This window comes from Pseudomonas sp. P1.8 (assembly GCF_001269805.1).
GTDB lineage: Bacteria > Pseudomonadota > Gammaproteobacteria > Pseudomonadales > Pseudomonadaceae > Aquipseudomonas.
Genome location: NZ_LHVM01000019.1, coordinates 56,534 through 114,204, shown reverse-complemented (window position 1 = coordinate 114,204; position 57,671 = coordinate 56,534). Strand labels below are relative to the sequence as shown.

Annotated in this window: 47 protein-coding genes (1 of these 47 cut by a window edge); 35 read left to right on the top strand and 12 right to left on the bottom strand. The window is 57.4% G+C overall.

What is annotated here, in order from left to right; translation table 11 throughout:
• The first annotated feature begins 184 nt into the window (after positions 1–184).
• The 5 genes from AD668_RS21100 (at position 185) to AD668_RS21080 (ending at position 5,725) form a co-directional block, all read left to right on the top strand.
• Positions 185–1,624: a PLP-dependent aminotransferase family protein gene (locus AD668_RS21100; RefSeq protein ID WP_053161835.1), complete on the top strand. Its 1,440-nt coding sequence runs from the start codon at positions 185–187 to the stop codon at positions 1,622–1,624.
• Between the two features lie 87 nt (positions 1,625–1,711).
• Complete coding sequence (locus tag AD668_RS21095; protein WP_053161834.1) at positions 1,712–2,188, top strand: hypothetical protein; 477 nt, start codon at positions 1,712–1,714, stop codon at positions 2,186–2,188.
• A 165-nt stretch (positions 2,189–2,353) separates the two neighbouring features.
• Positions 2,354–2,608 (top strand): YkgJ family cysteine cluster protein, encoded by a 255-nt coding sequence (locus tag AD668_RS21090; RefSeq protein WP_053161832.1) that lies wholly within the window; start codon positions 2,354–2,356, stop codon positions 2,606–2,608.
• A 41-nt stretch (positions 2,609–2,649) separates the two neighbouring features.
• Positions 2,650–3,255 carry an START domain-containing protein gene (locus tag AD668_RS21085; RefSeq protein ID WP_053161829.1) on the top strand — a complete coding sequence of 202 codons (606 nt, stop codon included), beginning with the start codon at positions 2,650–2,652 and terminating at the stop codon, positions 3,253–3,255.
• A 376-nt stretch (positions 3,256–3,631) separates the two neighbouring features.
• Positions 3,632–5,725 carry an LTA synthase family protein gene (locus AD668_RS21080; protein WP_053161827.1) on the top strand — a complete coding sequence of 698 codons (2,094 nt, stop codon included), beginning with the start codon at positions 3,632–3,634 and terminating at the stop codon, positions 5,723–5,725.
• Between the two features lie 59 nt (positions 5,726–5,784).
• On the opposite strand, the gene AD668_RS29105 is transcribed toward AD668_RS21080, so the two are convergent.
• Positions 5,785–5,937 carry a DUF3309 family protein gene (locus AD668_RS29105; RefSeq protein ID WP_018606531.1) on the bottom strand — a complete coding sequence of 51 codons (153 nt, stop codon included), beginning with the start codon at positions 5,935–5,937 and terminating at the stop codon, positions 5,785–5,787.
• Positions 5,938–6,224: 287 nt separating this feature from the next.
• On the opposite strand from AD668_RS29105, the gene AD668_RS21075 reads away from it, so the two are divergent.
• From AD668_RS21075 to csrA, 3 genes are all read left to right on the top strand, one after another.
• A complete protein-coding gene (locus tag AD668_RS21075) occupies positions 6,225–7,040 on the top strand; it encodes an SDR family oxidoreductase (RefSeq protein WP_053161824.1) in 816 nt (271 codons plus the stop codon).
• Positions 7,041–7,104: 64 nt separating this feature from the next.
• A complete protein-coding gene (locus AD668_RS21070) occupies positions 7,105–7,437 on the top strand; it encodes a YnfA family protein (RefSeq protein ID WP_053161822.1) in 333 nt (110 codons plus the stop codon).
• Positions 7,438–7,591: 154 nt separating this feature from the next.
• Positions 7,592–7,777, top strand: a complete 186-nt coding sequence (gene csrA, locus AD668_RS21065; RefSeq protein WP_053161821.1) for a carbon storage regulator CsrA — start codon at positions 7,592–7,594, stop codon at positions 7,775–7,777.
• 5 nt (positions 7,778–7,782) lie between these two features.
• Here the strand turns inward: csrA and AD668_RS21060 are convergent, their stop codons facing one another.
• The 4 genes from AD668_RS21060 to AD668_RS21045 all read right to left on the bottom strand — a co-directional run bounded on the left by AD668_RS21060 (position 7,783) and on the right by AD668_RS21045 (position 13,042).
• The gene (locus AD668_RS21060; protein WP_053161819.1) at positions 7,783–8,010 is read right to left on the bottom strand and encodes a YheU family protein; all 228 of its coding nucleotides are present in this window, start codon (positions 8,008–8,010) and stop codon (positions 7,783–7,785) included.
• Between the two features lie 160 nt (positions 8,011–8,170).
• On the bottom strand, positions 8,171–9,361 hold the full coding sequence (locus AD668_RS21055; protein ID WP_053161817.1) for an osmoprotectant NAGGN system M42 family peptidase: 1,191 nt from the start codon (positions 9,359–9,361) through the stop codon (positions 8,171–8,173).
• A gap of 156 nt (positions 9,362–9,517) precedes the next feature.
• Positions 9,518–11,266, bottom strand: coding sequence for an N-acetylglutaminylglutamine synthetase (ngg, locus tag AD668_RS21050; RefSeq protein WP_053161816.1), 1,749 nt, complete (start codon positions 11,264–11,266; stop codon positions 9,518–9,520).
• Between the two features lie 3 nt (positions 11,267–11,269).
• Positions 11,270–13,042 (bottom strand): N-acetylglutaminylglutamine amidotransferase, encoded by a 1,773-nt coding sequence (locus AD668_RS21045; protein ID WP_053161814.1) that lies wholly within the window; start codon positions 13,040–13,042, stop codon positions 11,270–11,272.
• 296 nt (positions 13,043–13,338) lie between these two features.
• Between AD668_RS21045 and AD668_RS21040 the strand changes: the two genes are divergently transcribed.
• The gene (locus AD668_RS21040; RefSeq protein ID WP_082344541.1) at positions 13,339–18,183 is read left to right on the top strand and encodes an NEL-type E3 ubiquitin ligase domain-containing protein; all 4,845 of its coding nucleotides are present in this window, start codon (positions 13,339–13,341) and stop codon (positions 18,181–18,183) included.
• Between the two features lie 5 nt (positions 18,184–18,188).
• On the opposite strand, the gene mnmC is transcribed toward AD668_RS21040, so the two are convergent.
• Positions 18,189–20,168, bottom strand: a complete 1,980-nt coding sequence (gene mnmC, locus AD668_RS21035) for a bifunctional tRNA (5-methylaminomethyl-2-thiouridine)(34)-methyltransferase MnmD/FAD-dependent 5-carboxymethylaminomethyl-2-thiouridine(34) oxidoreductase MnmC (RefSeq protein WP_053161810.1) — start codon at positions 20,166–20,168, stop codon at positions 18,189–18,191.
• 160 nt (positions 20,169–20,328) lie between these two features.
• Here mnmC and pap point away from each other — a divergent pair, with 160 nt between their 5' ends.
• The 3 genes from pap (at position 20,329) to AD668_RS21020 (ending at position 24,355) form a co-directional block, all read left to right on the top strand.
• Positions 20,329–21,843: a polyphosphate:AMP phosphotransferase gene (gene pap / locus AD668_RS21030; protein ID WP_053161808.1), complete on the top strand. Its 1,515-nt coding sequence runs from the start codon at positions 20,329–20,331 to the stop codon at positions 21,841–21,843.
• A gap of 111 nt (positions 21,844–21,954) precedes the next feature.
• Positions 21,955–23,139 carry a thiolase family protein gene (locus AD668_RS21025; RefSeq protein ID WP_053161806.1) on the top strand — a complete coding sequence of 395 codons (1,185 nt, stop codon included), beginning with the start codon at positions 21,955–21,957 and terminating at the stop codon, positions 23,137–23,139.
• A 262-nt stretch (positions 23,140–23,401) separates the two neighbouring features.
• Complete coding sequence (locus AD668_RS21020) at positions 23,402–24,355, top strand: DMT family transporter (RefSeq protein WP_053161805.1); 954 nt, start codon at positions 23,402–23,404, stop codon at positions 24,353–24,355.
• A gap of 94 nt (positions 24,356–24,449) precedes the next feature.
• On the opposite strand, the gene AD668_RS21015 is transcribed toward AD668_RS21020, so the two are convergent.
• Positions 24,450–25,844 (bottom strand): class II fumarate hydratase, encoded by a 1,395-nt coding sequence (locus AD668_RS21015; protein ID WP_053161803.1) that lies wholly within the window; start codon positions 25,842–25,844, stop codon positions 24,450–24,452.
• Positions 25,845–26,037: 193 nt separating this feature from the next.
• On the opposite strand from AD668_RS21015, the gene AD668_RS21010 reads away from it, so the two are divergent.
• From AD668_RS21010 to AD668_RS20980, 7 genes are all read left to right on the top strand, one after another.
• Positions 26,038–26,562 carry a DUF2059 domain-containing protein gene (locus AD668_RS21010; protein WP_053161801.1) on the top strand — a complete coding sequence of 175 codons (525 nt, stop codon included), beginning with the start codon at positions 26,038–26,040 and terminating at the stop codon, positions 26,560–26,562.
• A 12-nt stretch (positions 26,563–26,574) separates the two neighbouring features.
• Positions 26,575–26,874, top strand: coding sequence for a BolA family transcriptional regulator (locus AD668_RS21005; RefSeq protein WP_053161799.1), 300 nt, complete (start codon positions 26,575–26,577; stop codon positions 26,872–26,874).
• A gap of 178 nt (positions 26,875–27,052) precedes the next feature.
• Positions 27,053–27,994, top strand: coding sequence for a rhodanese-related sulfurtransferase (locus AD668_RS21000; RefSeq protein WP_053161798.1), 942 nt, complete (start codon positions 27,053–27,055; stop codon positions 27,992–27,994).
• A gap of 3 nt (positions 27,995–27,997) precedes the next feature.
• Positions 27,998–28,633: a DsbA family protein gene (locus AD668_RS20995; RefSeq protein ID WP_053161796.1), complete on the top strand. Its 636-nt coding sequence runs from the start codon at positions 27,998–28,000 to the stop codon at positions 28,631–28,633.
• Complete coding sequence (locus AD668_RS20990; protein WP_053161794.1) at positions 28,626–30,443, top strand: ABC transporter ATP-binding protein; 1,818 nt, start codon at positions 28,626–28,628, stop codon at positions 30,441–30,443. The genes AD668_RS20995 and AD668_RS20990 overlap by 8 nt, the downstream gene beginning before the upstream one ends.
• Before the next feature lie 164 nt (positions 30,444–30,607).
• Positions 30,608–33,067, top strand: a complete 2,460-nt coding sequence (locus AD668_RS20985) for an EAL domain-containing protein (protein ID WP_053161792.1) — start codon at positions 30,608–30,610, stop codon at positions 33,065–33,067.
• A gap of 78 nt (positions 33,068–33,145) precedes the next feature.
• Positions 33,146–33,907 carry a TenA family transcriptional regulator gene (locus AD668_RS20980; RefSeq protein ID WP_371259830.1) on the top strand — a complete coding sequence of 254 codons (762 nt, stop codon included), beginning with the start codon at positions 33,146–33,148 and terminating at the stop codon, positions 33,905–33,907.
• Positions 33,908–34,040: 133 nt separating this feature from the next.
• Here the strand turns inward: AD668_RS20980 and AD668_RS20975 are convergent, their stop codons facing one another.
• The 5 genes from AD668_RS20975 to AD668_RS20955 form a co-directional block, all read right to left on the bottom strand.
• Complete coding sequence (locus AD668_RS20975) at positions 34,041–34,967, bottom strand: GGDEF domain-containing protein (protein WP_053161788.1); 927 nt, start codon at positions 34,965–34,967, stop codon at positions 34,041–34,043.
• A gap of 371 nt (positions 34,968–35,338) precedes the next feature.
• Entirely contained in the window at positions 35,339–36,079 is a 741-nt protein-coding gene (locus tag AD668_RS20970) for a YciK family oxidoreductase (protein WP_053161787.1), read from the bottom strand.
• A gap of 105 nt (positions 36,080–36,184) precedes the next feature.
• Positions 36,185–36,856: an N-acetylmuramic acid 6-phosphate phosphatase MupP gene (mupP, locus tag AD668_RS20965; RefSeq protein WP_053161785.1), complete on the bottom strand. Its 672-nt coding sequence runs from the start codon at positions 36,854–36,856 to the stop codon at positions 36,185–36,187.
• Between the two features lie 4 nt (positions 36,857–36,860).
• Entirely contained in the window at positions 36,861–37,559 is a 699-nt protein-coding gene (gene ubiG / locus AD668_RS20960) for a bifunctional 2-polyprenyl-6-hydroxyphenol methylase/3-demethylubiquinol 3-O-methyltransferase UbiG (protein ID WP_053161783.1), read from the bottom strand.
• Positions 37,560–37,618: 59 nt separating this feature from the next.
• Complete coding sequence (locus tag AD668_RS20955; protein ID WP_053161781.1) at positions 37,619–38,953, bottom strand: TRZ/ATZ family hydrolase; 1,335 nt, start codon at positions 38,951–38,953, stop codon at positions 37,619–37,621.
• Positions 38,954–39,060: 107 nt separating this feature from the next.
• Between AD668_RS20955 and mtnA the strand changes: the two genes are divergently transcribed.
• The 16 genes from mtnA to AD668_RS20880 all read left to right on the top strand — a co-directional run.
• Positions 39,061–40,137 carry an S-methyl-5-thioribose-1-phosphate isomerase gene (gene mtnA, locus AD668_RS20950; RefSeq protein ID WP_053161779.1) on the top strand — a complete coding sequence of 359 codons (1,077 nt, stop codon included), beginning with the start codon at positions 39,061–39,063 and terminating at the stop codon, positions 40,135–40,137.
• Positions 40,138–40,510: 373 nt separating this feature from the next.
• Entirely contained in the window at positions 40,511–43,165 is a 2,655-nt protein-coding gene (gyrA, locus tag AD668_RS20945) for a DNA gyrase subunit A (RefSeq protein ID WP_053161777.1), read from the top strand.
• Between the two features lie 247 nt (positions 43,166–43,412).
• A complete protein-coding gene (gene serC / locus AD668_RS20940; RefSeq protein WP_053161775.1) occupies positions 43,413–44,498 on the top strand; it encodes a 3-phosphoserine/phosphohydroxythreonine transaminase in 1,086 nt (361 codons plus the stop codon).
• Positions 44,498–45,592: a prephenate dehydratase gene (gene pheA / locus AD668_RS20935; protein ID WP_027620100.1), complete on the top strand. Its 1,095-nt coding sequence runs from the start codon at positions 44,498–44,500 to the stop codon at positions 45,590–45,592. Before serC ends, pheA begins: the two co-directional genes overlap by 1 nt.
• A 12-nt stretch (positions 45,593–45,604) precedes the next feature.
• A complete protein-coding gene (gene hisC / locus AD668_RS20930; RefSeq protein WP_053161773.1) occupies positions 45,605–46,717 on the top strand; it encodes a histidinol-phosphate transaminase in 1,113 nt (370 codons plus the stop codon).
• Positions 46,718–46,745: 28 nt separating this feature from the next.
• A complete protein-coding gene (locus AD668_RS20925) occupies positions 46,746–48,953 on the top strand; it encodes a bifunctional prephenate dehydrogenase/3-phosphoshikimate 1-carboxyvinyltransferase (RefSeq protein WP_053162105.1) in 2,208 nt (735 codons plus the stop codon).
• A complete protein-coding gene (gene cmk, locus AD668_RS20920) occupies positions 48,950–49,639 on the top strand; it encodes a (d)CMP kinase (protein ID WP_053161771.1) in 690 nt (229 codons plus the stop codon). Before AD668_RS20925 ends, cmk begins: the two co-directional genes overlap by 4 nt.
• 120 nt (positions 49,640–49,759) lie before the next feature.
• Positions 49,760–51,454 carry a 30S ribosomal protein S1 gene (rpsA, locus tag AD668_RS20915; RefSeq protein WP_047527094.1) on the top strand — a complete coding sequence of 565 codons (1,695 nt, stop codon included), beginning with the start codon at positions 49,760–49,762 and terminating at the stop codon, positions 51,452–51,454.
• A 212-nt stretch (positions 51,455–51,666) separates the two neighbouring features.
• Positions 51,667–51,945: a hypothetical protein gene (locus AD668_RS29100; protein ID WP_082344540.1), complete on the top strand. Its 279-nt coding sequence runs from the start codon at positions 51,667–51,669 to the stop codon at positions 51,943–51,945.
• 149 nt (positions 51,946–52,094) lie between these two features.
• Positions 52,095–52,391 carry an integration host factor subunit beta gene (gene ihfB / locus AD668_RS20910; RefSeq protein WP_003369729.1) on the top strand — a complete coding sequence of 99 codons (297 nt, stop codon included), beginning with the start codon at positions 52,095–52,097 and terminating at the stop codon, positions 52,389–52,391.
• 27 nt (positions 52,392–52,418) lie between these two features.
• Positions 52,419–52,658 (top strand): lipopolysaccharide assembly protein LapA domain-containing protein, encoded by a 240-nt coding sequence (locus AD668_RS20905; RefSeq protein WP_053161769.1) that lies wholly within the window; start codon positions 52,419–52,421, stop codon positions 52,656–52,658.
• 225 nt (positions 52,659–52,883) lie between these two features.
• Positions 52,884–53,960 carry a dTDP-glucose 4,6-dehydratase gene (gene rfbB / locus AD668_RS20900; protein ID WP_053162104.1) on the top strand — a complete coding sequence of 359 codons (1,077 nt, stop codon included), beginning with the start codon at positions 52,884–52,886 and terminating at the stop codon, positions 53,958–53,960.
• Positions 53,957–54,850 carry a dTDP-4-dehydrorhamnose reductase gene (gene rfbD, locus AD668_RS20895; protein ID WP_053161767.1) on the top strand — a complete coding sequence of 298 codons (894 nt, stop codon included), beginning with the start codon at positions 53,957–53,959 and terminating at the stop codon, positions 54,848–54,850. Before rfbB ends, rfbD begins: the two co-directional genes overlap by 4 nt.
• Entirely contained in the window at positions 54,850–55,740 is an 891-nt protein-coding gene (gene rfbA, locus AD668_RS20890) for a glucose-1-phosphate thymidylyltransferase RfbA (RefSeq protein WP_053162102.1), read from the top strand. Before rfbD ends, rfbA begins: the two co-directional genes overlap by 1 nt.
• A gap of 115 nt (positions 55,741–55,855) precedes the next feature.
• A complete protein-coding gene (locus tag AD668_RS20885; RefSeq protein ID WP_053161765.1) occupies positions 55,856–56,920 on the top strand; it encodes a Wzz/FepE/Etk N-terminal domain-containing protein in 1,065 nt (354 codons plus the stop codon).
• A 269-nt stretch (positions 56,921–57,189) separates the two neighbouring features.
• A protein-coding gene (locus tag AD668_RS20880; RefSeq protein ID WP_172681852.1) for a transcription termination/antitermination NusG family protein crosses the window boundary here: on the top strand, positions 57,190–57,671 show its 5' portion. 7 nt of this gene lie beyond the right edge of the window; the window shows 482 of its 489 coding nt (coding positions 1–482); it begins with the start codon at positions 57,190–57,192; its stop codon lies beyond the right edge, outside the window.

Below are 57,671 nucleotides of genomic sequence, written 5' to 3'. Positions count from 1 at the left end.
AACCCGGCCTGTCATGCAGTGCCGGGTTTTTTTACGCCTGCCAATTCGCTCACACAACAGTACAGTTTTTGCTGACAATGCACTGTACGGTCGACTATTGTGACAACTGTCCCAGTACACTTCTAAACTGTTCCGGTATTGTTTCACACAAGAATAAAATGCCCGTGAAATCGAGTGCTGCGTCATGACCAATCTTTTGCTCTACCAACGTATTGCCCAGCAACTGGCCGAAGACATCCGCCGTGGGGTCTATCAACCGGGAGAGCGCGTGCCGTCGGTACGCAAGATGAGCTCGCAGCTCAATGTCAGCCATGCAACAGTGTTGCAGGCGTACGCCAATCTTGAAGATCAGGGGCTGATCCGTGCACGGCCGCAGTCCGGGTACTACGTGCACCAGACGCCGGCCCTGACGGCACCTACACCGGACATCGCCCGGGTCGAACGACCGGGGCTTGTCACTCGCAGTAGTATTATTCAGCAAGTCTTGGTCGAATCCCGTCGTGAAGGTGTTTTTCCGCTGGGTGCGGCGGTGCCGAGTGTCGACTATTTGCCGGTGCGGGCACTGCATCAGCAGTTGGCCAAGGTCACCCGATTCCACAGCCCTCGTGCGTTCAGCTACATGTTCAGCCCCGGGTTCGAACCCTTGCGTCGACAAGTGGCAATCCGCATGCGAGATGCCGGCGTGGTGGTCGACCCGTCGGAAGTGGTGATCACCCACGGTTGCGTGGATGCCCTGCAGATGTCCTTGCGTGTCTTGACTCGTCCGGGTGACCTGATCGCCGCTGAGTCGCCAACCTATTATGGTTTGCTGCAACTGGCGGATCTGCTGGGCTTGAAAGTTATCGAAATCCCTAGCGATCCATCCACTGGCATGAGTCTCGAAGCCCTGCAGCTGGCGGCCAACCAGTGGTCGATCAAGGCGCTGGTGCTGACCACGCGTCTGAGCAATCCATTGGGAGGCACCATGCCCGAGGAGCGGCAGAAACAACTGCTGCGCCTGGCATCGGACTTCGATATCCAGATTGTCGAGGACGATATCTACGGCGAACTGATGTTCGAGCAAGGCCGCACCAAGTCACTCAAGGCCTATGATCGCCTGGATCGGGTGATTTATTGCTCGAGTTTCTCCAAAACCCTTTCGCCGGGCGTACGGATCGGCTGGATGATCGCCGGCAAATATCAGCAGGAAATCCAGCGGTTGCAGACGTTCAGCACGCATTCTGCGTGCAGTGTCACGCAAATGGGTATTGCGGCGTATCTGGAAAATGGCGGGTACGATCGACATCTGCGCTTCATCCGCCAGGAATACCGGAAAAACCTCAGCGCCTTCCAACTGGCCGTGCAGCAGTATTTTCCGGAAGGTACCCAAATGACACGGCCGACCGGCGGATTCATTCTTTGGGTCAGTTTGCCGGGAAGGGTCAATACCCAGGAACTGCACGTCCGGGCATTGCAGCAGGGCATCAGTATTGCGCCGGGGCTGATTTTCAGTAATACCGAGCAGTTCAATCATTGTATCCGTCTGAACTGTGGCATCCCGTGGAACCGTGAAGCGGAGCGCGCATTGATGACGCTGGGCATGCTGGCTACCCAACTCTGCCAGGAGACGGCTGGCGGTCTGTGACATGTAACGCGCGGTTACCGACTGCGCTTGTCTTGTCCGTTGCAACAGGGGAGCATAGGCTTCTCTGCCGTTTGCACCGTTGGGTCCATGAAACCGATTTTTCCTGCCGCCTGGCTGTTGATCTGCTTGTCAGCGAGCATTCAGCCAGCATCCGCCGTTGCTGCTTCCTTGCAGGACGTACCGTCCAGCGGCAATTTGCAGGTTAAAGAGAATACCGATACGCCCGACAAAACAGCCGAACCCGTCAAAAAGCGCGCTGAGGTTGTGAAAAAGCGCCCACCGATTGCCTCCAAATCGAAGCCGGCCAGTGAAGTTGTGAAAACTCAGCTTCCACCTGCTCAACTGGATTTGAGGCTGCCCCGGGACATGGTTCAAGAGTTGAAGCCGGTCGGTACCGTACCGCTGCCCAAGCGAGAACCGTTGCTGCCACAAATGTTCGGCGACAAAAATAGCCCGTTTCAACTCAACGGTCGGTTGCTGAGCAACGAAATGCAGTTGCAACTACGCAATGAAGAACGCCATGAAGTCGAAGGCGCAGCACTGGAATTCGAGTTCAAGCAGTAACACGTCCCAATCCGTGAGCCGCAGATCAGACGCTTTGTCGGAGACTGTCCGGTCACGTCCGTTTCAGCTGAAAAACTCGCCTGCGGGTAATTTTAAACAAGTGTTTTAGCAGGTACTCTGTGGCACGTCCTTTAACACATTGCTCGTCGCGAGGAGCTTGCCGTCATGAAATGCCGTGAGGGCTGTGGTGCCTGTTGCATTGCCCCTTCCATCAGTTCACCGATTCCCGGAATGCCCAATGGCAAAGCCGCGGGTGAACGCTGCCTGCAATTGTCCGACGAAAACCTGTGCAAGATTTTCGGGCAACCGGAACGACCAGCGGTGTGCTCGGCGTTTGAAGCCGACCCCGAGGTGTGTGGCAACAGCAGCGACGAAGCCATCAGGCTGATCGGCTGGTGGGAGCAAATGACGGCCGCTTGATGTGTTGAACCAACGGAAACTCAACAATAAGGAATAAGACTATGGGTTCGCTGCATCGTATTGCTGTTTTGTGTGGTTTGACGGCCGTGCTGGCCACGTCGGTTGCACAGGCCGAGGACTGGAAAGTCGCCAAGAGCGAAGACGGCATCAAGGTGTCCCTGAGCGAAGTGGCTGGCTCCGATTACAAGGCTTACCAGGGGGTGGCGCTGATGAAGACCACCGTGGCCAAACTGCGTGCGTTGCAGGAAGACGTACCGGGCGCTTGCGCCTGGATTCACGAATGCAAAATCCAGAAATTGCTCAAACACGAAGGCGATCAGACCTGGACCTACACTCAGTTCAATACGCCGTGGCCAGTCACTGCCCGTGATTCGGTGCTGCATGTCACGACCATCGAAGGCGCCGATGGCAGCCTGACCCGCAAGCTTGAAGGCGTGCCGAAGTACATTCCCGAAGAAAAAGGTTTCGTCCGTGTGGACAAGGTCGAGGGTTTCTGGAAGTTCGTGCCCAAGGGCGATCAGGTCGAAGTGACCTATCAGGTGCACACCGAACCTGGTGGCAGCGTACCGTCGATGGTGGCCAACAAGTTCGTGGTGGATGCTCCTTTCAATACCTTGAAAGCCTTGAAGGAACGTGCCGAGAAGTAACGGTACGTTGAGCAGGCTTGTAAACGCCCCGACCGGTTCGGGGCGTTTCTGTTTTTCAGAGTTGGACAGCGCTTTATTTTGTATCCGAATATTCGTTGCACGAATTTTTCACAAACCCTCCAAGACAATCCGCCCCGCGTTCTTGCGGATGCTGAACACATCCCTGCAGGAGCTTCCGCAGACTGCGATCCTTTGACCTTGCGGTTGGCTCAGCGCCTATGCAGCGTTTGAGTGAGCGTAGTTATCAATGGCAATGCTGCCGTTGATCGTGCAACATTTGCGCACCGCGCAAACCCCGGGGCCAGGTACTGGCCATAAGAGGGTAAGGCGCCGCTGTTTTTTTGAAACTTCAACTTCCAATGGGTCCTAAAACGACATGGCAATCCCGGACGCCCTGAATCAGCAGCGAGCTTCTAGTCGCCTGCTGCAACCGACCGTCAAATCGCATCTGGCCTACACGCTGTTGTGTGCCCTGGTCATGATGGTCATGTTCAGCCTGCTGCGCGTCGCGCTGCTGGTCTACAACCGCGAGATGATCCTCGACACCCCGGCCTCGACCTTTTTCGAAGCATTCACCAATGGCCTGCGTTTCGACCTGCGCCTGGTGGTCTACCTCAGCATTCCGTTGTTGCTGGCGCTGTTCAGCGTCCGGGCCATGGCGGCGCGCGGGTTCTTTCGCTTCTGGCTGACCCTTGTCTCCAGCATCGCGTTGTTCCTGGGCCTGATGGAGATGGATTTCTACCGTGAATTCCACCAGCGCCTGAACGGGCTGGTCTTCCAGTACGTCAAGGAAGATCCGAAAACCGTGGCCAGCATGCTTTGGTACGGTTTCCCGGTGGTCCGCTACCTCCTGGCATGGGCCGTGGGCACCGTGATCCTGAGCATGGCGTTCAAGGGCGCCGACCGTGCGACCCGACCTCGTGGTCCTTTCAGTGGTGGCAGTATCGGCACGCGCCAGATAGCACCGTGGTACGCGCGCGTTGGTGTGTTTGTGGTTTGCTTGCTGATCTGCGTGGTCGCGGCCCGTGGCACTTTACGTCAAGGTCCGCCAATGCGCTGGGGTGACGTCTACACCACGGACTCCAACTTCGCCAATCAACTGGGTCTCAATGGTACGCTTTCGCTGGTTGCCGCCGCCAAGAGCCGCATGTCCGAAGATCGCGACAATATCTGGAAAGCCACGCTGCCACAGCCGCAAGCTCAACAAGTCGTGCGTGACATGCTGGTGATGGCGGATGACAAGCTGGTGGATGGCGAGACCGCAGCGGTCCGTCGCGATTACACGCCGCCGGCGGACAAGACCCTGCCGATCAAGAACGTCGTCGTGATCCTGATGGAAAGCATGGCGGGGCACTCGGTGGGTGCGCTTGGCGCACCGGGCAACATCACGCCGTACCTCGACAAACTGTCGAAGGAAGGGTTGATGTTCGACCGTTTCTTCTCCAACGGTACCCATACCCACCAGGGCATGTTCGCCACCATGGCCTGCTTCCCGAACCTGCCGGGCTTCGAATACCTGATGCAGACTCCGGAAGGCAGTCACAAGCTGTCGGGCTTGCCGCAGTTGCTCAGCGTGCGTGACTTCGACGATGTGTATGTCTACAACGGCGATTTCGCGTGGGACAACCAGTCGGGTTTCTTCAGCAACCAGGGCATGACCAATTTCATCGGCCGTAACGATTTCGTTAACCCGGTGTTCTCGGATCCGACCTGGGGTGTGTCCGACCAGGACATGTTCGACCGTGGTCTGGTGGAGCTCAAGGCGCGGGAAAACGGCAAGCCGTTCTATGCCTTGCTGCAAACCCTGTCCAACCACACGCCATACGCGTTGCCGACGCCATTGCCGGTCGAGCGCGTCACTGATCGTGGCAGCCTGAACGAACACCTGACCGCCATGCGCTACTCGGACTGGGCTTTGGGCCAGTTCTTTGAAAAGGCCCGCAAGGAGCCGTACTTCAAGGAAACGTTGTTTGTCATCGTCGGTGACCACGGTTTCGGCAACGAGCGCCAGATCACCGAAATGGACCTGGGGCGCTTCAATGTGCCGATGCTGATGATTGCACCGGGCATCCAGGAAAAATTCGGCCAGCGCGACCACACCGTGGGCACTCAGATCGACATCGTGCCGACCATCATGGGTCGCATCGGTGGTGAAGTGCGCCATCAGTGCTGGGGTCGAGATCTGCTCAACCTGCCGGAAGGCGACCCGGGTTTTGGCGTGATCAAGCCTTCGGGCAGCGAGCAGACCACGGCCATTATTACCGCCGACCAGATTCTGGTGCTGCCGCGGGACAAGGACATGGCGCCGAAGATGTACCAGTACGAACTGGGTGCTAATCCACGTGCCGAGGTTATCTCGGACGCGCCGCGCACCGCGGAGTTGAAAACCAAACTCGAGGCGTTCTTGCAAACGGCGACCAAGAGCCTGCTGGACAACACCGCCGGTGTGGTCGACGGGACGCCGGACTAAGTTGTGACGCAATAAAAAAGAGGCTCTTGCAGAGCCTCTTTTTTTTGCCTGTCAGATCGTCATATTTTGCCGAGCAAGAGCAGGATCAACAGCACCACCAATACCACGCCGATGATACCGGACGGACCATAACCCCAACTTCTGGAGTGCGGGAAGACCGGCAAACCACCGATCAGTAACAGGATCAGAATGATGATAAGTATTGTGCCCATGTCTGTTTCCTTGTTGATTAGGGTTTGGATTGACCATGCCAATTACAGTCAGCGGGAATGACAGATATTCGAGCTGCTTAAAAAATCCGACTGCTGTCAGGGTGAGAAAATTCCAAGTTTTTTAAAGTATTTCGGACATGTCCTTATTTCGGTTCTTGTTGTGCTAGTTGGCCCGGGCGCTTCCAGGGTTTGCCTGGGCCATTCAGCAATCTGATGGAGCGTGGGTCGGGGCATATCCTTCGCTACACTCGGTGCATCTTCCCCTGACACAACTAAGGCTGTTTGCTATGCAAAATCGCATGATGATTACTGGCGCGGGCTCTGGCCTGGGTCGCGAAATCGCGCTGCGCTGGGCGCGTGAAGGCTGGCAACTGGCATTGTCGGACGTCAGTGAGCCCGGCTTGCAGGAAACATTGACGTTGGTGCGCGAAGCCGGCGGCGACGGGTTTATCCAGCGCTGCGATGTGCGCGACTATAGCCAGCTGACCGCGTTCGCCCAGGCTTGCGAAGTCAAATTCGGCGGTATCGATGTCATCGTCAACAATGCGGGCGTGGCGTCAGGTGGATTTTTCAATGAGCTGTCCCTTGAAGATTGGGACTGGCAGATCGCGATCAACCTGATGGGTGTGGTCAAGGGCTGCAAGGCTTTCCTGCCATTGCTGGAAAAGAGTAAAGGCAAAATCATCAACATCGCGTCGATGGCTGCGCTGATGCAAGGCCCGGCGATGAGCAATTACAACGTGGCCAAGGCAGGCGTAGTTGCGTTGTCGGAAAGCCTGCTGATCGAACTGGCGCACCAGGAAGTCGGCGTGCATGTGGTATGTCCGTCGTTCTTCCAGACCAACCTGCTGGACTCCTTCCGAGGCCCGACCCCGGCCATGAAAGCTCAAGTCGGCAAGTTGCTTGAGAGCTCACCGATCACGGCTGCCGACATCGCCGATTACATCTATCAGCAGGTCGCCGCTGGCGAGTTCATGATCCTGCCACACGAACAGGGCCGCATGGCCTGGGCGATCAAGCAGAAGAACCCGCAGTTGCTCTACAACGAAATGACCGTCATGGCCGATAAAATGCGCGCCAAGTCCAAACAAACCGCAAGCTGATCTTGCTCCTGTGCATTGCGCTGGTTAGGGTGGCCGCCATCGGCCATCCTCGCGAGTTACGTGCATGCTCAATTACCTGTGGTTTTTCCTCGCCGCGCTGTTCGAAATTGCCGGGTGCTTTGCCTTCTGGATATGGCTGCGTCAGGGCAAAAGTGCCTGGTGGGTGGTGCCGGCCCTCATCAGCCTCACGCTCTTCGCGCTGCTGCTGACCCGTGTCGAAGCGACCTACGCGGGTCGCGCCTATGCCGCTTACGGTGGCATCTACATCATTGCCTCGATCGGCTGGCTGGCGGTGGTCGAGCGGATTCGCCCGCTGGGATCGGACTGGATTGGCGTAGCGCTGTGTGTGATTGGCGCGAGCATTATCCTGTTTGGCCCACGATTCTCCGCTTCCTGACAGAGATTTCCTGCACCTAAACGAACCTGTCAGACCTTTCTGTCAGCGGAGCAGGCCGGCGTTGTAGGGCGAGACTGATTTACTGCCAATGCATTGAAGGCGTGCGGCGAGCCGGGCATCTTCAGGGGCCGGTAACCTTTGAAGGACATACCTGATGCTCGTACTCAGCCGCGTTGTGGGCGAAATCATTTCCATTGGTGACAACATTTCCGTGCGCGTACTTGCGATCAACGGAAACAACATTCGTTTTGGCGTTGAAGCTCCACAGGACGTTGCGGTGCATCGATCCGAGGTGTATGAACGTATTCGGACCAAAGTGGCAAAAAAGAAGGGCAACTGAAGGGGTCAGTCAAACAGGTGTTTGGGTACGTCGTGCTTGAGCATCAATTGGCATTGTTCGCTCTCAGGGTCGAACACAATCAGTGCCTGGCCTTTGGTCAAAGCCTGACGCACGCGCAGGACGCGGGTTTGCAGTGGGGTGTCGTCGCCATTGTCGGTACCGTCGCGGGTCACGAAATCTTCGATAAGGCGGGTCAGGGTATCGACTTCAAGTTGGTCGTGGGGGATCAGCATAGGCACCTCGGTTCAATCAATCGCGCGATGCTACGGCGGTTATCAATACATCACCAGTAGGAGCTGCCGAAGGCTGCGATCTTTTGATCTTGTACGGCGCCATTGAAGCCAAACATCAAAAGATCGCAGCCTTCGGCAGCTCCTACGGTTTTTACACCTGTTAACCGTCCGACCGCTGCCCCACCAGACTGTCCACCGACGGCACCCGCGTATCGCTTTCCATCTGGGTCTCGTGTTCGATCTGGTGACTGAAGCGGTCCAGTGAACCCTTGGCCGGTTGCGCGTCGCTGGCGAACACTGGCGGGCTGAGGATGTAGGCACCGAGCAATCGGCTCAGCGCGGCGAGGCTGTCGATGTGGGTGCGTTCGTAGCCGTGAGTGGCGTCGCAGCCGAAGGCGAGCAGAGCGGTGCGAATGTCATGGCCGGCGGTGACCGCCGAATGGGCATCGCTGAAGTAATACCGGAACAGGTCGCGCCGGGCCGGTAATTCGTTGTCACTGGCCAGGCGTAATAAATGCCGGGACAGGTGATAGTCATAAGGTCCACCGGAATCCTGCATGGCCACGCTCACGGCATGCTCGCTGGAGTGTTGGCCGGGGGCGACCGGTGCAATGTCGATGCCGACGAATTCGCTGACGTCCCAAGGCAATGCCGCTGCCGCGCCACTGCCGGTTTCCTCGGTGATGGTGAACAGTGGATGACAGTCGATCATCAGCTCTTCGCCGCTGTCGACGATGGCCTTGAGCGCCGCCAGCAATGCGGCCACGCCGGCCTTGTCGTCGAGGTGACGGGCACTGATATGGCCGCTTTCGGTGAACTCCGGCAGCGGGTCGAAGGCGACAAAGTCACCCACACTGATACCCAGGGATTCGCAATCGGCGCGGGTGGTGCAATAGGCATCCAGACGCAATTCGATGTGATCCCAACTGATCGGCATTTCATCCACGGCGGTATTGAACGCATGCCCGGAGGCCATCAGTGGCAACACGCTGCCACGGATCACGCCGTTGTCGGTGAACAGGCTGACGCGGCTGCCTTCGGCAAACCGGCTGGACCAGCAGCCGACCGGCGCCAGGGTCAGGCGACCGTTGTCCTTCACAGCACGCACAGCCGCGCCGATGGTGTCCAGGTGCGCGGAGACGGCGCGGTCCGGGCTGTTTTTCCTGCCTTTGAGCGTGGCGCGGATCGTGCCACGCCGAGTCATTTCGAAGGGAATGCCGAGTTCTTCAAGGCGTTCTGCGACGTAGCGCACGATGGTGTCGGTGAAGCCGGTCGGGCTGGGAATGGCGAGCATTTCCAGCAGGACTTTTTGCAGGTAACCGAGATCGGGTTCTGGGATTTTGCTAGTCATGGAAACTCCTGATGAATTGAGCGCATCGATGGTTTCGATGAGGGGATGTTTTTTGCCTGTCAGGCCGCTTTCGCTGGCAAGCCAGCTCCTAGAGGAGTGCGCATGCCAATGTAGGAGCTGGCTTGCCAGCGAAGGGGCCAGTCCAGGCACACAAAACTAAGAGACCACCGGCTGGCTGTGCGGAAACAACAAATCGACAAACCGCTCCGCCGTCGGTTGCGGTTCATGATTGGCCAATCCGGCCCGCTCGTTGGCCTCGATAAACACATACTCCGGTTGATCGGCAGCCGGCACCATCAGGTCGAGGCCAACCATCGGAATGTCCAGTGCCCGCGCTGCCCGCACAGCGGCGTCCACCAACGCCGGGTGCAGGATTGCGGTGACGTCCTCAAGAATACCGCCGGTATGCAGGTTCGCCGTGCGCCGCACGAACAAATGCTCGCCCGCCGGCAAAACACTGGCGTAGTCATATCCGGCGGCCTGCACAGTGCGCTGGGTTTCGTGATCCAGCGGGATCCTGCTCTCACCGCCGGTGGCCGTTTGTCGACGCCGACTCTGCGCTTCGATCAGCGCACCGATGGAATGCTGACCATCACCCACTACTTCGGCCGGCCGACGAATCGCGGCGGCCACCACTTCGAATCCGATCACCAGAATGCGCAGGTCGAGGCCCTCGTGAAAGCTTTCCAGTAATACGCGACTGTCGAAACGGCGGGCGGACTCGATGGCTTGCTGCACCTCTTCAATGGTTTGTAAATCCACCGCCACACCTTGGCCCTGTTCGCCATCCAGCGGCTTGACCACCACCCTCTGGTGCTCGTCGAGAAAGGCCAGATTGTCATCGGCGTTACCAGCCAATTGCTGGGAGGGCAGGTTCAGTCCTGCAGCCTTTAGCACTCTGTGGGTCAGGCTTTTGTCCTGACACAGGGTCATGCTGATGGCGCTGGTCAGATCGCTGAGAGATTCACGGCAACGCACCCGGCGCCCCCCATGACTGAGGGTGAACATCCCGGCGTCGGCGTCGTCGACTTGTACATCGATACCGCGTCGGTGCGCTTCCTCGACGATAATCCGGGCGTAGGGATTGAATTGCGCTTCGGGGCCAGGCCCGAGGAACAATGGTTGATTGATCCCGTTCTTGCGCTTGATGGCAAAAGTCGAGAGGTTGCGAAAGCCCAATTTACTGTAGAGGTTTTTCGCCTGGCGATTGTCATGCAGAACCGAAAGGTCGAGGTACGCGAGACCGCGACTCATGAAGTGCTCGATCAGATGCCGCACCAGCACTTCACCGACACCTGGTCGGGAGCATTGCGGATCAACAGCCAGGCACCACAGGCTGCTGCCGTGTTCCGGATCGTTGAACGCCTTCTGGTGATTGAGCCCCATGACACTGCCGATAATCTGACCACTGTCTTCATCTTCTGCCAACCAGTACACCGGGCCGCCCAAGTGGCGCGGGGTAAGCAATGTGGCATCGATCGGCAGCATGCCGCGCGCCTGATACAGCTGATTGACCGTCTGCCAGTCTGCCTCGCTTTGTGCGCGACGAATACGAAATCCGCGAAACACACGTGTGGCCTGGCGGTAGTCACTGAACCAAAGGCGCAAGGTATCGGACGGGTCGAGAAACAACTGGGCGGGTTCCAGTCCCAATACTTGCTGAGGCGCGGCGACATACAAGGCAATGTCCCGCTCGCCGGGTTGCTCATTGAGCAACTCTGCGGCGAGGCTTGCGGCGTCGGCGAAGGTATGGCCGATCAGTAGTCGGCCCCAACCACAGTGCACGGCGATCGGAGCAGCACCGAGTTCACAGCGATCTTCGGCCAGACGTGCCTGCAAACGCTCGTAAGAGGGTGCCTGACCGCGCAACAAGCGTTGGCTGATGGCCGTAGCGTGAGGTTTCATCGATCAGATTCCTTGTTCGCTGAGCCACAGGTTCAGTGCCGCCAGTTGCCACAGCTTCGAGCCGCGCAATGGCGTCAGTTGACCTTGGGGATCGGTCAGCAGGCGGTCGAGCATAGCGGGGTTGAACAAGCCGCGGTCCTGACTCGGATCAAGCAGTAGCTCGCGTACCCAGTCCAGTGTGTTGCCCTGCAAATGCTTGAGGCCCGGCACCGGGAAGTAACCTTTCTTGCGGTCGATCACTTCGCTCGGGATCACCAGCCGCGCCGCTTCCTTCAACACCTGTTTGCCACCGTCCGGCAGTTTGAATTGCCCCGGCACCCGAGCTGACAGTTCCACCAGTCGATAGTCGAGAAACGGCGTGCGCGCCTCCAGGCCCCAGGCCATGGTCATGTTGTCGACGCGCTTGACCGGGTCGTCCACCAGCATCACCGTGCTGTCCAGACGCAACGCCTTGTCCACCGCAGCATCGGCGCCAGGCTGTGCGAAATGCTCCTTCACGAAGTCGCCGGCAGCGTCATTGGCGGTCAGCCATTTCGGCTGCACAGTGGCGGCGTAATCGTCGTAGCTGCGGTCGAAAAATGCTTCGCGGTAAGCGGTGTACGGATCGCCGGCACCGTCCACTTGCGGATACCAGTGGTACCCGGCGAACAGTTCGTCGGCACCCTGGCCGCTCTGCACCACCTTGCAATGCTTGGCCACTTCTCGCGACAGCAAATAGAACGCAATGCAGTCGTGGCTGACCATCGGCTCGCTCATGGCACGGAACGCGGCGGGCAGCTGTTCGATGATTTCTTTCTCATCGATACGCAGCTGATGATGCTGCGTGCCGTAGTGCTGGGCGATCAGGTCCGAATACTGGAATTCGTCACCACGTTCACCACCAGCGTCCTGGAAACCGATAGAAAAGGTCGACAGATTTTCCACGCCGACCTCGCGCAGCAAACCCACGAGCAAACTTGAATCGACACCGCCCGACAACAGCACGCCGACATCGACCGCCGCGCGCTGACGGATGGCAACAGCGTCGCGTGTGCTGTCGAGCACGCGGTCGCGCCAGTCTTCAAGGCTGAGGTTTTTCTCATCCTCATGTGGGCCATAGGGCAGGGTCCACCAGGTTTTCTGTTGGGTGCTGCCATCGGCTTCGATACGCATCCAGGTCGCAGGTGGCAACTTTTCGATGCCCGCCAGCAGGGTACGGGGTGCCGGGACCACGGCATGAAAATTCAGGTAGTGATTGAGCGCCACCGGGTCGAGGATCGGGTTGATGTCGCCGCCCTTGAGCAACGCCGGCAAAGCCGAGGCAAAACGCAGGCGCTGGCCGGTGCGCGACAGGTACAACGGTTTTACGCCAAGACGGTCACGGGCAATGAACAGACGTTGGGCATCCCGTTCCCAGATGGCAAAGGCAAACATGCCGTTGAGCTTGGGCAGCAAGGCTTCGCCCCAGGCGTGATAGCCCTTGAGCAGCACTTCGGTATCACCACCGGAATAGAACGCGTAACCGAGGTCTTCAAGCTCTGCGCGCAGTTCCGGGAAGTTGTAGATCGCACCGTTGAAGGCCAGTGACAAGCCCAATTGCGCATCGATCATCGGCTGCGCCGAGCCGTCCGAGAGGTCCATGATTTTCAGGCGCCGATGGCCCAGGGCAATTGGTCCCTGACTATGAAAGCCCCAGGCGTCGGGCCCCCGAGGGGCCAGGTGGTGGGTAATTCGTTCAACAGCTGCAAGGTCTGCAGGTTGATGATCAAAACGTAACTCGCCAGCTAATCCGCACATAAATTCCTTACCGGTTTTTCCGTTGGGGAGGGTCAATCGATACCGCGCCCAAATGGCGGGTACTCAGAAACTGACCCGGCTGGGTGCTCGTAGTTTTAGATCGATGGGTTATAAGCAGCGAATGTCGAAGATTGGGCGGGCGAGACAGAAATGGACCAGGAGCGTGCGGTAATTATTGCTGTGATACATAGGAGTATCTGCTTGGACAGCGTCCAATCCGACTCGATATTTGAGTTATTTTTTGTCGTTCGCGCCTCGTAGGCTGAAAGCTTCTAATCGCAATAAGGATATTGCTCATGCTACCTGCTGCCCCCACGACACCCCCTGTGGTGCCGCTGACATCAACACAACGTCTCGAGAGTCTGCTGGAACATACGGGTGATCTGGACACGGCCCAAACCTTGCAAGAATCAATGCCTGAATGGTTGACTTCGGCGGAGCTGAGCGTGGCTCAGGCTTTGAATTCGGCCATGCAACAGTCCCAGGTTTCCTACACCAAGGCTGCCGAGGTGCTCGCAAGGCTCAAACCCTTGGACGAATACTGCAAGGAGCAATTGACTCTTCTACTCAAGGAAAAATGGAAGGTCGACGTTGATGTCGAGCGGGACACACTGGATATCATTAAAGCCGTGCTTTCTTCAACAGGAGTGCTGCCGGTTGCCTGGGAGAAGGGGAAGGTAACCAGGTCACGCAGCCTGCTGCACGCCGCTATGGAAAATTTCACCTCCGAGGAAGCCACACCTGGCGGCCTACCAAAAGACTCGGTGATCAAGGTCGACGCAAAACCTCAAAAAGGTGCTGACATGACCCCCGCCAAGTTTGCCGAACTTTGTCGCGAACTCGATCTTGGGGGTAAATACCAGAGTCATGTGAATGACGTTCTGGCACTGCCGGCCAACCCCACAGGCAACCCGGTCAGTACCGCCTCGTCAGCCGCCGATATTCGACAGTTGAAATTGCTGGACATCCAGGTCGCCGCCCATGTAGCTTATCTGAAAAAGCACATCAGCAGTACCGTTTACACGATGTTGCTCAGCGTCATTGAACAGGATCTCCCGGCGGCCAAGGCCAAAGGGACCCTGTTCGATGGTGCACCGGTGATTTGGCAAGGCTTGCAAATTCATGATGCTTGCCTGTGTGGAGTCTTGGTCTTTACCAAGGTTTCCATCGATACAGCCCCCTCGGCCAAGTGCGTTGTCTACATGCCCAACGAGCCCAGACGACCCCTGTATGAATATGCCTCGCTCGATGATTTCAAAGCCTATCTGACCCTTCATCTGCAAAGCAAAGTCTACAAAGACCGCTTTTGCGAACTTTACTTTCCCGGCAATGACAAGACGGTTTTTTTCACCCGCTTCGACAAGAACAAGAACCTGGGCAGTCTCACCGCAATGCCGGCCGATACATGTCCCGGCGATTTTTTCTTTAACGCTTTCGTCCACAAGACCCAACTCGATGCGCAGATCCTCGCTGTGCCGACGGCGGAAGTCGACGAACTCCAACGAGAAAAGACCCTCCAGACATTGCTCGATGGAGGTCTTTTACTGTTGAACGCGGCGTCATTTTTTGTCCCTGTGATTGGTCAATTGATGTTGTCGGTGGCGGTCGTCGAAATTCTCAGTGAAGTTTATGAGGGCGTGGAGGACTGGGCGCACGGGGAGCGAACCGAAGCCCTCACGCATTTGCTGAATGTTGTCGAAAGCCTCGCGCAGATGGCTGTCTTTGCCGCAGGGCAGAAGGTGGTGAGCTCGATTGCCAGCAAAGTGACGCGCGCAAACCCTGACTTCTTCAAGTCTTTCATTCCGATTGAAAAAACGGATGGCACAACACGCCTGTGGAAGTCTGATCTCAAACCCTACGAACGCAGGCTTTCTGCGGATAAAGGGCTGAAGGCCGATGCCGAAGGGTTCTATGAGTTCGACCATCAGAAGTATGTGCAGATCGACGGACACTTTTATGCCGTCGATTTCGACGCGGCTGCAGAGGCCTGGAAGATCAAGCATCCGACACGCCAGGATGCTTACACGCCGATTCTCGAACACAACGGACAGGGAGGCTGGCGCCAACCCGGCGAGCGTACGGAGGAGTGGAGCGACGGTGCTTACGTATTGAAACGGCTCGATTCTCGACTGGCCGCGCAAGATAACAGTCGCTTGGAGAAAATCCGTCAGGTGACCGCAAGCCCTCTGAGTGAGCTACATCGATTGAGTGAGGAAAACTTGCAACTACCTGCACGTTTGCAGGACTCGATCGATCGTTTTCGACTGGAGCAAAGGGTTCGAGATTGCATTGCGATATTGGAGCAGGGTGATCCAGAGATTTTTATCCACACCGACGAGCAGATGAATGAATTGCCATCAATGAAGGGGTGGCCTACCGGACGTTACATTCGAGTACTCAACGACGAAGGCATTACCAAGAAATATTTTCCCAAAGACGCATTTATTGCTAACGAGGAACCTGCGGTCGATGTCACCGAAGAGCAATTGTCTGAAGGCCAGTTGCTCAGAAGGATTGTATCCGGGCTGTATCCCAAGGAAGTGGAGGACCTGCTCGGAGGAACGGTCAGTGATCAGACGGAAAACGATGCGTTGGCCAAGAAGCTCGCTGCATCAATGAAAAATGATCGATTACCGTTGTTTGAGCGTCTGTATGAAGCACATGACACCGGTAATGACAGCGATGCCGAGTTGCTCAGAAAGGCTTTCCCAAAGGTGCCGCACACCATCGCCCGAGAGCTGATAGACCAAATCAGTAGCGTTGAACGATTGCGCCTGCGGACCCTCAAGCGCGTTCCGATGAGGCTTGCACAGCGTGCTCGTGAGGCATTGGCAGAAGTGAAACTCGACAGGGGTATCGGTGGACTTCATCTGCCGGAAATCGCCGATGTCGACACGCGCAATCTGGCTTTCTCCCTGCTCGAACATTTGCCTGGCTGGAACAGTGAACTGTTGCTGGAACTGCGTAACGGCTCGATCACCGGGCCGGTACTTCGCAGCATTGGCAAGCAAGGTAGCGCACTGAAGCGAACGATTGTGGAGTCGGCGGAGGGTTATCGGGTGTTCGACGGCGATGACAAGAATCTGGCGAGCGTTCTTCAAGGACCAGAAGCCTTATACCAGGCTATTGCGCATGCTCTGCCCGAATCACAACTGACCACCATGAGCCTGGGTGCCAACAGACCGGCGCAAGTCCTGGCGTTGCGTAATCGGCTGGCTTCCCGAGCCGTGGAGGATCGCGCGCGCAGCGCTCGTCTGCTGACGGGTAAGCCTCCTGGTGAAAGAGTGGCGCCCGATACCTGTGTACTGGCCGATCCACCGGCAGCTTCTTCTCATGCCTCAGGTCTGGTTCGAAAGGCCAAAAAACTCTATCCCCTCAAGACCGAAGCGCAAATCAGCACCCTGCTCGACAGTCTGGGGACTGACCATTTGAGTCGAGCAACAGCCGTCCAGCAGCGTCAGGGCCAACTTGAAAAACTGCGTCGAGCGCTAAAAAGCTGGCGCAACGACGACACCGAAATGCGTAAGTTGCAAGGTGATTTGAATGAGTATCGACAGAGTCGTCGCCAGGTGTCCGATGCTATCGAAAATGCCTGGAGGCAAATGGGCGTGGTGCGAGACGAGCAGCGGGCGAGCAGTGTATTGGGGCTGAGGCTGGACGGAATGCGGGTCGGCCAGCTCCCGACATTGTCACCGGACATCGACTTCGATCACATTGAACTTCTATCGCTGAAAAACATGAATCAGGGTAATGACCTGGCCTACTTTCTCAAACACTTCAAGTCGGTGCAGTCCTTGGAGCTGGACAGTAACCAGTTGACCCTGTTGCCCGAATCAATCTCCTTGATGACCGGCTTGAGGTATTTGAGCCTTGCCGACAACAAGCTGGTCATGACCGAGCAAACGTTGAAGAAACTGGCGGCCATGCGCACGCTGAAGACATTGAACCTGAGCAAGAACCCTTTGGGCACGCTCCCGGATGTTGGCAAAATGTTCGATTTGCGCTTGTTGATGCTGCGCAACACCCGTGCCACCGAGCTTCCCAAGGGGCTGGCGAAGCTGCCCAATCTTGACCGAGTCGACCTGCGCGATAACGACATCGGAACACTGCCGGACTGGCTGTTTACTGTTCCTCGCCGTTTCAGCCAAAGCATCAATCTGCGTACCAATCCGTTAGTGAACGACAGCCGCGTCAAGCTCAAGGCATACCGTGACCGGGTCGGTATCGGCATGGGATTTCTGGAGGATGACATTGCGCGTCTGGATGAGCAGACCGCCAAGGCGCTTTGGTTACCGGAGGAGGTCAATGTGACCTATTCGCCACGTGGAAAGATCTGGACCGCATTCAAGGATGATCCCGGTTCCGATGGGCTTTTCCGGTTGCTGGCGGAATTGGGGAATACGGCGGACAGCCAGTATGTGCGCGAAGACATGACTCGGCGGGTCTGGTCGGTGCTGGAGGCCGCCGAAGGCAATGCGGCGCTGCGCGAGCAGGTATTTGACCTTGCTGCCAACCCGATCAACTGTACCGACTCGGCGGCGTTCAATTTCAGCAATCTTGAGGTGGCGGTAGAAATTGAAAAAATCACCGGCCCCTTGGGCAGTGCGCAGTCGGCAGCAGCTTCGCTGACGAAACTGGGCAAGGGGCTTTTTCGACTCGATCAACTGGACAAAATTACCCAGACGCACATCAGCAGGCATCCGGAGGTCGATCCACTGGAGGTTGGACTGGCCTATCGCACCGGGCTGATCAAAGATCTGGATTTACCCGGCCAACCTCAACACATGCGCTACAAGTCACTTAGTGGCGTGTCAGAACAGGACCTTGCGTCGGCCAAAACCAGTGTGCAACGCGCGGAGCATTCGCCTGAGCTGAGTAAATTCCTGGTGCAACGTCCTTTTTGGATTGACTACCTCAAACGCAGTTTTGCGGAGGACTTTGCCAAAATGACCGAGCCATTACAGGATCGTCTGCAAAAAGTGTTTGATCAGAGGGACACGATGACGGATGCCGATTACCGCACGCAGATTGATACCATCAAGACTGAGCAGGCCACGGCAGAAAAAACATTGCTGGAGCGCCTCACCGGGGATGTCTTGAAACTGGTCGATACGAGCAGTTGCGCCATCCCCGAGCGCTGAACCGTTCAGCTGCCTCTAATCAGTCGGCGCAAGGCAAACCGGTTGGGGTGGCAAGCCTCGGCCACGCTGCGAGGCAACGGCAATGGTTCGTTCTCCAGCCAGGCCGCCAGCAGTTCGCCAGACAGTGGTGCCGTGATCAGGCCTCGAGAACCGTGGCCGCTGTTGATGTACAGGCCATCAAGCCATGGGCATGGAGCGTCCGGCACTTGCCGGGCGTCCTTGCCTAGTGCGGCATAGGCCTGGTTGAAGGCGGAACCGTCGGCCAAAGGGCCGACGATGGGCAGATAGTCCGGGCTGGTGCAACGAAAGGCTGCGCGGCCTTGCAGATCTTCGGGAGCCAGTTGGTCGACCTGCAAGCGGTCGACCAGATCGCTGGAGATTTCTTCCAGTAACTGCAGATTGCCCAAGTGTTCGGCGGTGGTCGGTGTCAGGTCGTCGCTGTTGAAATCGAAGCTGGCACCCAGGGTGTGTTCACCCAGCCGCGCCGGGGCCACATAACCTTCTGCGCAGACCACCGTGGCCAGGTCCTGGCTCGCGGTGGTTTGCATCAGGCGAGTGATTTGTCCGCGAATGCGCTTGAGTGGCAGATCGGTGCTTTGCTCGAAACGTTTGATCTCTGCTGCACCGGCGAGCACCACGACCGGTGCGCTGGCGAGCAGCTTATCTCCAGAGAAGGCTTGCCACTGGTCGTCGACTTGGCGCAGTTCCAGCACGTCATGGTGACGCAGCAATTGCACATTGGGATGGCTGGCTTGCCATTGACACAGCGCCGGAGGATGAACCCAGCCGCCCTGCGGGTAGAACAAGCCACCGCTCGCCAGATCAACGCCGGCCTGTTCGCAGGCTTGTTGTCGATCCAGCTCATGCAGCAAATCTCGCGGGAACGCGGCGGCCAATTGCGCCTGACGCTCGGCTTCCTTGGGATTGAACGCCAGTTGCAGGACCCCGCAGCCATCCCAATCGACACCGCGGTGCAAGTGTTCCAACAGGCGTCGGGTGTGGCCGAAACCGCTGACAATCAGTTGCGATAACGCCGTGCCATGGGCCGACAGTTTCAGGTACAGCACGCCTTGCGGATTGCCCGAAGCCTCCTGCGCCAGTGCATCGTGACGCTCCAGCAATGTCACTTGCCAGCCCCGCGCCGCCAGGCTTGCCGCACTGGCACAACCGGCCAGACCGGCGCCAATCACGAGGGCGCGGCGCTCGCCAGCCACAGGTGTCGGGCGCGAAAACCACGGTTTTGGTTGGGTGGGCGTGGGGACTGACTCCGGCCAGCCGAGAAACTCACCGCGCAGGATCTCCCATTTGTGGCCGATACCCGGCGTTCGTTTCATCTTGAAGCCCGCGGCATTCAGCAGGCGCCGAACCCATCCGGTGCTGGTGAACGTGCTGATAGTCGAGTCGGGAGCGGCCAGGCGCGCCAGCTCGGCGAACAGTTCGGCGGTCCACATGTCCGGGTTTTTCGCCGGGGCAAATCCATCGAGAAACCAGGCGTCGATCTGTGCATCGAGTTGCGGCAATTGTTCCAGTGCATCGCCGATCAGCAGAGTCAGGGTAACCCGGCCGTTGTCCAGCACCACGCGCTGGAAGCCTTGATGGATCGCCACGTACTGCGCCAGCAGTTGATCGGCAAATACCTTCAGTTCGGGCCACAACGCCAGGGCTCGTTGCAGATCGTCATGGCTCAGCGGGTACTTTTCGACACTGACAAAATGCAATCTCGCATCCGCCACGGCGTGTTGCTCGAACACCTGCCAGGCACACAGAAAATTCAGACCCGTACCAAAACCCGTTTCGCCAATGACCAGACGCCCGCCAGCCCGCAGCGCGGCGAAGCGCTCGGCCAAACGGTTCTGTTCGATAAACACGTAGCGCGTTTCGTCCAGACCCGATTTATCGGAGAAATACACATCATCGAACACCCGCGAATACGGGCGACCCTGGTCATCCCAGTCGAGTTGGGCGTGGGGCAATACTGGTTTCATGGCAGGCTCGGCAACGGCAAGGTGGCCATTCTAGCCGATCGCCAGCGCGGTGCTTGATCCGTGGCAATGTCTGGCGTGGCGTCGGCGATGAAAATGGGATTTCTCCCACGCTGGAGAGGTCAATCCGCTAGTCTTGCTCACATCTGGAAGGGAGCCGTTCATGTTCGAATCTGCCGAAATCGATCACGCCATCGACAAAGAAACGTACGACGCCGAAGAGCCGGCCCTGCGCGAGGCCTTGCTCGAAGCGCAATTTGAGCTGCGCCAGCAGAGCCGCTTTCCGGTGATCATCCTGATTAACGGCATCGAAGGCGCCGGTAAAGGCGAGACGGTCAAGCTGCTCAACGAATGGATGGACCCGCGCCTGATCGAAGTCCGCACCTTCGATCAGCAGACCGACGAAGAACTGGCGCGGCCACCGGCCTGGCGTTACTGGCGAATGCTTCCGGCCAAGGGGCGCATGGGGATTTTCTTCGGTAACTGGTACAGCCAGATGCTGCAGTCGCGAGTTCATGGCCAGATCAAGGACCCACGGCTCGACCAAAGTATCAACGCCGCCGAACGCCTGGAGAAAATGCTCTGCGATGAAGGCGCGCTGATCGTCAAATTCTGGTTCCACCTCTCCAAAAAACAGATGAAGGCGCGGCTCAAGGCGTTGGCCGATGACCCGCTGCATAGCTGGCGCATCAGCCCGCTGGACTGGCAGCAATCGCAAACCTACGACCGGTTCGTCAAGTTCGGTGAGCGGGTCTTGCGACGCACCAGTCGCGACTACGCGCCATGGCATGTGATCGCCGGGATGGATGCACGCTATCGCAGCCTGCTGGTGGGGAAAATTCTGCTCGACAGCCTGCATGGCGCCTTGAAGCGGCCGAAGATCCATCCGGAGAAAGTCAGCGCCGCCCCGGTGTTGCCGAGCGTCGATCAAGTGAACCTGCTCGACGCCCTGGACTTGAACCTGCGCCTGGACAAAGACGATTACGAAGAACAGTTGGTGACCGAGCAGGCGCGGTTTTCCGGGCTGATGCGTGACAAACGCATGCGTCGGCACGCCCTGGTCGCCGTGTTTGAAGGCAATGACGCGGCGGGCAAGGGCGGGGCGATCCGTCGGGTGGCGGCGGCACTCGATCCGCGTCAGTACAACATCGTGCCGATTGCCGCGCCCACAGATGAGGAGCGGGCGCAGCCGTACCTGTGGCGCTTCTGGCGGCACTTGCCGGCGCGAGGCAAGTTCACCGTGTTCGACCGTTCCTGGTATGGCCGGGTGCTGGTGGAGCGCATTGAAGGTTATTGCAGCCCGGCGGACTGGCTGCGTGCCTACAGCGAAATCAACGATTTCGAAGAGCAGGTCACCGAATCCGGGGTCATTGTCGTCAAGTTCTGGCTGGCCATCGATAAACAGACGCAACTGGAGCGTTTCCAGGAGCGCGAGCAGATCCCCTTTAAGCGCTTCAAGATCACTGAAGACGACTGGCGCAATCGCGAGAAGTGGGATGACTACCGGGTTGCGGTCGGCGACATGGTTGACCGTACCAGCACCGAAATCTCGCCCTGGACCCTGATCGAGGCCAACGACAAGCGCTGGGCGCGGGTAAAGGTGTTGCGCACCATCAATCGTGCGATGGAAGAAGCGTTCGAAAGGTCTGACCGCCATGAGCGAAAGAAGCACAAATAAAAGGATTGAAGCGATGGTTGCGCATACGCGGGGTGAATGATTGTCGCGGTCGCTAATGAGGTGGACTTATGCTCGGTCCACTCTCAACCGATAACAACAATGAGGTATGCCATGCGTGAAGTGGTGATCGTCGACAGCGTGCGGACCGGCCTGGCCAAATCCTTTCGCGGCAAATTCAACATGACTCGTCCGGATGACATGGCGGCGCACTGTGTCGACGCACTGTTGGCGCGCACCGGTATCGACCCGGCGAGCGTCGAGGACTGCATCGTCGGTGCCGGTTCCAACGAGGGCGCGCAAGGCTTCAATATCGGGCGCAACGTCGCGGTGTTGTCGCGATTGGGCATCGGCACTGCCGGCATGACCCTCAACCGCTTCTGTTCTTCAGGCCTGCAGGCGATCGCCATTGCCGCGAACCAGATTGCCTCGGGTTGCAGCGATATCATCGTCGCCGGTGGCGTCGAGTCCATCAGCCTGACGATGAAAAGCGTCAACACCGACAACCTGATCAACCCGCTGCTCAAGGAGCAGGTGCCGGGTATCTACTTCCCGATGGGCCAGACGGCTGAAATCGTCGCGCGTCGCTACAACGTCAGCCGCGAGGAGCAGGACCTGTATGCCCTGCAAAGTCAGCAACGGACCGCGCGGGCTCAGGCTGCCGGGTTGTTCGATGATGAGATCGTGCCGATGGCGGTGAAGTATCGCGTTGAAGACAAGGCCTCCGGGCAGGTGCAAGTCCTCGACGGCATCGTCGAGGGTGATGACTGCAACCGCCCCGACACCACGCTGGAAAGCCTCGCCGGTTTGAAACCGGTGTTCGCCGAAGACGGTTCGGTCACGGCGGGCAACTCTTCGCAGCTGTCCGATGGTGCGTCCATGACCCTGGTGATGAGTCTGGAGAAGGCCCTGGAACTGGGGCTCAAGCCGAAAGCGTTCTTCCGTGGTTTTGCGGTGGCCGGTTGCGAGCCTGATGAAATGGGCATCGGCCCGGTGTTCTCGGTGCCGAAACTGCTCAAGGCCAAGGGCTTGCAGATTGCCGATATCGACTTGTGGGAACTCAACGAAGCGTTTGCCTCGCAGTGCCTGTACAGCCGCAACCGGCTGGAAATCGACAATGAAAAGTACAACGTCAACGGCGGCTCGATTTCCATTGGTCACCCGTTTGGCATGACCGGTTCGCGTCAGGTCGGGCATCTGGTGCGCGAGTTGCAGCGACGTAACCTGCGTTACGGCATCGTCACCATGTGCGTGGGCGGCGGGATGGGGGCTACCGGGTTGTTTGAGGCGGTGCGTTAAATACCTCGGATATGTAGCGACTGTTCAATAGTTATCGCTAGCAGGCTAGCTCCCACAGTGAATTGTTGTGATCACAAATATTGTGCACGCCACAGAACCTGTAGGAGCGAGCCTGCTAGCGATGGGGGCGCCACGGTCAAAGCATCCGACGAAGATTACGACCCGCACAGTTTCATCCACGGCCAGTCCCAAACTGTCCCTGTGTGCCACACGCCGCAGCGCCTAGAATGACGCTTCTTGCTATCAGGCTTTTGGGGTTCACATGCACATTTCATCGGGTCGCTGGGTTTACGGTCTGTTTCTGGCCTTGTTGACCGCGTTGTTGTGGGGAATCCTGCCGATCAAACTCAAACAAGTGCTGCTGGTGATGGACCCGGTCACGGTGACCTGGTTTCGTCTGGCGGTATCTGGAGGGTGCCTGTTCATATACCTGGCCGTGACCGGACGTCTGCCCAGCCGCAAAGTGCTCGGCCCGCGCGGAGGCTGGCTGGTGTTGATGGCAGTACTCGGCCTGGTAGGTAACTATGTGCTGTATTTGATGGGCCTGAACCTGCTCAGCCCCGGCACCGCGCAATTGGTGGTGCAGATGGGGCCGATCATGTTGCTGATCGCCAGTGTGTTTGTGTTCAAGGAGCGTTTCAGCCTGGGGCAGGGGATGGGTTTGCTGGTGCTGCTGATCGGTTTCGCGTTGTTTTTCAATCAACGTTTGAGTGAACTGCTGACGTCGCTGACCGACTACACCGCCGGTGTCCTGCTGGTGCTGTTGGCGTCCACGGTCTGGACCTTCTATGCCTTGGGCCAGAAGCAATTGCTGACGGTGTGGAATTCGCTGCAGGTGATGATGGTGATCTACCTGTTTTGCGCGGCGTTGCTGACGCCGTGGGTGCATCCGCTGGAAGCGCTGCAGTTGAGCCCGTTGCAAGGCTGGTTGCTGTTGGCGTGCTGCTTGAACACCCTGATTGCCTATGGCGCATTCGCCGAGGCGCTGGCGCACTGGGAAGCCTCTCGGGTCAGTGCGACGTTGGCGATTACGCCGTTGGTGACCTTCGCAGCGGTCGCCGTGGCGGCCTGGTTATGGCCGGATTATGTGCATGGCGAGACCATCAATGGTCTGGGATATGGCGGGGCGGTGCTGGTAGTGCTGGGTTCGGCGCTGGTGGCGTTGGGGCCTTCTTTGATTGCCGGGTTGAAGGCACGGAAGTTACGGATGGCCTGAAGATCAAAAGATCGCAGCCTGCGGCAGCTCCTACAGGGAACATTTACATGCAGGAGCTGCCGCAGGCTGCGATCTTTTCGCTTCACTGCAAATCTCAGCCCTTGGCGCCAGCCTCCAGCATATTCTCCGGCCGCACCCACGCATCAAACTCTTCATCGGTCAGATACCCTAGCTGCAGCGCCGCTTCCCGCAAGGTCAGCCCTTCGCTGTAAGCCTTCTTGGCAATCTCCGCCGATTTGTCATAACCGATGTGCGGATTGAGCGCCGTCACCAGCATCAGCCCACGTTCCAGGTGTTCAGCCATTTTCTCGGCATCCGGCTCCAGGCCGGCAATGCAATGTTGCTGAAAGTTGCTGCAACCATCGCCCAGCAGACGGATCGATTGCAGCAGGTTGTGGATGATCACCGGTTTGAACACGTTCAATTGCAGGTGACCCTGACTGGCCGCAAAACCAATGGCGACGTCATTTCCCAAGACCTGACAGGCCAGCATCGACAGGGCTTCGCACTGGGTCGGGTTGACCTTTCCCGGCATGATCGAACTGCCAGGCTCGTTGGCCGGCAGCTTCACTTCGGCAAATCCGGCGCGCGGTCCAGAGCCCAGCAGGCGCAAGTCATTGGCGATTTTCATCAGCGTCACGGCGAGGGTTTTCAACGCGCCGGACAGTGTGGTCAGCGGTTCATGGCCGGCCAGTGCGGCAAATTTGTTGGGCGCGGTGACGAATGGAAAGCCGGAGAGGGCGGCCAGTTCGGCGGCAATCGCTTCACCAAAACCGTGGGGGGAGTTGAGTCCGGTGCCGACGGCTGTACCGCCCTGGGCCAATTCGCAGACTGCCGGCAGGGCGCTGCGGATCGCCCGTTCGGCGTAATCCAGTTGTGCGATGAAAGCCGAGATTTCCTGGCCAAAGCTGATGGGGGTCGCATCCATCATGTGGGTCCGGCCGGTCTTGACCAGTTTCATATGACGGGCGGACAACTCGGCCAGCCCGCCCGACAGTTCGCTGATGGCGGGCAACAACTGTTGCTGCACGGCCTGGACAGCTGCGATATGCATAGCAGTGGGGAAGCAGTCGTTGGAGCTCTGGGAGCGATTGACGTGATCGTTAGGGTGCACCGGGGACTTGCCGCCGCGTGGGTTACCGGCCAGTTCATTGGCGCGCCCGGCGATCACTTCGTTGACGTTCATGTTGCTCTGGGTGCCGCTGCCGGTCTGCCAGACCACCAGCGGGAACTGATCGTCGTGTTCTCCGTCGAGTACTTCATCGGCCGCCTGTTCGATCAGCCGGGCGATGTCGGCCGGGATGTCGCCGTTGCGATCGTTGACCCGGGCCGCCGCTTTCTTGATCAGTGCCAGGGCATGCAGCACCGCCAGCGGCATGCGTTCGTTGCCGATGGCGAAGTTGATCAGCGAGCGTTGCGTCTGAGCACCCCAATAGGCTTCATCCGGGACTTCAACCTGGCCGAGGCTGTCGGTTTCGATACGGCTCATCTTGCACACTCCTGTAGGTCCGATTGCGCAGTTTAGGCCGTGATCGTCGGCCGTGGTTCCATCAGTCTGGATTTCACCCATTCAACCCCTCTAAATCAGGTCCGACAAGGCTTGGGGTTGAGCGACACACTTTTTTAGGCGCAGAATGGTCGCCCTTGGGGTCTGACCTCGCCAGCTAAAAAAAGGAAACTCGATGACTCGTCTTCGTGCCATCTGTACCGCCGTTGCTTTGGTCTGCGCCAGCGGCCAGGTTTTTGCCGACACCGCCAGCCATAACGCCAGTGCCGAGGCTTTCCTGACCCTGGCGCACGCTGACAAACTGGGTACTCCGGTGTACATGCAAGTACAGCAGATGTTTGCTCAACGTTTTGCCCAGACCAAAGCCCCGGAGTCGAAGAAAGCCGTGCTGGAAACCTACCAGGCCAAGGCCAACGCCGCCCTGGACCAGGCCATTGGCTGGAACAAGCTGAAACCGGACATGGTCAAGCTCTACACCACCAACTTCACCGAATCGGAGCTCAAGGATCTGGTTGCCTTCTACAAGTCGCCACTGGGCAAGAAAGTCCTGGAAAAAATGCCGCAGCTGACCCAGCAATCGGCCCAGATGACTCAGGCGAAGCTGGAAAGCGCAGTGCCGGTGGTCAACAAGCTGCTGGCGGACATGACGACGGAGCTGGATCCGAAAGGCGCCGCCGCTCCAGCCAAGAAAAAGCCTTAAACGGAGTTCGGTATGACCATGCAACAACGCATCGAATCGACGCTGGCCTTGCTTCAGCCCGAGCATCTGCAAGTGCTGGATGAAAGCCACATGCACAGCCGTGGGTTACAGACTCACTACAAGGCGGTGGTGGTCAGCGCACAGTTCGACGGCCTGAGCCGGGTCAAGCGCCACCAGAAAGTCTACGGCACGCTCGGCGAGTTGATGGGCGAGTTCCATGCGTTGGCGCTGCATACCTACACGCCAGATGAATGGGCACAGATCGACGCGGCTCCGGCCTCGCCGACCTGTGCCGGCGGCAGCAAACACTGACGCTCCCCCCTGTAGGAGCCGGCTTGCTGGCGATGGCGTCTTCGAAATCGCTATCGCCAGCAAGCCGGCTCCTACAGAGAAGGTTATTTTTGTTAGAATGCAGCGCGCCGCTAACCCGGCGCGTTTTTTTTCGCATCCGGTTCACCCCTTACGAGGGTAGCCACCTGGAGATTTACCCATGACACAACAGATTGTCGTGGCGGCACTGTATAAGTTCGTCACCCTGGAAGATTACGTCGCCCTGCGCGAGCCACTGCTGCAAGCGATGGTCGACAACGGCATCAAAGGCACCTTGCTGATTGCCGAAGAAGGCATCAACGGCACCGTGTCCGGCAGCCGTGAAGGCATCGACGGGCTGATGGCCTGGCTCAAGAACGACCCGCGCATGGACGACATCGACCACAAAGAGTCGTACTGCGATGAGCAGCCGTTCTACCGCACCAAAGTCAAACTCAAGAAAGAAATCGTCACCCTCGGCGTGGAAGGCGTGGACCCGAACAAAAAGGTCGGCACTTACGTCGACCCGCAGGACTGGAACGCACTGATCAGCGACCCGCAAGTGTTGTTGATCGACACCCGTAACGACTACGAAGTCTCGATTGGCACCTTCGAAGGCGCCATCGACCCGAAAACCACCAGTTTTCGCGAGTTTCCCGACTACATCAAAGCCAACTTCGACCCGGCCGTGCACAAGAAGGTCGCGATGTTCTGCACCGGCGGTATTCGCTGCGAGAAGGCGTCGAGCTACATGCTCAGCGAAGGCTACGGTGAGGTCTATCACCTCAAGGGCGGCATCCTGAAGTACCTCGAAGAGGTGCCGCAGGAAGAAACCAAATGGCAGGGCGACTGCTTCGTGTTCGATAACCGTGTGACCGTTCGCCACGACCTGAGCGAAGGTGACTACGATCAGTGCCATGCCTGCCGTACGCCGGTCAGCGTTGAAGATCGCGCTTCGGAGCATTACGTGGCGGGTATCAGCTGCCCGCATTGCTGGGACAAATTGAGCGAAAAAACCCGTCGCAGCGCCATCGATCGGCAAAAGCAGATCGAACTGGCCAAGGCCCGTAACCAGCCGCACCCGATCGGCTACAACTATAAACAAGCATCCTCCGAGGCCTGAACCATGTCAGCACGCCTGCTCTATGTGATGGATCCGATGTGTTCCTGGTGTTGGGGGTTTGCCCCGGTCGCCAACGCATTGGTCGAGCAGGCGCAAGCTGCAGGCGTTGAAGTGCATTTGATCGTGGGTGGTTTGCGCACCGGCAGCGGTGCGGCGCTGGAACCGACCACACGGCGCTACATTCTTGAACACTGGCAGGCGGTCACGGAGGCCACCGGCCAACCGTTCAAACTCGAAGGCGCATTGCCTGACGGTTTTGTCTACGACACCGAGCCTGCCTGCCGGGCACTGGTGACGGCGCGCGGCCTGGCACCGGATTGCGCATGGAAACTGCTCCGGCTGATCCAGCACGCGTTTTACGCCGATGGTCGGGATGTCACTCGCGCCAGCGTGCTGGTGGAACTGGCAGAGCAGGCTGGCGTACCGCGCATCGAGTTCGCGGCCGCTTTCGACCGTGCCGACATGCACGCTGCGACCAACGCCGATTTCACCTGGGTGCAAGACTTGGGCATTGCCGGTTTTCCGACCCTGTTGGCCGAACGTAATGGCCAATTGGCGCTGCTGACCAACGGATATCAACCGCTCAGTGTGCTGTCCCCGCTTCTTGGCCGTTGGCTGGAGCGCGCCGCCTGTGCATGATCTGCCTGACGATGTCCCAAGCGCAAAACGTGTCGACCGTCTGAGCTGGGCAGAAATCCGTCGCCTGGCCCTTCATCATAAAAAGTCGCTATGGATCGCCAACGGCGTGGCGGTGCTCGCAACCCTGTGCAGCGTGCCGATCCCGTTACTCCTGCCGCTGCTGGTGGATGAAGTGCTGCTGGGGCATGGTGACGCTGCGCTGAAGGTCATGAATCTTGCACTGCCCCAGGTTTGGCAAAAAGCCGCCGGTTACATTGGCCTGATGCTGGTAGTGACTTTGGCCCTGCGCTGCTCGGCCCTGCTGTTCAACGTGGTGCAGGCACGGTTGTTCGCCGCATTGGCCAAGGACATCGTCTACCGAATTCGCCTGCGCCTGATCGAACGACTCAAACGCATCTCGCTCGGTGAGTATGAAAGTCTGGGCAGTGGCACGGTGACCACTCACTTGGTGACTGACCTCGATACTCTGGACAAATTCGTTGGCGAAACCCTCAGTCGCTTCCTTGTGGCTATGCTGACTCTGTTCGGAACCGCCGGCATCCTGATGTGGATGCACTGGAAGCTGGCGCTGTTGATTCTGTTGTTCAATCCGTTGGTGATCTACGCCACGGTGCAATTGGGCAAGCGGGTCAAGCACCTGAAAAAACTCGAGAACGACAGTACCTCGCGCTTCACTCAGGCATTGACCGAAACACTCGATGCAATCCAGGAAGTTCGCGCCGGCAATCGCCAAGGGTTTTTCCTCGGTCGCCTCGGTCAGCGTGCCAAAGAGGTCCGTGATTATGCGGTGAACTCGCAGTGGAAAACCGATGCGTCAAACCGTGCCAGTGGTTTGCTGTTCCAGTTTGGTATCGATATTTTTCGTGCTGCCGCGATGCTTACCGTGCTGTTTTCCGACCTGTCCATCGGCCAGATGCTCGCGGTGTTCAGCTACCTGTGGTTCATGATTGGTCCGGTGGAACAATTGCTGAACCTGCAATATGCCTACTACGCCGCCGGCGGCGCGCTGTCACGGATCAACGAGTTGCTGTCCCGAGCCGATGAACCGGAGTACCCGGGGGGCGTCGATCCGTTCAGCGGTCGCCAGACGGTCGGACTCGAGGTGCAGGGGTTGAGTTTTGGCTACGGCGACGAACTGGTCCTGAACGAGATGAATTTGTCCATCGCCCCCGGGGAAAAAGTCGCGATTGTCGGTGCCAGCGGCGGTGGCAAGAGTACGTTGGTGCAATTGCTGCTGGGCTTGTACACGCCGCTGGCCGGGACCATTCGCTTTGGCGGCTCGACCCAGCAAGAGATCGGCCTGGAAACCGTGCGGGAAAACGTCGCGGTTGTGCTTCAACACCCGGCGTTGTTCAACGACACGATTCGGGCCAACCTGACCATGGGTCGTGAGCGCAGCGATGAGGCTTGCTGGCAAGCCCTGGAAATCGCGCAACTTCACGGCACGGTCCGCGAGTTGCCCAACGGTCTGGACAGCATCGTCGGGCGTTCCGGCGTGCGTTTGTCCGGTGGCCAGCGCCAGCGCCTGGCGATTGCGCGGATGGTGCTTGCCGAACCCAAAGTGGTGATCCTTGACGAGGCCACCTCTGCACTGGATGCCGCCACCGAATACAACCTGCATCAGGCACTAGCGCGTTTCCTGAGCAATCGCACCACGTTGATCATTGCCCACCGTCTATCTGCCGTGAAGCAGGCAGACCGGGTGTTGGTGTTTGACGGCGGGCAAATCGCCGAGGATGGCGACCACCAGCAGCTGATTGCCGATGGTGGTTTGTATGCCAAGCTTTATGGGCATTTGCAGCAGTTGTAACCAGACGGTCAATACACTGGAAAACACCGTGACGCGCGTGATTTGCAGTCACGCTGCGTCTTTCAGGGAAGGTGTGTCGCTTGCCTGGACTGCAATCGCGACCTAGGCTAGCTGTAGCGATTTCGCCCGGATGGCGAGCAAGCAGTGCTAAAGCAAGGGACCTCATGAATCAAGTGCGGACACTCGGAACGCCACGGCTGCTGGGCATCGTCTGGCCATTTATCGCCGTCGTGATATTTCAGGCCCTGCTGGGTGGCGTCAGCCTTTATGTGCTGTCGGCGGTACGTGGCTATGTTGCCGGGGAAAGCCTGTGGTCCAAAGGCCAGAAAGACGCCATCTATTACCTCAATCTCTACGGCGACAGCCGTGATGAGGCGATTTTCCACAAATACCAGAACGCCATTTCGGTGCCTCAGGGAGGCCACGAGTTGCGGGTGGCCCTGGACCATCAACCACCGGATATCGAAGCAGCGCGCATAGCCATCCTCAAGGGAGGCAATCATCCCGACGATGTCTCCAGCCTGATCTGGCTGTACCTCAATTTCCGGCACTTCAGTTATCTCGAGAAAGCTATTGATCTCTGGACGCTCGGGGACTCGTATCTGGTCCGGCTTGATGATGTAGCCCGGGAGATGCATCAGGGCATTACCGCGAATCGGGCATCGCAAGCCGATATCCAACGCTGGAAGGAACAGATTCTCACCATCAACGAAGGCGTGACTCCAGCCGCAAAAGCCTTCAGCGATGCGCTGGGTGAAGGTTCGCGGATGATACTTCGTCTGCTGCTATGGACGAATCTGGCCACTGCACTGGGTTTGATCGTGCTGGCGCTGATGCGCACCCATAAACTGCTCAAGCAACGTCATGCTTTTGCCGACGCGTTGCAACTGGAGAAGGACCGGGCGCAGATCACACTGCAATCGATTGGCGACGGAGTCATCACCACGGATGTCTCGGGCGCGATTGCCTACATGAACCCGGCCGCTGAGGCGTTGACCCATTGGAAAGCCGAGCAGGCAACGGGATTGCCGCTGGCAGCATTGTTCAACCTGCTGGATGACAATGCCCAGGCCGACGGCTTTACGTTGATCGAGCACATTTTGAGCGGCCAACTCAGTGGAGGTAGCGAGCATTCCAAGTTGATTCAGCGTCTTGATGGCAGCACGGTGTCGGTCACGCTGGTCGGTGCGCCTATCCGCAACGCCGGCAAGGTCAGCGGAGCGGTGCTCGTGTTGCACGACATGACTCAGGAGCGGCAATACATCGCCAATCTGTCCTGGCAGGCAACCCACGATGCCTTGACCGGCCTTGCCAATCGCCGCGAGTTCGAATATCGCCTGGAGCAGGCGCTGCACAATCTGACGCGCTACTCAGGGCGACATGCCTTGATGTTCCTCGATCTGGATCAGTTCAAACTGGTCAACGATACCTGTGGGCATGCGGCGGGTGATGAGTTGTTGCGACACATCTGCGCGTTGTTGCAATCGGGATTGCGCGAAGGCGATACCCTGGCCCGCCTGGGCGGCGACGAATTCGGCATCTTGCTGGAAAACTGTTCGTTGGAGGTCGCTGAAAAAATTGCCGAGAGCCTGCGCCAGACGGTGCAAAACCTGCATTTCGTCTGGAAAGGCCGGCCATTCGTGACCACTGTGAGCATCGGGTTGGTGCACGTCGCGCAGAGTCCGACCACGCTGGAAGCCTCGCTACGTACCGCGGACATGGCCTGTTATATGGCCAAGGAAAAGGGGCGTAACCGGGTTCAGGTCTATCATCCGGACGATTCTGAACTGTCCCTGCGCTTCGGCGAAATGGCCTGGGTGCAGCGCCTGCACATGGCATTGGAAGAGGACCGCTTCTGTCTCTATGCCCAGGAGATCGCGCCCCTGGGTCACATTGACAAGGACGGCGGGCATATAGAGATTTTGCTGCGTTTGCATGACGAAGCGGGGCGCATGATTCTGCCCGACAGTTTCATTCCTGCCGCTGAGCGTTATGGCCTGATGAGTTCGCTTGATCGCTGGGTCGTGCAGAACGTGTTCAAAATCATTGCCCAATGCCAGGCCGAGCAGCGCCCGGGGCCGTTGGCCATGTGTGCGATTAATCTGTCAGGCACGACGATTGGAGACGAGGCGTTTCTCGACTTCCTGCGGGAACAGTTCGTTACTTATTCGATTCCGCCTGAAATGATTTGTTTTGAAATTACTGAAACCAGCGCCATTTCAAATCTTGGCAGCGCAATCAGATTCATCAATGAACTCAAAGGCTTGGGTTGTCATTTTTCTCTGGATGACTTTTGCGCCGGAATGTCCTCATTCGCGTATCTGAAACATTTGCCTGTAGACTTCCTGAAGATCGACGGGAGTTTCGTAAAGGATATGCTGGACGACCCGATTAACCGAGCCATGGTCGAAGTGATCAATCACATCGGCCATGTCATGGGTAAGCGCACGATAGCCGAGTTTGTCGAAACGCCCCAGATTGAGCAGGCCTTGCTTGAGATCGGGGTGGATTATGCTCAAGGGTATGTGATTGAACGCCCGCATCCGTTTACCTGCGACAGTTTACAGAGTCGTCCTGCCAGGCCTCAGCCTTTGCTGCTAAAGGCGCCTGGCACGTTCCGTTGAAATCTCTCGCCGATCCTGACAATCACAATCAAAAGGAGCTCGACAGTGATCGACACATTCAACAGAACCGGACCCCTCATGGAAGCTGCAAGTTATCCCGCCTGGGCCCAGCGCCTGATTCAGGATTGCAGCGAGAGCAAGCGCCGGGTTGTCGAACACGAACTGTATCAACGCATGCGAGATAACAAGCTCAGTGCGAAGACCATGCGTCAGTACCTGATCGGTGGCTGGCCGGTGGTCGAACAGTTCGCGTTGTATATGGCACAAAACCTCACCAAGACCCGTTTTGCCCGTCATCCTGGCGAGGACATGGCGCGCCGCTGGCTGATGCGCAACATTCGCGTGGAATTGAACCATGCCGATTATTGGGTGCACTGGAGCCGCGCTCATGGAGTCAGCCTGGAAGATCTGCAGGCGCAACAGGTTGCACCTGAGCTTCACGCCCTGAGCCATTGGTGCTGGCATACAAGCTCAGCGGATTCGCTGATTGTCGGCATTGCTGCCACCAACTACGCCATTGAAGGGGCGACCGGCGAATGGTCGGCGGTGGTCTGTTCCAATGGCATCTACGCCGCATCGTTTGCCGAGGAAGATCGCAAACGCGCGATGAAGTGGCTGAAGATGCATGCCCAGTATGACGATGCCCATCCATGGGAAGCCCTGGAAATCATCTGCACATTGGCAGGCATGAACCCCAGCAAATCCTTGCAGGTGGAATTACGCCAGGCGGTGTGCAAGAGCTACGACTACATGTACCTGTTTCTTGAGCGCTGCATGCAGTTGGAGCACGCGGAAAAAGCGTTGGTGGTCCGTGAGCGTCCGGAACTGGCCGAAAGCTGATCCGATCGCTTGAAACAACCGTGGGGGCGAGCCTGCTCGCGATGGCGGACTGTCAAACAACATCATTGTTGAATCTCAGATCGCTCTCTCGAGCAGGCTCGCTCCCGCAATGATTAAAGCGTAGGCCAAAGGCTCAGCCTGCCATCGTCAGCCGATTGCGTCCTTCGCGCTTGGCCACATACATCGCGCTGTCGGCACGTCGCAACAAGCTGTCGGCAGATTCACCTGGTAACAAGGTCGAGCAACCAAGGCTGACGGTCAGTTCGATCGGATGTCCATCGACCTGGTAATCCTCAGCTTGCGTTGCAAACCTCAATCGCTCACCAACCATCGCCGCGGCTTCGCGGGTGGTGTTTGACAGCAGAATCAAGAACTCTTCGCCACCATAGCGGAACACCATGTCTACGTTACGCAGTTGGTTCTTGATTGAAGCGGCAACTGCCTTGAGCACTTCATCACCGGCACTGTGCCCGTAGGTGTCGTTGACTCGCTTGAAATGGTCGATGTCCAGCATCAGCAGCGATAACGGTTGCAGGTGGCGCCGGGAAAGCTCGATCTCCCGTTGCAGGGTCTGATCCATGGCGATGCGGTTGCCAGTGTCTGTCAGCGGGTCGCGCAATGCGCTTTGGGTGGCGGCACGATAAAGAAGTGCATTGCGCATCGGGAAGAGCAGCGCGGCCAGCAGCGATTCCAGATGGGCCTGTTCCGGTTCGCTGAATCGCTGATTGCGACGAAAAACCAGCTCACCCAGGTGTTCGCCTTCGTGGCTGAGGCAATAGCTGATGGAGTGATGGCCCCTATGGCCGAAATCCAGGCGCAAGTCGCTGCTTTTGTGTTGATAGCTCAAGGCGTCCAGCGGCACGATGCGCTGAACTTCGCGAAAGAAAATTCCGAGAATGCGTTGTGGCTCAAGACTGGTTTGCAGCTGCACGTTCAGTTGCTGGCGCAATTGCGCGAGGTTGACCGGCCTCTCCAGAAAGGGAGGCTGTTGACCAAAGCCCAGGCGTTGCAATTTGGCGCTATCAAAGTCAATTGCGTTGGTCTGGGAAGGTGGTTTCATAAGGCGTGCGCCCCCTAAGCAGCAAGACTGTCTTACAAGCTGGGTGAGAGCGGCTTTGAGCTGCGCGTCGTACTGGTCCGTCAGTCCCGTAGGACATTTCTTACAAGTCTAATCCGCTTTGCTGAAGATGAGTAACTCATCACCTCAAGCACTGCCCATCTGCTTTCACGTTGCCTGTTGAGCAAACTTAGAGCGAAAGTCGTGCCATTCGGTTCCAGTGAATAAAATTTGAATTAAATCAATTAGATACATGAAGTAGGCAGTGCCGCTTCAGTCAGGCGTGGCATTTCTTTGACAGTAAAAGCCCCGTTTCAGGGGATTTCTCCCCCCGCGACGAAAATTCGCCGCAAGGGGGAAGCGACACACGGCACTTACTGAGCGTTAAAAGCCTGGCCGTTGACGCCGGTACTGTCTGGGCCCATCAGGTACAGGTAGACCGGCATGATCTCTTCGGGCGTCGGATTATTCAGCGGGTTTTCCCCAGGGTAAGCCTGGGCGCGCATGCTGGTTCGGGTTGCGCCGGGGTTGATGCTGTTGGAGCGCACTGGCGCCACGGTGTCGACTTCGTCGGCCAGGGTTTGCATCAGGCCTTCGGTGGCGAATTTCGAAACGCCGTAAGCGCCCCAATACGCCCGACCTTTTCGCCCGACACTGCTGGAGGTGAATATTACCGAGGCATCCCGGGACAGCTTGAGCAGCGGCAACAGTGTACTGGTGAACATGAACATGGCGTTGACGTTGACTTGCATGACACGCATGAAGTTTTCGCCGGAGAGCTGTTCGATTGGCGTGCGCGGGCCGATGATCGACGCGTTGTGAAGCAAGCCGTCGAGATGGCCGAACTCGGTTTCGATCATCGCGGCCAGTTCATCGTACTGATGGGGCAGGGCGGTTTCGAGGTTGAACGGGATCACGGCAGGTTGTGGATGCCCGGCAGCTTCGATTTCGTCGTAGACCTGGGTCAGGTTGGCTTCGGTCTTGCCCAGCAACAGAACGGTAGCACCGTGCGCGGCGTAAGTTTTCGCAGCAGCAGCGCCGATGCCGCGACCGGCGCCAGTCACCAGAATGACCCGGTCCTTGAGCAGCTCGGGGCGGGCGGAATAATCAAACATAAAAACCTCAATCCATTAAAAGCTGGAAAAGATCGCAGCCCGCAGCAGCTCCTACGTGGGCGATCGGTGTAGGAGCTGCCGCAGGCTGCGATCTTTTGACGTTGATCAGCAGCTACAGAGGGCGCTATCGAGCACCTTGCGCAACTCCAGCGGATGATCGACCACCACGTCCGCCCCCCAATGCCGCGGATTATCGTCCGGGTGGATATAGCCGAACGTGACCGCAGCCGTCCTGGTGCCGGCATCGCGCCCGGATTCGATATCGCGCAGATCGTCGCCCACAAACAACACGCTGGCCGGATCGAGGTCGAGCATCTTGCAGGCAAGGATCAGCGGCTCTGGGTCCGGTTTGCTGTTCTTCACATGATCCGGGCAGATCAGCAGCGCCGAGCGCTCGGCCAGCCCTAGTTGTTGCATGATCGGTTCAGCGAAGCGCAGTGGCTTGTTGGTGACCACGCCCCAGATCAGGTTGGCTTTCTCGATATCCGCCAGCAGTTCGCCCATGCCGTCGAATAACTTGCTGTGAACGGCGCAACCCACGAGATAACGTTCCAGGAACTCCAGGCGCAACTCTTCGAACCCTGGAGATTCCGGGTCCATGGCGAAGGTCACTGCGACCATCGCCTTGGCGCCGCCGGAGATCTCGTCACGGATGTGTTTATCGTTGATGGGTGGCAAGCCACGGTCGGCACGCATGGCCTGACAAATCGCGATGAAGTCCGGCGCGGTGTCGAGCAGGGTGCCGTCCATGTCGAAAAGAACTGCTCTGATTGGCATTGGCTTACTCCTCGCGCAGGGTCTGGATCATGTAGTTGACGTCCACGTCGGCCGCCAGTTTGTAATGCTTGGTGAGAGGGTTGTACGTCAGACCGATGATGTCCTTGACGGTCAGGCCAGCCATGCGACTCCAGGCGCCGAGTTCGGAAGGGCGGATAAATTTCTTGAAGTCGTGAGTGCCGCGCGGCAACAGCTTCATGATGTACTCGGCACCGACGATGGCGAACAGATAAGCCTTCGGGTTGCGGTTGATGGTGGAGAGGAACACCTGGCCACCAGGCTTGACCATGCGAAAGCAGGCGCGGATCACCGAGGATGGGTCTGGAACGTGTTCGAGCATTTCCAGGCAGGTGACTACGTCGAACTGTTCGGGCATCTCCTCGGCCAGGGCTTCGGCGGTGATCTGCCGGTACTCGACGCTCACGCCGGACTCCAGTTGATGCAGTTGTGCGACTGCCAGCGGCGCTTCGCCCATGTCGATGCCCGTCACCGTTGCGCCTCGCTGCGCCATGGCTTCACTGAGAATGCCGCCGCCGCAACCAACGTCGAGGACCTTCTTGCCGGCCAGGTTGACGCGCTCGTCAATCCAGTTGACCCGCAGCGGGTTGATGTCGTGCAGCGGTTTGAATTCGCTTTCGCGGTCCCACCAGCGATGGGCCAGGGCCTCGAATTTGGCGATTTCGGCGTAGTCGACGTTGCTCATGGTTTAAGTCCTCGAAAAACTTGAAAAATTCTGTTGCCCCGGCGTTCGGTCCGGGGGGCTTACGATTCGGTGCGGCCGCTGATGCGCTGGCCCCAGGCCTTGGCGGTAGCGCTGAGTTGCTCTTCATCCATGCGTGTCAGGCGATGGTCGTCGAGCAGTTGTTTGCCTGCGACCCAAAGGTGTTTTACGCAGTTCCGGCCGGTGGCATATATAAGCTGCGACACCGGGTCGTACACCGGTTGCTGGGCCAGGCCGGAAAGATCGAATGCCACGATGTCCGCGGCCTTGCCGATTTCCAGCGAGCCGACCTCGGCCTCGATCCCCAGCGCCCGGGCGCCATTGAGTGTGGCCATGCGCAGGGCGCGATGGGCGTCAAGTGCGGTGGCGGAACCGGCGACGGCCTTGGCCAGCAGGGCGGCGGTGCGGGTTTCGCCCAGCAGGTCGAGGTCATTGTTGCTGGCCGCGCCATCGGTGCCGATTGCGACATTGACCCCGGCCTGCCACAGACGCTCGACCGGGCAGAAACCGCTGGCCAGCTTCAGGTTCGACTCCGGGCAATGAATCACATGGGTGTTGCTTTCTACCAGCAGTTGCAGGTCTTCATCGCTGATCTGGGTCATGTGAACGGCCTGGAAGCGCGGCCCCAGCATGCCCAGTCGCGCCAATCGGGCCAGCGGGCGTTCACCGCGCTGTTCGACCGATTGCTGCACTTCGAACGCGGTCTCGTGCACGTGCATGTGGATCGAGGCGTCCAGCTCCTCGGCGATCACGCGGATTTTTTCCAGGTTTTCATCGCCCACGGTGTAGGGCGCATGGGGGCCGAACGTGATCTTGATGCGTTCGTGGTGCTTGAGGTCGCCGAACAGTTCGACACCCTGACGAATGGCGTCGTCCGCGGTGCTGGCGCCGGGGATCGGGAAGTCGAGGATCGGAATGGCGATCTGCGCGCGGATACCGCTGTTGTGCACGCGTTCGCTGGCAACTTTCGGGAAAAAGTACATGTCGGAAAAACAGGTGATACCGCCCTTGAGCTGCTCGGCAATGGCCAGGTCTGTGCCATCGCGCACGAACCCCTCGTCGACCCATTTGGCTTCCGCAGGCCAGATGTGGTTTTCCAGCCAGGTCATTAGCGGCAGGTCATCGGCCAGCCCGCGGAACAGGCTCATTGCTGCGTGCCCGTGGGCGTTGATCAGGCCGGGGCTGAGCAGCACGTCAGGCAATTCGCGAATTTCGGTTGCGTTAAGCTTAAGGGCAGCGGAACGTGGGCCGATAAATACGATGCGTCCGTCACGGATGCCCACGCCATGCTCTTTGAGGACAACACCAGCGGGTTCGACGGGTACCAGCCAGGTCGGCAGCAATAACAGGTCGAGCGCAGCGGCAGTGTTCGGCATCGAAGGTGGGTTCCAGTGCTTTTGTAAAGGATGGCGAAGTATACCCGAGCGTCTTGGCGGGGGGATCGCTATAATCGGCCGCTTTGTTACTGAGTACGGGGTGTGGGATGCGCGATCGACTGTTGGCTGCGGAAAAGGTTAAGGCCATCGATTGGCGTGACGGTGCCCTGTATCTGCTGGATCAGCGCATTTTGCCGTTCGAGGAAACCTGGATTGCCTACACCAGCGCGGCTGGCGTGGCTGAGGCCATTCGTTCGATGGTGGTGCGTGGTGCCCCGGCGATTGGCATCAGCGCAGCCTATGGCATTGTACTCGCGGCCCGGGAGCGGATTGCCGAGGGTGGCGACTGGTACGCGGCGCTGGAAGAGGATTTTGCGCTGCTGGCCGATTCCCGTCCCACGGCAGTCAACCTGTTCTGGGCACTGGGTCGCATGCACGACCGGCTTGATCGCTTGAAAGAAAATGCCGACCCGCTCGTGGCGCTGGAAGCTGAAGCCATCGCCATTCACGAAAGTGATCGCGAGGCCAATCTGACCATGGCGCAGTTGGGTGTGGACCTGATCCGCAAACATCAGGGCAACGCCCAGACCATCCTGACCCACTGCAATACCGGCGCGCTGGCAACCGGCGGCTTCGGTACCGCACTGGGCGTGATTCGCGGGGCATTCATCGAGGGCATGGTCGAGCGCGTTTATGCCGACGAAACCCGTCCATGGTTGCAAGGTTCGCGGTTGACTGCGTGGGAACTGGCCAACGAAGGCATTCCCGTGACCCTCAACGCCGACTCCGCTGCCGCCCACATCATGAAGACCAAGGGCATTACCTGGGTGATCGTCGGAGCCGACCGGATCACCGCCAATGGCGACGTGGCGAACAAGATTGGCACCTATCAACTGGCGGTCAACGCCATGCACCATGGCGTGCGCTTCATGGTCGTGGCGCCGAGTTCGACTATCGACATGCAACTGGCCAGCGGCGACGACATTCCGATCGAAGAGCGTGACGGTCGTGAACTTCTTGAGGTTGGCGGCAAGCGGGTCGGGGCGGATGTCGATGCCTTCAATCCCGTGTTTGACGTTACCCCGGCAGACCTGATTGATGCAATCGTCACTGAAAAAGGCATCGTTGAACGCCCAGACACCGCGAAAATGGCGCAGTTGATGTGCCGTAAGCGTCTGCATTAAAGGAATGTTGTGTCTGAAAGGCCCCATCGCTGGCTTGCCAGCGATGGGGCCTTGAAAGTCAATAAACATCCGCAAGCCAAGCCTCATATCTGCATTCAAAGAAGCTCTAAGCTTCTCTCGTCTCCTTCAAGCCTGTCACCGGTCAACTAACTACTCTCCATGCGCGTCTGGGGGATAGGTGCGTGGCGGCTCTTGTGATAACATCCGGCGGTTTCCAGGGTTGCCCGAAGTGGCGACCCGTACTGCGCAGATCCATGGCATAACTCGTTGATTTGTCGTAAGTCGGTGCATGGCACTCAGCCTGTATCGGCGAGCTTCGTTGGTCCCATATGGATGTGACGAAGTTTCACCAGAAAAAGGAATCAGGCTTCTCATGGGCGAACTGGCCAAAGAAATCCTCCCGGTCAATATCGAAGACGAGCTGAAGCAGTCCTACCTCGACTACGCGATGAGCGTAATTGTCGGGCGGGCACTGCCGGATGCGCGCGATGGCTTGAAGCCCGTGCACCGGCGTGTGCTGTTCGCGATGAGCGAGTTGGGCAACGACTTCAACAAGCCGTACAAGAAATCTGCCCGTGTTGTCGGTGACGTGATCGGTAAGTATCACCCGCACGGTGATACCGCGGTGTACGACACCATCGTTCGGATGGCGCAGCCATTCTCCCTGCGCTACCTGCTGGTAGACGGCCAGGGCAACTTCGGTTCGGTGGACGGCGACAACGCTGCTGCCATGCGATACACCGAAGTGCGCATGACCAAGCTGGCGCACGAGCTGCTGGCCGACCTGCATAAAGAAACCGTGGACTGGGTGCCGAACTACGACGGCACCGAAATGATCCCTGCGGTCATGCCGACCCGTATTCCCAACCTGCTGGTCAACGGCTCCAGCGGTATCGCCGTGGGCATGGCGACCAACATTCCGCCGCACAACCTCGGTGAAGTCATCGACGGTTGTCTGGCGCTCATCGACAATCCCGAGCTGACTGTCGACGAGCTGATGCAATACATCCCCGGTCCGGACTTCCCGACCGCCGCGATCATCAACGGTCGCGCCGGCATCATCGAAGCCTACCGCACCGGTCGCGGCCGCATTTACATGCGCGCTCGCTCGATGATCGAAGACATCGACAAGGTCGGTGGCCGTCAGCAGATCGTCATCACCGAGCTCCCGTACCAGCTGAACAAGGCGCGTCTGATCGAGAAGATCGCCGAGCTGGTAAAAGAGAAGAAGCTTGAAGGCATCACCGAATTGCGCGACGAGTCCGACAAGGACGGTATGCGCGTCGTGATCGAACTGCGTCGCGGTGAAGTGCCTGAGGTGATCCTCAACAACCTCTACGCCCAGACCCAACTGCAAGCGGTGTTCGGTATCAACATCGTCGCGCTGATCGACGGCCGTCCGCGGATCCTGAACCTCAAGGACCTGCTGGAAGCTTTCGTTCGTCACCGTCGCGAAGTGGTTACCCGCCGTACCGTGTTCGAACTGCGCAAAGCGCGTGAACGTGGTCACATTCTGGAAGGTCAAGCGGTTGCCCTGTCGAACATCGACCCGGTCATCGCCCTGATCAAGGCCTCGCCAACGCCGTCGGAAGCCAAGGAAGCGCTGATCAGCACCCCTTGGGAATCCTCGGCCGTGGTGGCGATGGTTGAACGCGCCGGTGCCGATTCGTGCCGTCCGGAAAACCTCGATCCGCAATACGGTCTGCGCGAAGGCAAGTACTTCCTGTCGCCAGAGCAGGCACAAGCCATTCTGGAACTGCGTCTGCACCGTCTGACCGGTCTGGAACACGAGAAACTGCTGGCCGAGTATCAAGAGATCCTCAACCAGATCGGCGAGCTGATCCGCATCCTCAACAGCGCCACGCGCCTGATGGAAGTGATCCGCGAAGAGCTGGAAGTGATCCGCGCCGAATACGGCGATGTGCGTCGCACCGAGATCCTCGATGCCCGTCTCGATCTGACCCTGGGTGACATGATCCCGGAAGAAGAGCGCGTCGTGACCATTTCCCACGGTGGCTACGCCAAGACCCAGCCCTTGGCTGCGTACCAGGCCCAGCGTCGTGGCGGTAAAGGCAAGTCGGCGACCGGCGTCAAGGATGAGGACTACATCGCTCACCTGCTGGTTGCGAACAGCCACACCACGCTGCTGCTGTTCTCCAGCAAGGGCAAGGTGTACTGGCTGAAAACCTACGAAATCCCTGAAGCGTCCCGTGCTGCCCGTGGTCGTCCGCTGGTCAACCTGCTGCCGCTGGATGATGGTGAATACATCACCACCATGCTGCCGGTCGAGGAATACACCGAAGGTCACTACATCTTCATGGCCACCGCTAACGGCACCGTGAAGAAGACCCCGCTGGAATCCTTCAGTCGTCAGCGCAGCGTTGGCCTGATCGCGCTGGAACTGGATGAAGGCGACGTGCTGATTTCCGCGGCCATCACCGATGGCGAGCGCGAAGTCATGCTGTTCTCCGACGGCGGCAAGGTGACTCGCTTCAAGGAATCCGATGTTCGCGCCATGGGCCGTACCGCCCGCGGTGTGCGCGGTATGCGTCTGCCGGAAGGCCAGAAGCTGATTTCCATGCTGATCCCGGAAGAGGGCAGCCAGATCCTCACTGCTTCGGCGCGTGGCTTCGGCAAGCGCACGGCGATCACCGAGTTCCCTGAGTACAAACGTGGCGGTCAGGGCGTTATCGCCATGGTCAGCAACGAGCGTAACGGCCGTCTGGTCGGTGCGGTCCAGGTGCTCGATGGCGAGGAAATCATGCTGATTTCCGACCAGGGCACCCTGGTGCGCACCCGTGTCGACGAAGTCTCCAGCCTGGGTCGTAATACCCAGGGCGTGACCCTGATCAAACTGGCCAGCGACGAAACGCTGGTCGGTCTGGAGCGGGTTCAGGAGCCGTCGGAAGTCGAGGGTGAAGAGCTGGAAGGTGAAGAGGGTGAAGGGTTTGTCGGTGAAGTCGTGATCGACGACGTTGCCGAAGACCAGCAACTCGACGCTGCCGCTGACGAAGAACCGCAAGAGTAAGCGGGTAAAAAGGGGGGCGGATGAAAATTCGCCCCCTTGTTGTTTGTCCCTTTGGAATATTGATGACCCTGTAGGAGCGAGCATGCTCGCGATGGACGTTAACGATGGCGCGGGTTTACTGATTAAGCGCGACGCCCTCAAGTACATCGCGAGCATGCTCGCTCCTACAGTTGATCGTTCCGCGCCATGCGAAAAGCGATCACCCCGTATTATTGCGTGATACCACCAAATCAGAGCGAGATTGGATGTGAGCAAGAGAGCCTATAACTTCTGTGCCGGTCCTGCGGCGCTTCCCGAAGCTGTTCTGAAGCGCGCCCAGGGTGAGCTTTTGGACTGGCACGGCAAGGGTCTGTCAGTCATGGAAATGAGCCATCGCAGTGATGAGTTCGTGTCCATAGCCACCAAGGCCGAGCAGGATCTGCGTGATCTGCTGAATATCCCGTCGAACTATAAAGTGCTGTTCCTGCAAGGCGGCGCCAGCCAGCAGTTTGCTCAGATTCCTCTGAACCTGTTGCCGGAAAACGGCTCTGCCGACTATATCGATACCGGTATCTGGTCGCAGAAAGCCATCGAAGAAGCTTCGCGCTACGGCAATGTCAACGTGGCTGCGACCGCCAAGCCCTACGATTACTTTGCCATTCCAGGCCAAAACGAATGGAAGCTGTCGAAAGACGCAGCCTATGTCCATTACGCGCCGAACGAAACCATCGGCGGTCTTGAATTCCAATGGATTCCGGAAACCGGTGACGTCCCATTGGTGGCCGACATGTCTTCGGACATTCTGTCGCGCCCGGTGGATGTTTCGCGGTTCGGCATGATCTACGCCGGCGCCCAGAAAAACATCGGTCCGAGCGGCGTCGTGGTCAATATCGTTCGCGAAGACCTGCTGGGTCACGCCCGTTCCATTTGCCCGACCATGCTCAACTACAAGGTCGCGGCCGATAACGGCTCGATGTACAACACCCCGCCAACCCTGGCCTGGTACTTGTCCGGCCTGGTGTTTGAGTGGCTGAAAGAGCAGGGCGGTGTCGAAGCCATCGGCAAGCTCAATGAAGTGAAAAAGCGCACGCTCTACGATTTCATCGATGCCAGCGGCCTTTACAGCAACCCGATCAACGAGCCGGACCGCTCGTGGATGAACGTGCCGTTCCGCCTGGCAGATGATCGTCTGGACAAGCCGTTCCTGGTGGGTGCCGACGAGCGTGGGCTGTTGAACCTCAAGGGTCACCGTTCGGTAGGCGGCATGCGCGCCTCCATCTATAACGCCGTGGACATCGTTGCGGTCAACGCACTGGTTTCGTACATGGCAGAGTTCGAGAAGGAACATGGCTAATGTCTGAGCAAGAACTCAAGGCACTGCGCGTTCGCATTGATGCTCTGGACACCAAGGTCCTGGAGTTGATCAGCGAGCGCGCACGCTGCGCCCAGGAAGTTGCGCGAGTAAAGATGGCCTCGCTGGCCGAAGGCGAAGTGCCGGTGTTCTATCGTCCTGAGCGTGAAGCTCAGGTGCTCAAGCGAGTCATGGAGCGCAACCAGGGGCCGTTGGGCAACGAAGAGATGGCGCGGCTGTTCCGCGAAATCATGTCTTCGTGCCTGGCGCTGGAGCAGCCGCTGAAAGTGGCTTACCTTGGTCCTGAAGGTACATTCACCCAGGCGGCGGCCATGAAACACTTCGGTCACGCCGTGATCAGCAAGCCGATGGCAGCCATTGACGAAGTGTTCCGCGAGGTGGCGGCCGGTGCGGTGAATTTTGGCGTGGTCCCGGTGGAAAACTCCACTGAAGGCGCGGTCAACCACACCCTCGACAGCTTCCTCGAGCACGACATGGTGATCTGTGGCGAAGTCGAGTTGCGTATCCACCATCATCTGTTGGTCGGAGAAAACACCAAGACCGACAGCATCAGTCGCATCTACTCCCACGCCCAGTCCCTGGCCCAGTGCCGCAAGTGGCTGGACGCCCATTACCCGAATGTCGAGCGCGTGGCGGTGTCCAGCAACGCCGAAGCGGCCAAGCGGGTCAAGGGTGAGTGGAACTCGGCGGCAATTGCCGGTGACATGGCGGCGGGCTTGTACGGCCTGACCCGATTGGCCGAGAAAATCGAGGATCGCCCGGACAACTCCACGCGCTTCCTCATGATCGGTAATCAGGAAGTGCCTCCGACTGGCGACGACAAGACGTCCATCATCGTTTCGATGAGCAACAAGCCGGGTGCGCTTCACGAGTTGCTGGTGCCGTTTCACGACAACGGCATCGACCTGACCCGGATCGAGACGCGTCCTTCGCGCAGCGGTAAATGGACCTACGTGTTCTTCATCGACTTCGTCGGCCACCATCGTGACCCGTTGGTCAAAGGTGTGCTGGAAAAGATCAGTCAGGAAGCAGTGGCACTCAAAGTGCTGGGTTCCTACCCGAAAGCAGTTCTTTAAAGGGCGATAGCAATGAGTGGCAATTTCCTCGCTCTGGCACAGCCGGGCGTGCAACAACTTTCCCCTTACGTTCCCGGCAAGCCCGTGGACGAACTGGCGCGTGAGCTGGATCTCGATCCGGCCAGCATCGTCAAACTGGCAAGCAACGAAAATCCGCTAGGCGCCAGCCCCAAGGCATTGGCGGCTATTAGCAATGCACTGGCTGAGCTGACCCGTTATCCGGACGGCAACGGTTTTGCGCTCAAGAGCCTGTTGGCCGAGCAATGCCGAGTCGAGCTGAGCCAGGTGACCCTGGGTAACGGCTCCAACGACATTCTGGAATTGGTTGCGCGCGCCTACCTGGCGCCGGGCCTGAATGCCGTTTTCAGTGAGCATGCGTTTGCGGTTTATCCAATCGCGACTCAAGCCGTCGGCGCACAGGCCAAAGTGGTTCCGGCCAAGGATTGGGGGCACGACCTGCCAGCAATGCTGGCGGCCATCGATGCCAATACCCGCGTGGTCTTCATCGCCAACCCGAACAATCCGACCGGGACCTGGTTCGGCGCCGAAGCGCTGGACGAATTCCTGCAGGATGTTCCGGAGCATGTGCTGGTTGTATTGGACGAGGCCTACATCGAATACGCCGAAGGCAGCGACCTGCCGGACGGTCTGGACTTCCTGGCGGCTTATCCGAACCTGCTGGTTTCCCGCACCTTCTCCAAGGCTTATGGCCTGGCGGCCTTGCGTGTGGGTTATGGCTTGTCGACGCCTGTGGTCGCCGATGTGCTGAACCGCGTGCGCCAGCCGTTCAACGTCAACAGCCTGGCCTTGGCCGCTGCCTGTGCGGCGTTGAAGGATGAAGAGTATCTGGCGCAAAGCCGTCACTTGAACGAGTCCGGCATGCAGCAACTGGAAGCTGGCTTCCGGGAGCTGGGGCTGAGCTGGATTGCGTCCAAAGGCAATTTCATTTGCGTCGATCTCGGTCAAGTCGCAGCCCCGGTGTTCCAAGGCTTGCTGCGCGAAGGCGTGATCGTGCGTCCGGTGGCCAACTACGGCATGCCGAACCACCTGCGCATCACCATTGGCCTGCCGGCAGAGAACAGTCGCTTCCTTGAGGCGCTGACCAAGGTTCTGGCTCGTGGTTGATGTCACTGCACTGCCGTCTGCTGAACCTGTGATCGGCCGCCTGGTAGTGGTCGGTCTGGGGTTGATCGGCGGTTCGTTTGCCAAGGGCTTGCGTGAAAGTGGCCTGTGCCGCGAAGTGGTTGGAGTCGATCTCGATCCGCAGTCGCGCAAGCTGGCGGTTGAGCTGGGTGTGGTGGATCGCTGTGAAGAAGATTTGGCGCTAGCTTGCCAAGGTGCTGACGTGATTCAGTTGGCGGTGCCAATTCTTGCCATGGAAAAAATGCTCGGCCGTTTGGCCGGCATGGATCTGGGGCAAGCGGTTTTGACTGACGTCGGCAGCGCCAAAGGCAACGTAGTACGTGCCGCGACTCAAGCATTTGGCGGCATGCCGTCGAATTTTGTTCCCGGGCATCCGATTGCCGGTTCCGAGCAAAGTGGCGTAGAGGCCTCCAACGCCGATCTGTTCCGTCGCCATAAAGTGATCCTGACTCCGCTGGCGCAAACCGATCCTGCAGCCCTGGCAGTAGTCGACCGTTTGTGGCGCGAGCTGGGTGCCGATGTCGAGCACATGCAGGTCGAGCGTCACGACGAAGTGTTGGCGGCAACCAGTCATCTGCCGCACTTGCTGGCATTCGGTTTGGTCGATTCACTGGCCAAGCGCAATGAAAATCTTGAGATCTTCCGTTACGCTGCGGGCGGTTTCCGCGATTTCACAAGAATCGCTGGAAGCGACCCGGTCATGTGGCACGACATCTTCCTCGCCAACCGCGAAGCTGTACTGCGCACACTCGATACATTTCGCAGCGACCTCGACGCCTTGCGCGACGCGGTCGATGCAGGGGATGGGCACCAATTGTTGGGCGTTTTCACTCGCGCCCGGGTTGCCCGCGAGCATTTCAGTAAAATCCTGGCCCGCAGGGCCTATGTGGACGCTATGAATTCCAACGATCTGATTTTCCTGGCTCAACCTGGTGGCCGCCTGTCCGGTCGGATTCGCGTACCAGGTGACAAATCGATTTCCCACCGTTCGATCATGCTCGGCTCCCTGGCCGAAGGCGTCACTGAAGTCGAAGGCTTCCTCGAGGGCGAAGATGCCCTGGCGACCTTGCAGGCGTTCCGTGACATGGGCGTCGTGATCGAAGGTCCGCACCACGGTCGCGTGACCATTCACGGTGTCGGCCTGCATGGCCTGAAGCCTGCGCCGGGCCCGATCTATCTGGGTAACTCCGGTACTTCGATGCGTCTGCTGTCCGGCCTGCTGGCTGCGCAGAACTTCGACAGCACCCTGACCGGCGACGCCTCGCTGTCCAAGCGCCCAATGAATCGCGTGGCCAATCCACTGCGTGAAATGGGTGCCGTGATCGAAACCGCCGCCGAAGGGCGTCCGCCGATGACCATTCGAGGGGGGCACAAGCTCAAGGGTTTGACCTACACCATGCCGATGGCCAGCGCCCAGGTTAAATCCTGCCTGCTGTTGGCCGGTCTGTATGCCGAAGGCACGACCACCGTGACCGAGCCTGCGCCGACCCGCGACCACACCGAACGCATGCTGCGTGGCTTCGGCTACCCGGTCAGCGTCGATGGCGCCACCGCATCGGTTGAGTCCGGCAACAAACTGACGGCCACTCATATCGAAGTGCCGGGCGACATCTCGTCTTCGGCCTTCTTCCTGGTGGCTGCATCCATCGCCGAAGGTTCGGAGCTGGTGCTGGAACACGTTGGCATCAACCCGACCCGTACCGGTGTCATCGACATCCTGCGACTGATGGGTGCCGACATTACTCTGGAAAACCAGCGTGAAGTCGGTGGCGAACCGGTCGCAGACCTGCGTGTACGTGCAGCTAAACTTAAAGGTATCGAAATTCCCGAAGAGCTGGTGCCATTGGCAATCGACGAGTTCCCGGTACTGTTCGTAGCAGCAGCCTGCGCGGAAGGGCGTACCGTACTGACTGGCGCAGAAGAGCTGCGGGTCAAGGAGTCGGACCGTATCCAGGTCATGGCTGACGGCCTGCTGGCGCTGGGCGTCAAGTGCGAGCCAACCCCGGACGGTATCATCATTGATGGTGGCTCGATCGGCGGCGGCGAAGTACATGGTCACGGCGACCACCGGATTGCGATGGCCTTCAGCGTTGCTTCACTGCGCGCGACCGCGCCCATCCGCATCCATGATTGCGCCAACGTCGCGACGTCGTTCCCCAACTTCCTCGCGCTGTGCGCGCAGGTTGGCATCCGCGTTGCGCAAGAGGCACAGTCGTGATCAGCATTGCACCGGTCATCACCATCGATGGGCCAAGTGGCTCGGGTAAAGGCACGGTAGCCGGGATACTGGCCAGGCGTCTGGGCTGGAACCTGCTGGACTCCGGTGCGCTGTACCGACTGCTGGCGTTCGCTGCGCATAACCATGGCGTGGATCTGACCAACGAAGAATTGCTGAAGAAACTTGCCGCTCATCTGGATGTTCAGTTCATTGCAGCGACCGAAGGTCAGTTGCAGCGAATCATTCTGGAAGGTGATGAAGTCAGTGATGTCATCCGCACCGAAAGTGTCGGCTCCGGAGCCTCCCAGGTGGCTGCGCTGCCGGCTGTGCGTGAGGCGTTGCTGCAACGTCAGCGTGCTTTTCAGGAAGCGCCGGGCCTGGTGGCGGATGGTCGCGACATGGGAACGGTGGTTTTTCCTGGCGCGCCGCTGAAGATTTTCCTGACCGCCAGTGCCGAGGAGCGAGCGCGTCGTCGATATTTGCAGTTGAAGGGCAAAGTCGAGGGTGTTAGTCTGTCGAGTCTGCTAGATGAGATACGTGCGCGCGATGAGCGTGACACCCAGCGAGCGGTAGCCCCGCTCAAACCGGCGGCTGACGCCATACAGCTGGATTCCACGGAATTATCCATCGAGCAGGTGCTGGAACGCATCATGAGCGAGATCGCCATTCGCGATATCGCCGGGTGACCAAGAGGGCCGCAGGGGACCAGTCATAGTCCTGCGGTGGCTTCTTTTAAATGAAACTAACCCACACCGTCTGGGGTGTGGAGATGGGCGTATTCTTCGCCCTCATCAACAGGAATTAAAATGAGCGAAAGCTTTGCGGAACTCTTTGAAGAAAGCCTAAAAACCCTGAACCTTCAGGCAGGCTCCATCATCACCGGTGTTATCGTTGATATCGATTACCAAGCTCGCTGGGTAACCGTTCACGCTGGCCTGAAGTCTGAAGCACTCATCCCGCTTGAGCAGTTCTACAACGACGCTGGCGAACTGAACATCAACGTCGGTGACGAAGTTCACGTTGCTCTGGACTCGGTTGAAGACGGCTTTGGTGAAACCAAGCTGTCCCGTGAAAAAGCCAAGCGCGCTGAATGCTGGATTGTTCTGGAAGCAGCCTTCGCAGCCGAAGAAGTGGTCAAGGGCGTTATCAACGGTAAGGTTAAAGGCGGCTTCACTGTCGACGTTAACGGCATCCGTGCGTTCCTGCCAGGTTCTCTGGTTGACGTCCGTCCAGTGCGCGACACCACGCACCTGGAAGGCAAAGAGCTGGAATTCAAGGTCATCAAGCTGGACCAGAAGCGCAACAACGTTGTCGTTTCCCGTCGCAGCGTCCTGGAAGCCGAGAACTCCGCCGAGCGCGAAGCTCTGCTGGAATCCCTGCAGGAAGGCCAACAAGTCAAAGGTATCGTCAAGAACCTCACCGATTACGGCGCATTCGTCGATCTGGGTGGCGTCGATGGCCTGCTGCACATTACCGACATGGCTTGGAAGCGCATCAAGCATCCTTCCGAAATCGTCAACGTTGGCGACGAGATCGATGTCAAGGTTCTGAAGTACGATCGCGAGCGCAATCGTGTTTCCCTGGGCCTGAAGCAGCTGGGCGAAGATCCATGGGTTGCTATCAAAGCCCGTTACCCAGAAAGCACTCGCGTTACCGCTCGTGTAACCAACCTGACCGACTACGGCTGCTTCGCTGAGCTGGAAGAAGGCGTTGAAGGTCTGGTACACGTTTCCGAAATGGACTGGACCAACAAGAACATCCACCCTTCGAAAGTCGTACAAGTCGGCGACGAAGTGGAAGTTATGGTTCTGGACATCGACGAAGAGCGTCGTCGTATCTCCCTGGGCATCAAGCAGTGCAAATCTAACCCATGGGAAGATTTCTCTGGCCAGTTCAACAAGGGCGATAAAATCTCCGGCACCATCAAGTCGATCACCGATTTCGGTATCTTCATTGGTCTGGACGGCGGCATCGACGGCTTGGTTCACCTGTCCGACATCTCCTGGAACGAAGTGGGCGAAGAAGCCGTACGCCGTTTCAAGAAAGGCGACGAGCTGGACACCGTTATCCTGTCGGTTGACCCAGAGCGCGAGCGCATCTCCCTGGGTATCAAGCAACTGGAAAGCGATCCGTTCTCCGAGTACGTTCAAGAGAACGACAAAGGCGCCATCGTTAAAGGCATCGTGAAGGAAGTTGACGCTAAAGGCGCCATCATCACTCTGGCCGACGATATCGAAGCGACTCTGAAAGCCTCCGAAATCAGCCGTGACCGCGTTGAAGACGCGCGCAACGTTCTGAAAGAAGGCGAAGAAGTAGAAGCCAAGATCATCAGCGTTGACCGCAAGAGCCGCGTAATCCAGCTCTCGATCAAGTCGAAAGACGTTGAAGACGAGAAAGAAGCTATCCAGAGCCTGCGCGACAAGCCAGTAGCTACGGATGCTCCAGTAGCCACCACTCTGGGTGACCTGCTGCGTGCTGCACAAGCGGAAAAACAGAACTAAGTTCTGACTTTCTGTAAAAAAGGGCGACTTTGGTCGCCCTTTTTTGTGCCTGGAATTTGGTCGGTATTGAAGGAGCAAGAGCAGTGCCCGCTTGAAACAAATCAAGGTGAAAGGTGTCCGATTCTTTAATCGGATCAATCGGTTATTTTGCAGCTACTCTATGGATTACGGTTGGCGAGCTTTCCGTGAGGGTGCCAGGCATAAGGATGCGAATGAATAAGCTCATTGTCGTGATTGCGATACTGGCACTGGCGGGCTGTACTACGAATGTAAAAACTCATGCGGTGCATGGTGTCAGTGGAGTTGAGGTTGATTGTTCCGGGTTGGGTTCAGGCTGGGAGCGCTGTCAAAGGCGTGCGGCGAAAGAGTGTGAGGAAGCGGGTTACCGCGTTGTGGCCAGATCTGATGATGTCAAAGAGGGAGAGAGTTTTCCCCTCGGATTCAATCCTGCCGGCTTGCTGACGCGTAAAATGCTGGTAATTTGCCGATGAAAGTAGCTCGTCCTCTGGTCATTCACTGCTGCTGCACTGAGCCTTTTGGATTGGGAGCCAGATGATAAAACTCGGACTGTTCAAATTCTTTCGGGCGTGCTAAAACCTTTGAAGCGCTGATCTAGCTGCTTGAAAAAGAAGGGAAAAATATGACGAAGTCGGAGTTGATCGAACGAATTGTCACCCATCAAGGGCTGCTTTCATCCAAGGATGTGGAGCTGGCCATCAAGACCATGCTTGAGCAAATGTCACAATGTCTGGCCACTGGGGATCGGATTGAGATTCGGGGGTTTGGTAGTTTTTCCTTGCATTATCGTGCGCCACGGGTCGGGCGTAATCCGAAGACCGGTCAATCGGTCAGCCTGGATGGCAAGTTTGTTCCTCATTTCAAGCCGGGGAAGGAATTGCGGGATCGGGTGAATGAGGATGAGGAGGAGGGGCTTTGATAGTCACCGTAATTCGAGTGTCTGCAAATGCGTAACATCAGGCGTGTATTGATGACGTTGCTCGTCCTGCTGATAGCGTTGCTGATGCTTGTCTTCGCGCTGGAAAATCAGCAATCAGTATCCCTGTTGTTCCTCGGCTGGGCAGGACCTCAGCTTCCTGTATCGCTGTTGATCATCATTGCACTGCTAATCGGTATGCTGATCGGACCCGCGCTTGCATGGATTCTGGCGAGTACGTCGAGGGCTTCACGAAAGCGCTCTGCATGATCGCACGATGAACTGGACGGCGTAGAAAGCTTCAGTCACAGCTTGTCTGCGTACATTAGTAAAACCTTCATTAATCTGTAAAATGCTGCACTTGTCGGATAATGGTGCTCCCATATCGGGCAGGCTGACTCGGCCAAAGGTCTCTATGTTTCAGTAGGCTTTTGTTTTCATGGATTAGACAGAGCTCTGTTGGCGGCCCTGTCAAAGCTCAAGGTATGGTTTCTCGTGAAAATCCTAGTAACCGGCGGTGCCGGGTTTATCGGTTCGGCAGTCATTCGCCACATCATTACCAACACTGCTGACTATGTCGTTAACGTAGATAAGCTCACTTATGCGGGTAACCTTGAGTCTTTAGCTGAAGTCAGTCAAAACGCACGTTATGTATTCGAGCGTGCCGATATCTGCGATCGTGACGAAATTGACCGTATCCTGCGAGAACAGCAACCGGATGCCATCATGCACCTGGCCGCAGAGTCCCATGTTGACCGCTCGATTTCCGGGCCGGCTGAATTCATCCAGACCAACATCGTTGGTACTTATACACTGTTGGAAGCTGCTCGCCACTATTGGGCGACGCTGGATGATGCGCGTAAATCCACATTTCGCTTTCACCATATTTCGACCGATGAAGTTTACGGTGATCTTGACGGGCCGGAAGACCTCTTCACTGAAACAACCCCGTATCAGCCGAGTTCACCTTACTCGGCCAGCAAGGCTAGTTCCGATCACCTGGTTCGTGCCTGGAGCCGTACCTACGGCCTGCCAATTCTGATCACCAACTGCTCTAACAACTATGGCCCTTGTCACTTCCCCGAGAAATTGATCCCGTTGATCATACTCAACGCACTGGAAGGCAAACCATTACCGGTCTACGGGAAGGGTGATCAGGTCCGCGACTGGCTGTACGTCGAAGACCACGCACGAGCGCTTTACAAAGTAGTAACCGAAGGGGTGATCGGCGAAACGTACAACATCGGCGGCCACAACGAAAAGCAAAACATAGAAGTGGTGCAAACCCTCTGTGCGTTGCTTGACGAACTACGTCCCCACTCCGCTAGCTATCCTCATGCCAGCCTGATTACTTATGTTCAGGATCGCCCGGGTCACGACCAGCGCTACGCAATTGACGCCAGCAAAATTCAGCGTGAACTGGGGTGGACGCCAGAAGAAACCTTTGATTCAGGTATCCGTAAGACCGTAGATTGGTACCTGAAGAACACTGAATGGGTAGCCCACGTCAAGAACGGCAGTTATCAGCAATGGATTGATCAAAACTACGCAGATCGTTCGAGCAAGGGATGAAAATTCTTCTGCTAGGAAAAAACGGCCAGGTGGGCTGGGAGCTACAGCGCTCCCTTGCGCCGCTTGGTGAGTTGATTGCGTTAGACCGTAATAAAGTCGATGGTCTATGTGGTGATTTGTCCGATCTCGGTGCATTGCGCGCGACAATCCAGCAGGTTAAACCGGACATTATCGTGAACGCAGCGGCGTACACCGCGGTTGATAAAGCTGAATCCGAGACCGAGTTGGCTGACCTTGTCAACGGTCGGGCAAGCCAACTCCTGGCTGACGAGGCCGCTATTCTGGGGGCTTGGCTGATTCATTACTCTACTGACTATGTATTCAGTGGTCAGGGCGATACACCATGGCAGGAGACGGATGAAGTCTCCCCGGTAAATCACTACGGCACCAGCAAACTGGCTGGTGAACAGGCGATTATCGCGTCTGGCTGCAAGCATCTGATTTTCCGCACGAGCTGGGTCTATGGTGCACGTGGTAATAACTTCGCAAAGACTATGCTGCGACTGGCCAAGGATCGTGAAACCTTGAACGTAATAGCCGATCAGGTCGGAGCCCCGACGGGGGCTGACCTGATTGCTGACGTGACCGCATTGGCCATTCAGCAGATCCTGCAGCGTCCGGAGTTAGCGGGTTTGTATCACCTGACGGCCAGTGGCGAAGTATCCTGGCACGGTTATGCCAGCTATGTGATTGGGTTTGCCCAAGCCAACGGTGAGCCGCTTGCCGTCAGGGCGATCAACCCAATTGAAACAAGCGATTATCCAACACCTGCGCGACGACCTCTGAATTCGCGTTTGAATACGCAGAAGCTACGTGACAATTTTTCTCTACACTTGCTGGATTGGCAAACTGGTGTAACCCGAATGCTTAGGGAAGTTCTGAACAAATGATCAATACGACAAATCGCAAAGGCATTATCCTGGCAGGTGGCTCTGGTACGCGGTTGCACCCGTTGACTCTCGGTGTTTCGAAACAGATGCTGCCGATCTATGACAAGCCGATGATCTTCTATCCACTGTCAGTGCTGATGCTCGCGGGCATGCGCGAAATTCTGATCATCTCTACTCCTGAGGACCTGCCGTGCTTTCGCAAGTTGTTGGGTGATGGCAGTCAGTATGGGATTCAGCTCTCGTACGCCGAACAACCTAGCCCGGATGGCTTGGCCCAAGCCTTCATTATTGGCGAAGAGTTCATCGGTAAGGATCCATGCTGTCTTATCCTGGGCGATAATATTTTTTACGGCCAGCATTTCTCGGACAACTTGCGTTCTGCTAACAGTCAAACCCAAGGGGCGACAGTTTTCGGTTATCACGTTTCCGATCCTGAGCGCTTCGGAGTGGTCGAGTTTGACACTGCTGGTCGTGCTTTGAGTATCGAAGAAAAACCGCTCAAACCAAAATCCAGCTACGCGGTTACCGGTTTGTACTTCTACGACAACCAGGTCGTCGAAATAGCCAAAAATATCAAGCCGTCTGAGCGAGGTGAGTTGGAAATCACCGACGTAAACAGTGCTTATCTTGCACAAAAGACTCTCAATGTCGAAATGCTCGGCCGTGGCTTCGCATGGCTGGATACTGGTACTCACGACTCGCTGCTGGAAGCCAGTCACTTTGTGCATACCATTGAGAAACGTCAGGGGCTGAAAGTAGCCTGCCTTGAAGAAATTGCCTACACCAACTCCTGGATAACGGCTGAGCAGTTAGCTACTCAGGCAGAAAGCCTTAAAAAAACGGGATATGGACAGTACTTGAAAAAGATACTGGATGCAGATTTTCGTTGAGACATTAACCCGTCCAGAATTCAGATATTGAAAAATACCGGTTTTCTTAGAGGAGAGATAGTCGCAATTCGGCTGCTCACAACAAGAAACGGTATGACTTTAAAAGGCTGTGAAGATGCAGATCAATTCTACCGAGTCGCGCAACGAAGATGAGCTGGACTTCAAAGAGTTATTGGTTGGTTTGTGGAAGCAGAAACTTTGGATAATTGGTTTTGCTGTGTTAGGAGCAGCGGCTGCAGCCGCTTTTCTTTTTATCAATAAAACTACGTATGAAGCGAAAGCATTTGTGCTGCCACCTTCTCAAAGTAATATTGCAAACTTTAACTATGGGCGGACGCGTGAAACCGAGCTCGCACCTTTTTCTGTGAAGGAGATATACGGGATATTTTTGCAAAAATTAGATGGTGAGTCCCTTCATCGCGAATTTTTCAATAAATACTATTTGCCTTCATTGACGCCAGATGAACGAAAGGCTCCTCAGTCTTTACTCTATCAACAGTTTTTAAAAGTTCTTTTTGTTGTTCAAGAAGGAAAGGACTCTGATAATAGATTTTCAATTACTGCACTCAACAGTGACCCGGCAAAAGCTGCTGAGTGGGTCTCGACTTTTGTAGAGCGAGCGGGCGCACTGGCCAAAGAAGAAACAATAAAAAACGCCGAAAGCGAAGCCGATGTACGCGCTAGAAGCCTTGCTCAGCAGATTGCTGATATGCGGGAGAGCAGTCAACGTACGCGCTCAGACTCAATAACCAGACTTCAGGAGGCGTTGCTTGTCGCTGAAGCCATAGGCCTTGAAAGTCCTGCAATTATCAATTCAAAATCCTCGCGAGAAGTGGACATCGGAGCGATGGATGGGCCACTAATGTATATGCGTGGCAGTAAGGCGCTTAAAGCGGAAATCGAAAACTTGAAAACAAGACGGTACGATGATCCGTTTATCAATGATTTGCGATTGCTTCAGAGTAAATTAAATTTCTACAAGGGACTGGTTGTAGATCCAAATAGCGTTGCCGTATATACGCAGGATGGCTCGATTGAAGTGCCAGACAGTCCTATCAAAAAGAAAAGCATACTGGTTGTCGTATTTGGCCTTTTGGGCGGCATTCTGGGAGCTCTTGTTGCAATTGTTAGGCATTATCGACTTCAATCTAGAAGCGATCTTCAAAAAAGCACGGATTAAGGCGGTTTGCTGGTATTGAAATTTTTATGTCATGGCGCAGGGCTCTCAGTCCTCCCCAAGCGTAAAAAGATGTTTTTTGTGGACATGTGAGTCCTCTATTCAGGCGTAGCGCGCCAGAATACAGGGCTCACATGTCCACCCATAAACGGGCATAATAACCACGCTTACACCACCGGCGATGAGACTAGGAGCGGGTTTCAAAGCAGTATGCGGTCGAGATCTTGGGCATCCCATAGGGCCAGAGTCGGGTAGTAAAGGAAGAGCATGGCATGGGAGCATGTAACAGTTGGTATCTAATTCAGTGCAAGCCTCGCCAGGATGAGCGCGCGGAAGAGAACCTGGTGCGTCAGGGCTTCGTCGTTTCTCGACCTAAATTTGCTCGCCAGCAGAATGGATCAACCAGGCAGAAACCATTTTTTGAGTCATTGTTTCCTGGCTACCTTTTTATCTATCTGCCGGGAGAAACCAACTGGGCTCCTTTGCGTTCAACACGCGGAGTGCACAAGATCGTCGGATTTGGTGGGCAACCCCTTTCTGTCAGTGACGAACTCGTTAATGAGTTGAGCAACCGCGGAGATAGCTTGACCGAGAAAGAGATCAGCGCAGGAGACAAGGTCCGTGTTTTAGCCGGAGCGTTTTCTGATCTTGATGCAATTTTTCTCTGCTCAGACGGAATGGAGCGCGTCGTTTTGTTGATTAATTTTTTGAATCGAGAGCAAAAAATTCATTTGCCACGGTTCTGCGTGACCAA

Coding starts and splice junctions, on each gene's coding strand:
- AD668_RS21010 (WP_053161801.1), top strand. CDS start 26,038: ATGACTCGTCTTCGTGCCATCTGTACCGCCGTTGCTTTGGTCTGCGCC.
- pap (WP_053161808.1), top strand. CDS start 20,329: ATGTTCGAATCTGCCGAAATCGATCACGCCATCGACAAAGAAACGTAC.
- AD668_RS20885 (WP_053161765.1), top strand. CDS start 55,856: ATGCAGATCAATTCTACCGAGTCGCGCAACGAAGATGAGCTGGACTTC.
- AD668_RS21040 (WP_082344541.1), top strand. CDS start 13,339: ATGCTACCTGCTGCCCCCACGACACCCCCTGTGGTGCCGCTGACATCA.
- AD668_RS21095 (WP_053161834.1), top strand. CDS start 1,712: ATGAAACCGATTTTTCCTGCCGCCTGGCTGTTGATCTGCTTGTCAGCG.
- AD668_RS20985 (WP_053161792.1), top strand. CDS start 30,608: ATGAATCAAGTGCGGACACTCGGAACGCCACGGCTGCTGGGCATCGTC.
- ihfB (WP_003369729.1), top strand. CDS start 52,095: ATGACGAAGTCGGAGTTGATCGAACGAATTGTCACCCATCAAGGGCTG.
- AD668_RS21045 (WP_053161814.1), bottom strand. CDS start 13,042: ATGTGCGGATTAGCTGGCGAGTTACGTTTTGATCATCAACCTGCAGAC.
- pheA (WP_027620100.1), top strand. CDS start 44,498: ATGTCTGAGCAAGAACTCAAGGCACTGCGCGTTCGCATTGATGCTCTG.
- rpsA (WP_047527094.1), top strand. CDS start 49,760: ATGAGCGAAAGCTTTGCGGAACTCTTTGAAGAAAGCCTAAAAACCCTG.
- AD668_RS20995 (WP_053161796.1), top strand. CDS start 27,998: ATGTCAGCACGCCTGCTCTATGTGATGGATCCGATGTGTTCCTGGTGT.
- AD668_RS20905 (WP_053161769.1), top strand. CDS start 52,419: ATGCGTAACATCAGGCGTGTATTGATGACGTTGCTCGTCCTGCTGATA.
- mtnA (WP_053161779.1), top strand. CDS start 39,061: ATGCGCGATCGACTGTTGGCTGCGGAAAAGGTTAAGGCCATCGATTGG.
- AD668_RS20975 (WP_053161788.1), bottom strand. CDS start 34,967: ATGAAACCACCTTCCCAGACCAACGCAATTGACTTTGATAGCGCCAAA.
- AD668_RS21090 (WP_053161832.1), top strand. CDS start 2,354: ATGAAATGCCGTGAGGGCTGTGGTGCCTGTTGCATTGCCCCTTCCATC.
- AD668_RS29105 (WP_018606531.1), bottom strand. CDS start 5,937: ATGGGCACAATACTTATCATCATTCTGATCCTGTTACTGATCGGTGGT.
- AD668_RS21070 (WP_053161822.1), top strand. CDS start 7,105: ATGCTCAATTACCTGTGGTTTTTCCTCGCCGCGCTGTTCGAAATTGCC.
- csrA (WP_053161821.1), top strand. CDS start 7,592: ATGCTCGTACTCAGCCGCGTTGTGGGCGAAATCATTTCCATTGGTGAC.
- AD668_RS21080 (WP_053161827.1), top strand. CDS start 3,632: ATGGCAATCCCGGACGCCCTGAATCAGCAGCGAGCTTCTAGTCGCCTG.
- AD668_RS21085 (WP_053161829.1), top strand. CDS start 2,650: ATGGGTTCGCTGCATCGTATTGCTGTTTTGTGTGGTTTGACGGCCGTG.
- AD668_RS20980 (WP_371259830.1), top strand. CDS start 33,146: ATGGAAGCTGCAAGTTATCCCGCCTGGGCCCAGCGCCTGATTCAGGAT.
- AD668_RS21100 (WP_053161835.1), top strand. CDS start 185: ATGACCAATCTTTTGCTCTACCAACGTATTGCCCAGCAACTGGCCGAA.
- AD668_RS21005 (WP_053161799.1), top strand. CDS start 26,575: ATGACCATGCAACAACGCATCGAATCGACGCTGGCCTTGCTTCAGCCC.
- AD668_RS21000 (WP_053161798.1), top strand. CDS start 27,053: ATGACACAACAGATTGTCGTGGCGGCACTGTATAAGTTCGTCACCCTG.
- AD668_RS29100 (WP_082344540.1), top strand. CDS start 51,667: ATGAATAAGCTCATTGTCGTGATTGCGATACTGGCACTGGCGGGCTGT.
- ubiG (WP_053161783.1), bottom strand. CDS start 37,559: ATGAGCAACGTCGACTACGCCGAAATCGCCAAATTCGAGGCCCTGGCC.
- AD668_RS21020 (WP_053161805.1), top strand. CDS start 23,402: ATGCACATTTCATCGGGTCGCTGGGTTTACGGTCTGTTTCTGGCCTTG.
- AD668_RS21055 (WP_053161817.1), bottom strand. CDS start 9,361: ATGACTAGCAAAATCCCAGAACCCGATCTCGGTTACCTGCAAAAAGTC.
- ngg (WP_053161816.1), bottom strand. CDS start 11,266: ATGAAACCTCACGCTACGGCCATCAGCCAACGCTTGTTGCGCGGTCAG.
- hisC (WP_053161773.1), top strand. CDS start 45,605: ATGAGTGGCAATTTCCTCGCTCTGGCACAGCCGGGCGTGCAACAACTT.
- mupP (WP_053161785.1), bottom strand. CDS start 36,856: ATGCCAATCAGAGCAGTTCTTTTCGACATGGACGGCACCCTGCTCGAC.
- AD668_RS20955 (WP_053161781.1), bottom strand. CDS start 38,953: ATGCCGAACACTGCCGCTGCGCTCGACCTGTTATTGCTGCCGACCTGG.
- AD668_RS21025 (WP_053161806.1), top strand. CDS start 21,955: ATGCGTGAAGTGGTGATCGTCGACAGCGTGCGGACCGGCCTGGCCAAA.
- AD668_RS21060 (WP_053161819.1), bottom strand. CDS start 8,010: ATGCTGATCCCCCACGACCAACTTGAAGTCGATACCCTGACCCGCCTT.
- mnmC (WP_053161810.1), bottom strand. CDS start 20,168: ATGAAACCAGTATTGCCCCACGCCCAACTCGACTGGGATGACCAGGGT.
- AD668_RS20970 (WP_053161787.1), bottom strand. CDS start 36,079: ATGTTTGATTATTCCGCCCGCCCCGAGCTGCTCAAGGACCGGGTCATT.
- gyrA (WP_053161777.1), top strand. CDS start 40,511: ATGGGCGAACTGGCCAAAGAAATCCTCCCGGTCAATATCGAAGACGAG.
- AD668_RS21015 (WP_053161803.1), bottom strand. CDS start 25,844: ATGAGCCGTATCGAAACCGACAGCCTCGGCCAGGTTGAAGTCCCGGAT.
- AD668_RS21075 (WP_053161824.1), top strand. CDS start 6,225: ATGCAAAATCGCATGATGATTACTGGCGCGGGCTCTGGCCTGGGTCGC.
- rfbD (WP_053161767.1), top strand. CDS start 53,957: ATGAAAATTCTTCTGCTAGGAAAAAACGGCCAGGTGGGCTGGGAGCTA.